Source organism: Nocardia sp. GCM10030253, from assembly GCF_042675075.1.
Taxonomy (GTDB): Bacteria; Actinomycetota; Actinomycetes; order Mycobacteriales; family Mycobacteriaceae; genus Nocardia.
In genome coordinates, this window is record NZ_JBHTDL010000014.1 from 341511 (window position 1) to 399181 (window position 57671).

47 protein-coding genes and 1 pseudogene (2 of these 48 cut by a window edge) are annotated in these 57671 nt (G+C 66.6%); 10 read left to right on the top strand and 38 right to left on the bottom strand.

Translation table 11 applies throughout. The features are described 5' to 3' along the window. Positions 1–544, bottom strand: partial view of an S-methyl-5'-thioadenosine phosphorylase gene (locus tag ACFQZZ_RS31110; protein ID WP_378687776.1) — the 5' portion only. 266 nt of this gene lie to the left of the window's left edge; 544 of the gene's 810 nt are visible here — the first part of the coding sequence; its start codon is at positions 542–544; its stop codon lies beyond the left edge, outside the window. Between the two features lie 152 nt (positions 545–696). Between ACFQZZ_RS31110 and ACFQZZ_RS31115 the strand changes: the two genes are divergently transcribed. Beyond that, entirely contained in the window at positions 697–1041 is a 345-nt protein-coding gene (locus tag ACFQZZ_RS31115) for a metal-sensitive transcriptional regulator (RefSeq protein ID WP_366529243.1), read from the top strand. A 7-nt stretch (positions 1042–1048) separates the two neighbouring features. Here ACFQZZ_RS31115 and ACFQZZ_RS31120 read toward each other — a convergent pair whose 3' ends face one another. Both ACFQZZ_RS31120 and ACFQZZ_RS31125 read right to left on the bottom strand, forming a co-directional pair. Beyond that, complete coding sequence (locus ACFQZZ_RS31120) at positions 1049–1240, bottom strand: hypothetical protein (RefSeq protein WP_378687778.1); 192 nt, start codon at positions 1238–1240, stop codon at positions 1049–1051. A 5-nt stretch (positions 1241–1245) separates the two neighbouring features. Further along, positions 1246–1443 (bottom strand): hypothetical protein, encoded by a 198-nt coding sequence (locus ACFQZZ_RS31125; protein ID WP_378687780.1) that lies wholly within the window; start codon positions 1441–1443, stop codon positions 1246–1248. Here ACFQZZ_RS31125 and ACFQZZ_RS31130 point away from each other — a divergent pair. After that, positions 1438–1503 (top strand): annotated as a pseudogene (locus ACFQZZ_RS31130) (hypothetical protein); the annotation flags it as partial. The gene ACFQZZ_RS31125 and the pseudogene ACFQZZ_RS31130 overlap by 6 nt on opposite strands. A gap of 110 nt (positions 1504–1613) precedes the next feature. Here the strand turns inward: ACFQZZ_RS31130 and ACFQZZ_RS31135 are convergent. From ACFQZZ_RS31135 to ACFQZZ_RS31155, 5 genes are all read right to left on the bottom strand, one after another. Beyond that, positions 1614–2522 carry a TAXI family TRAP transporter solute-binding subunit gene (locus ACFQZZ_RS31135; RefSeq protein ID WP_378687781.1) on the bottom strand — a complete coding sequence of 303 codons (909 nt, stop codon included), beginning with the start codon at positions 2520–2522 and terminating at the stop codon, positions 1614–1616. Next, positions 2522–4051, bottom strand: coding sequence for a sensor histidine kinase (locus tag ACFQZZ_RS31140; protein WP_378687782.1), 1530 nt, complete (start codon positions 4049–4051; stop codon positions 2522–2524). Before ACFQZZ_RS31140 ends, ACFQZZ_RS31135 begins: the two co-directional genes overlap by 1 nt. A gap of 19 nt (positions 4052–4070) precedes the next feature. Further along, positions 4071–4730 (bottom strand): response regulator transcription factor, encoded by a 660-nt coding sequence (locus ACFQZZ_RS31145; protein WP_378688051.1) that lies wholly within the window; start codon positions 4728–4730, stop codon positions 4071–4073. 62 nt (positions 4731–4792) lie between these two features. Next, positions 4793–6154, bottom strand: a complete 1362-nt coding sequence (locus ACFQZZ_RS31150; RefSeq protein ID WP_378687783.1) for an MFS transporter — start codon at positions 6152–6154, stop codon at positions 4793–4795. A 294-nt stretch (positions 6155–6448) separates the two neighbouring features. Then, on the bottom strand, positions 6449–7282 hold the full coding sequence (locus ACFQZZ_RS31155) for an LLM class F420-dependent oxidoreductase (RefSeq protein WP_378687784.1): 834 nt from the start codon (positions 7280–7282) through the stop codon (positions 6449–6451). Between the two features lie 160 nt (positions 7283–7442). Here ACFQZZ_RS31155 and ACFQZZ_RS31160 point away from each other — a divergent pair, with 160 nt between their 5' ends. Beyond that, positions 7443–7889 (top strand): Hsp20/alpha crystallin family protein, encoded by a 447-nt coding sequence (locus ACFQZZ_RS31160; protein ID WP_378688053.1) that lies wholly within the window; start codon positions 7443–7445, stop codon positions 7887–7889. A gap of 95 nt (positions 7890–7984) precedes the next feature. Here the strand turns inward: ACFQZZ_RS31160 and truA are convergent, their stop codons facing one another. From truA to ACFQZZ_RS31210, 10 genes are all read right to left on the bottom strand, one after another. Further along, entirely contained in the window at positions 7985–8845 is an 861-nt protein-coding gene (gene truA, locus ACFQZZ_RS31165) for a tRNA pseudouridine(38-40) synthase TruA (protein ID WP_378688055.1), read from the bottom strand. A 176-nt stretch (positions 8846–9021) separates the two neighbouring features. Beyond that, a complete protein-coding gene (gene rplQ, locus ACFQZZ_RS31170; RefSeq protein WP_378687785.1) occupies positions 9022–9555 on the bottom strand; it encodes a 50S ribosomal protein L17 in 534 nt (177 codons plus the stop codon). Between the two features lie 49 nt (positions 9556–9604). Further along, positions 9605–10663, bottom strand: a complete 1059-nt coding sequence (locus tag ACFQZZ_RS31175; RefSeq protein ID WP_040686662.1) for a DNA-directed RNA polymerase subunit alpha — start codon at positions 10661–10663, stop codon at positions 9605–9607. Between the two features lie 109 nt (positions 10664–10772). Next, entirely contained in the window at positions 10773–11378 is a 606-nt protein-coding gene (rpsD, locus tag ACFQZZ_RS31180) for a 30S ribosomal protein S4 (protein WP_328409306.1), read from the bottom strand. 21 nt (positions 11379–11399) lie between these two features. Then, entirely contained in the window at positions 11400–11813 is a 414-nt protein-coding gene (gene rpsK, locus ACFQZZ_RS31185) for a 30S ribosomal protein S11 (protein WP_040731638.1), read from the bottom strand. Positions 11814–11822: 9 nt separating this feature from the next. Further along, positions 11823–12197, bottom strand: coding sequence for a 30S ribosomal protein S13 (gene rpsM, locus ACFQZZ_RS31190; RefSeq protein ID WP_378687788.1), 375 nt, complete (start codon positions 12195–12197; stop codon positions 11823–11825). Between the two features lie 209 nt (positions 12198–12406). Next, positions 12407–12520, bottom strand: coding sequence for a 50S ribosomal protein L36 (gene rpmJ / locus ACFQZZ_RS31195; RefSeq protein ID WP_011207363.1), 114 nt, complete (start codon positions 12518–12520; stop codon positions 12407–12409). A gap of 132 nt (positions 12521–12652) precedes the next feature. Continuing rightward, positions 12653–12874, bottom strand: a complete 222-nt coding sequence (infA, locus tag ACFQZZ_RS31200) for a translation initiation factor IF-1 (RefSeq protein ID WP_003418601.1) — start codon at positions 12872–12874, stop codon at positions 12653–12655. A 562-nt stretch (positions 12875–13436) separates the two neighbouring features. Beyond that, positions 13437–13871, bottom strand: a complete 435-nt coding sequence (locus ACFQZZ_RS31205) for a hypothetical protein (protein ID WP_378687790.1) — start codon at positions 13869–13871, stop codon at positions 13437–13439. Between the two features lie 1882 nt (positions 13872–15753). Continuing rightward, positions 15754–16074 (bottom strand): hypothetical protein, encoded by a 321-nt coding sequence (locus tag ACFQZZ_RS31210; RefSeq protein ID WP_378687791.1) that lies wholly within the window; start codon positions 16072–16074, stop codon positions 15754–15756. Between the two features lie 125 nt (positions 16075–16199). Between ACFQZZ_RS31210 and ACFQZZ_RS31215 the strand changes: the two genes are divergently transcribed. Continuing rightward, positions 16200–17300 carry a MinD/ParA family protein gene (locus ACFQZZ_RS31215; RefSeq protein WP_378687793.1) on the top strand — a complete coding sequence of 367 codons (1101 nt, stop codon included), beginning with the start codon at positions 16200–16202 and terminating at the stop codon, positions 17298–17300. Positions 17301–19581: 2281 nt separating this feature from the next. Here the strand turns inward: ACFQZZ_RS31215 and ACFQZZ_RS31220 are convergent. After that, entirely contained in the window at positions 19582–20556 is a 975-nt protein-coding gene (locus ACFQZZ_RS31220) for a GlxA family transcriptional regulator (RefSeq protein ID WP_378687795.1), read from the bottom strand. Between the two features lie 145 nt (positions 20557–20701). On the opposite strand from ACFQZZ_RS31220, the gene ACFQZZ_RS31225 reads away from it, so the two are divergent. Both ACFQZZ_RS31225 and ACFQZZ_RS31230 read left to right on the top strand, forming a co-directional pair. After that, the gene (locus tag ACFQZZ_RS31225; RefSeq protein ID WP_378687796.1) at positions 20702–21160 is read left to right on the top strand and encodes a VOC family protein; all 459 of its coding nucleotides are present in this window, start codon (positions 20702–20704) and stop codon (positions 21158–21160) included. A 21-nt stretch (positions 21161–21181) separates the two neighbouring features. Beyond that, a complete protein-coding gene (locus ACFQZZ_RS31230; RefSeq protein WP_378687798.1) occupies positions 21182–21421 on the top strand; it encodes a hypothetical protein in 240 nt (79 codons plus the stop codon). A gap of 19 nt (positions 21422–21440) precedes the next feature. Here the strand turns inward: ACFQZZ_RS31230 and ACFQZZ_RS31235 are convergent, their stop codons facing one another. Next, positions 21441–21893: a DUF4254 domain-containing protein gene (locus tag ACFQZZ_RS31235; RefSeq protein ID WP_378687800.1), complete on the bottom strand. Its 453-nt coding sequence runs from the start codon at positions 21891–21893 to the stop codon at positions 21441–21443. 222 nt (positions 21894–22115) lie between these two features. Between ACFQZZ_RS31235 and ACFQZZ_RS31240 the strand changes: the two genes are divergently transcribed. Together ACFQZZ_RS31240 and ACFQZZ_RS31245 are read left to right on the top strand one after the other, a co-directional pair. Next, positions 22116–22925 (top strand): GntR family transcriptional regulator, encoded by an 810-nt coding sequence (locus tag ACFQZZ_RS31240; protein ID WP_378687802.1) that lies wholly within the window; start codon positions 22116–22118, stop codon positions 22923–22925. After that, positions 22922–23590 (top strand): GNAT family N-acetyltransferase, encoded by a 669-nt coding sequence (locus tag ACFQZZ_RS31245; RefSeq protein ID WP_378687804.1) that lies wholly within the window; start codon positions 22922–22924, stop codon positions 23588–23590. The genes ACFQZZ_RS31240 and ACFQZZ_RS31245 overlap by 4 nt, the downstream gene beginning before the upstream one ends. Positions 23591–23617: 27 nt before the next feature. Here ACFQZZ_RS31245 and eccCa read toward each other — a convergent pair whose 3' ends face one another. The 3 genes from eccCa to eccD are packed head-to-tail and all read right to left on the bottom strand — an operon-like array spanning position 23618 to position 30638. After that, positions 23618–27697 (bottom strand): type VII secretion protein EccCa, encoded by a 4080-nt coding sequence (eccCa, locus tag ACFQZZ_RS31250; RefSeq protein WP_378687806.1) that lies wholly within the window; start codon positions 27695–27697, stop codon positions 23618–23620. A 3-nt stretch (positions 27698–27700) separates the two neighbouring features. Continuing rightward, a complete protein-coding gene (gene mycP / locus ACFQZZ_RS31255) occupies positions 27701–29146 on the bottom strand; it encodes a type VII secretion-associated serine protease mycosin (protein WP_378687807.1) in 1446 nt (481 codons plus the stop codon). A gap of 19 nt (positions 29147–29165) precedes the next feature. Beyond that, positions 29166–30638, bottom strand: a complete 1473-nt coding sequence (eccD, locus tag ACFQZZ_RS31260) for a type VII secretion integral membrane protein EccD (RefSeq protein WP_378687809.1) — start codon at positions 30636–30638, stop codon at positions 29166–29168. 121 nt (positions 30639–30759) lie between these two features. On the opposite strand from eccD, the gene eccA reads away from it, so the two are divergent. Next, the gene (eccA, locus tag ACFQZZ_RS31265; protein WP_378687811.1) at positions 30760–32577 is read left to right on the top strand and encodes a type VII secretion AAA-ATPase EccA; all 1818 of its coding nucleotides are present in this window, start codon (positions 30760–30762) and stop codon (positions 32575–32577) included. Between the two features lie 87 nt (positions 32578–32664). Here eccA and eccB read toward each other — a convergent pair whose 3' ends face one another. Continuing rightward, positions 32665–34110, bottom strand: a complete 1446-nt coding sequence (gene eccB / locus ACFQZZ_RS31270; protein WP_378687813.1) for a type VII secretion protein EccB — start codon at positions 34108–34110, stop codon at positions 32665–32667. Positions 34111–34325: 215 nt separating this feature from the next. Between eccB and eccE the strand changes: the two genes are divergently transcribed. After that, a complete protein-coding gene (eccE, locus tag ACFQZZ_RS31275; RefSeq protein WP_378687815.1) occupies positions 34326–35969 on the top strand; it encodes a type VII secretion protein EccE in 1644 nt (547 codons plus the stop codon). 59 nt (positions 35970–36028) lie between these two features. On the opposite strand, the gene ACFQZZ_RS31280 is transcribed toward eccE, so the two are convergent. The 14 genes from ACFQZZ_RS31280 to ACFQZZ_RS31345 form a co-directional block, all read right to left on the bottom strand. Then, positions 36029–36316, bottom strand: coding sequence for a WXG100 family type VII secretion target (locus ACFQZZ_RS31280; RefSeq protein ID WP_378687816.1), 288 nt, complete (start codon positions 36314–36316; stop codon positions 36029–36031). A gap of 37 nt (positions 36317–36353) precedes the next feature. After that, entirely contained in the window at positions 36354–36650 is a 297-nt protein-coding gene (locus ACFQZZ_RS31285; RefSeq protein WP_378687817.1) for a WXG100 family type VII secretion target, read from the bottom strand. A gap of 85 nt (positions 36651–36735) precedes the next feature. Continuing rightward, on the bottom strand, positions 36736–37515 hold the full coding sequence (locus ACFQZZ_RS31290) for an ESX secretion-associated protein EspG (RefSeq protein WP_378687819.1): 780 nt from the start codon (positions 37513–37515) through the stop codon (positions 36736–36738). A gap of 37 nt (positions 37516–37552) precedes the next feature. After that, positions 37553–38527: a PPE domain-containing protein gene (locus ACFQZZ_RS31295; protein ID WP_378687821.1), complete on the bottom strand. Its 975-nt coding sequence runs from the start codon at positions 38525–38527 to the stop codon at positions 37553–37555. Positions 38528–38542: 15 nt separating this feature from the next. Continuing rightward, positions 38543–38839 (bottom strand): PE domain-containing protein, encoded by a 297-nt coding sequence (locus ACFQZZ_RS31300; RefSeq protein WP_378687823.1) that lies wholly within the window; start codon positions 38837–38839, stop codon positions 38543–38545. Between the two features lie 12 nt (positions 38840–38851). Next, positions 38852–40198: a hypothetical protein gene (locus tag ACFQZZ_RS31305; protein ID WP_378687825.1), complete on the bottom strand. Its 1347-nt coding sequence runs from the start codon at positions 40196–40198 to the stop codon at positions 38852–38854. Continuing rightward, positions 40195–40509: a type VII secretion target gene (locus ACFQZZ_RS31310; protein WP_378687827.1), complete on the bottom strand. Its 315-nt coding sequence runs from the start codon at positions 40507–40509 to the stop codon at positions 40195–40197. The genes ACFQZZ_RS31305 and ACFQZZ_RS31310 overlap by 4 nt, the downstream gene beginning before the upstream one ends. Positions 40510–40616: 107 nt before the next feature. Further along, positions 40617–40931 carry a YbaB/EbfC family nucleoid-associated protein gene (locus ACFQZZ_RS31315; protein WP_378687829.1) on the bottom strand — a complete coding sequence of 105 codons (315 nt, stop codon included), beginning with the start codon at positions 40929–40931 and terminating at the stop codon, positions 40617–40619. Next, complete coding sequence (locus ACFQZZ_RS31320; RefSeq protein WP_378687831.1) at positions 40928–41242, bottom strand: hypothetical protein; 315 nt, start codon at positions 41240–41242, stop codon at positions 40928–40930. The genes ACFQZZ_RS31315 and ACFQZZ_RS31320 overlap by 4 nt, the downstream gene beginning before the upstream one ends. 225 nt (positions 41243–41467) lie before the next feature. Beyond that, positions 41468–42253, bottom strand: a complete 786-nt coding sequence (locus tag ACFQZZ_RS31325; protein WP_378687833.1) for an ESX secretion-associated protein EspG — start codon at positions 42251–42253, stop codon at positions 41468–41470. Next, positions 42250–44199: a hypothetical protein gene (locus tag ACFQZZ_RS31330; RefSeq protein ID WP_378687835.1), complete on the bottom strand. Its 1950-nt coding sequence runs from the start codon at positions 44197–44199 to the stop codon at positions 42250–42252. The genes ACFQZZ_RS31325 and ACFQZZ_RS31330 overlap by 4 nt, the downstream gene beginning before the upstream one ends. Positions 44200–44400: 201 nt before the next feature. Continuing rightward, the gene (locus tag ACFQZZ_RS31335) at positions 44401–44688 is read right to left on the bottom strand and encodes a hypothetical protein (protein ID WP_378687837.1); all 288 of its coding nucleotides are present in this window, start codon (positions 44686–44688) and stop codon (positions 44401–44403) included. Continuing rightward, positions 44685–45182, bottom strand: a complete 498-nt coding sequence (locus ACFQZZ_RS31340; protein ID WP_378687840.1) for a hypothetical protein — start codon at positions 45180–45182, stop codon at positions 44685–44687. Before ACFQZZ_RS31340 ends, ACFQZZ_RS31335 begins: the two co-directional genes overlap by 4 nt. Beyond that, positions 45183–57671: the final stretch of an alpha/beta hydrolase gene (locus ACFQZZ_RS31345; RefSeq protein ID WP_378687842.1), read on the bottom strand. Its footprint extends 15132 nt past the window's final position; only the last 12489 of its 27621 coding nucleotides appear in the window; its start codon lies beyond the right edge, outside the window — the gene reads right to left on this strand; the stop codon is at positions 45183–45185. It lies immediately after the preceding gene.

Sequence of the window (57671 nt, forward strand, 5' to 3'; positions counted from 1 at the left end):
GCTCCCAGCCCTGGGCGGCGAACCAGCGACTCTCGGCCCTGGTGGAAAACCGAGGGCCCTGCACGACCACCATGGTGCCGGAGGACTTCATCGGTAGCTCGTCGGTCGCGGATTTCGTTGCGGCGGCTCGCAGTTCCTCGCAGTAGGGGTCGGCGAAGGACACGTGCACGCCGCCACCGTCGAAGTAGGTCTGCGGCCGACCCGAAGTGCGGTCCACCAACTGATCGGGCACCGCCACCGTGCCGGGCCCCCAGTCCGCGCGCAGGCTGCCCACCGCACACGGCGCGAAGATCCGCCGCACGCCGAGCGAGCGCAGTGCCCACATATTGGCCTGGTACGGCAGCGTGTGCGGGGCGAACTCGTGCTGCTTGCCATGCCGCGGCAAGAACGCAACCGAACGGCCCTCCACCTCGCCGATCGCGATCGGTGCGCTCGGCCTGCCGTAGGGGGTGTCGACCTCGACGGCGGTCGCCTCGTTGTCGAAGAAATCGTAGAAGCCACTACCACCGATGACGGCGATCGCGGGCCTGGCATGCGAACTCATGCACACGATTCTCCCGCCCGGCCTCGCGCCCCGGTCAGATGGGTCCGCATTCGCCGAACTCGCTGATCTGACAAGTCGCTCGATCCGTTGTACCCTAGGGGGGTATTAATTCGATCTGGCCGGAGATCCGGCGGGCAGCGAGGAGACAGCCGGTGACACCCACCCCGTCGCACGACACCGCGGCCACTCAGGATCACGCCGCACACGACCACTCCAGCCACGGCTACATCACGGCCAAGGACGACTACCTCAAGCGGCTGCGCCGGATCGAGGGTCAGGCGCGCGGACTGCAGCGCATGGTCGAGGAGGAGAAGTACTGCATCGACATCCTCACCCAGGTCTCCGCGATGACCAAAGCACTGCAGGCGGTCGCGATGGGTCTGCTCGAGGACCACATCAGCCACTGCGTGGTCGACGCGGCGGTCGCCGGCGGCCCCGAGGCCGACGCCAAGATCAAAGAGGCCACCGACGCCATCGCCCGCCTGGTCCGCTCCTGACCGAGTGCTACCGCAGGATCGGCCGCGCCGGTGACGGTTTACTGGATCGACCGGAGCGCAGCAGTGCCAATGCGGAACAGGTCAGCGCCGCGTCACCGCTGCGCTTCAGGCCCGGCATCACCGCGTAGGCGAACCCGGCGAACAGCCCGGCCGTGAGTCCGGCCGTCACCGCCGCAAGTATCAAGGTGGTCGATCGCAAGGCTTTCACGATTCCCATACCCCGTCGGACACGGCAGCCTTCACATAGTCGGCGAAATCGCGCGGCGGGCGGCCGAGGCCCCGCTGGACGCCGTCACCGAGGTAGGAGTTGCGTCCATCGAGGACCGTGGTGAACAGATAGCCGAGGAACTCGATCATGTAGATGAGATAGAAGCGTTCCTGACACTGGCCGACGAACTGCACTTCGGCCGGGCTGCCGAGCGGCTGCGCATATCGACGGGCCGAATGAGCAAGATCATCCAGGCCGTCGAGCGCCGCACCGGGGCGCCGCTGTTCGGGCCGTGCAGACCAGCAAGGCCGACAGCCGTGAACCGCGGTCAGCGGGCCTGTCGGTTACCTGCTGACGCCGTATCTCAACCGTGTCTGCGCCGGTATACCGCAGCGGCGCCGGGATGTAGTGGTACCGAGCCGGTTCCGATCAGTGAGCGGGCATCCAGGAATTGGGTGCCCGCGGCCTCGGCCGGGACCAGCGCGTCGGCGTAGGAAACCAGCAGGTCGACGATCGCCGCCGCGGCCTCGTCCGGCAGGGAAGGCGCGGCAAGCAGCAGATTCGCGACACCCACCGTGCGTACCGCAGGGCCGCCGGGATAGGCGTCCGCCGGAATCTCGACACGGTCGTACAGGTAGCCGAAGCGCTCCCGCATCGGCGCCGCCAGCTCCCCCAGGTCGACCAGGCGCGTCCGCCGCGGCACCTCGAGTGCGCTGGTCGGCACGCCGCCCGCCCACAGCAGCGCGTCGACCGAACCGGAGTCCAACGCCGCCACCGCTTCGCGCAGCGGCCGATGCACGATCACCACATCCACTGTCGGCTCGAGATCAGCAGCCCACAGCAGCCGTTCGCCGGTGACCGCAGCACCCGAGCCCTCGGCACCGAGGTTCACCCGGGTGCCGCGCAGGTCGGCGACGCGGTGAATCGGACTGTCCGCCCGCACCGCGAGCTGCAGATAGTTCTCGTAGACCCGCCCGAGCGCCAGCACCCGATCGCGCTCCCCCACCGAATCCGACAGCGTCAGCGCAGCATCGACCTCGCCCGCGGCAAGCCGTGCCAGATTCTCCTGCGAGCCCGAGGTCGTCACCGGTTCGATCCGCATCCCGCCTGCCTGCTCCGCAACGGCCGCAAGCAGCCGCGCGAACGCGTGATAGAGCCCACCGACCTCCCCGGAAGCCAACCGCACGTTGATGCCGTCCGCACCCGCACCACATCCCGAAATCCCCGCGACAACCCCGAAGGCCGTCAGCGCCAAGAAGTTCCGACGCCGCATCACCTCTCGACCGCCCTCGGGACACGAATGCGGATCGCGAGGCCGTGCGGGTCGACCGGCTCGACGATCAACATGCCGCCGCGGGCCTGGGTCAGGGCGGCGGCGATCGGGAGACCGAGGCCCGAGCCACCCGCGGGGGCGGCGGTGCCGCGATAGAAGCGGGTGGTGAGTTTGTCGATTTCCTCAGGGGCCACACCGGCGCCGTCGTCGCGGACGGTGACCGTCACCCAGCCGGGCTCGGTGTCGACGGTAATCGTCGTGTGCGTGCCGGAACCCGCGTAGCGGCACGAATTGCTCAGGGGCACATCGAATATTTGCGCAAGGACATCCGCAGGGACGGCAACGTCCGCGCTGCTTCGATCAACCTGCAAGTCGCTCGAAGCATCGTATCCAGCGACCTGCGAGCCGCTGGTCGCATGAGTTCCAGCGACCCGCACACTGCCGGCGGCACTGTTTCCACCGACCGGCTCGACCCGCGCACTCAGTTGCATGCCCGCACTCTCGAAAGCGGAGTACCAGGCATCGATCCGATCGGCGACTACTTGTACCGCGTCGCACTGATTTTCGGTGCCGTCGGCAGCACCTGCGGCTTCGAAGGCGGCGGGGGCCTCGGCGACGGCCAGGCTGAGCAGGCCGTCGAGCAGCGCGGTCAGGCGTTCGACCTCCGCACTCGCCCGGTGGAAGGTCGCGGTGGCACTCTCCGGAATGGCCGGCTCCAGCGAATCGAGGCGAATTGTCAAAGCGGCCAGCGGGTTACGCATGGCGTGGGCGGTGTCGGCGACGAGTTGACGTTGGGCGTCCGCCGAGTCGGCGACGGCGAGCGCCATGGCGTCGAACGATTCCGCGACGGCCCGCATTTCGGGCGGCCCGCCGTGCCGGCGGGCAATCGAGGGTGCGGCAACCTCGGTGCGCGGTTTCGGCAGCGTCGCGGTGAGATCGGCGACCGCATCCGACAGCGCGGCCAGTGGCCGCAGCACCCAACGGCTCAGGGTCAATGCCAGCAGCGTGAACACCACCATGGCGACGACAGCGCCCGCCGCGATCACCGCCCACGCCTTCGCGATATCGGCGCGGGCCCGCGCGGTGGACGCCTCGATCACCACAGCGCCATTGACCTGCACCCCGGTCCCGACCGGCCGCGCGACCAGCATGGTCGGCGCACCCCACGGCGTCAGCCGATCGATGGGCTGCGGCCGCTGGTTGCGGCGCGCGGCCGCCACCGCCGCGACGATGGCGGAATCGCCGACGTCCACACCCGCATTGACCTTCTGCGCGCCACGCGCGTCGACGACGAGCACGTTCTCCGCGTACAGCTCGTGGTAGCGGCCGACCTCCTCGGCCAGCGCCCGGACGTCCCCGTCCGCGGCGGCGGCATCGGCGAGGGTGGCGAATCGGTCGGCGTCGCCGGAACGGCCGAGCACCAGCTCCTGGGTTCGGCTGGTGGCGAAGGTCAGCGACAACGGCACCGCGAACGCGAGCACCGCCAGCGCCGCGAACACCGTCAACGCGATCAGCAGCCGCCGACGCATCCCGGCTCCGCTCCCCGGTTCATTGTCCCCACCGATAGCCGTAGCCGCGGATGGTGGTGATCAGCCCAGGCCTGGCCAGCTTCGCGCGCAACGCCGTCATGTGCACATCGAGCGACCGCGACACCGCGACGAACGCGTCACCCCAGATTCGGTCCATCAATTGCTGGCGGCTCACCGCGGCGCCCGGCCGCTCGACGAGCACCTCCACCAACTCGAACTCCTTCTGCGTCAACGCGATCGGCGTCCCAGCGACCTCGACCACCCGGGCGGCGAGATCCACCCGCACATCCCCTGTCACCACCTCCGCGCGTGTCGGCTGCGCCGCCACCGACGCGCGCCGCATGACCGTTTCCAGCCGGGCAATCAGCTCCGCGATCCGCGGTGGCTTCACCAGATAGTCGTCGGCGCCGCCGCGCAGCCCGCGCACGATGGAGCGTTCGTCGCTGCGCGCGGTCAGGATCAGCACCGGCACCGCACTCACCTCGCGCAACTGCCGCAGCACCTGCAGTCCGTCGGCGTCGGGCAGGCCGAGATCGAGAATCACCGCGTCGTAGCCGCGGTGCGCGATCAGCAGATCCACGCCCCTGCGCATCCGCTCGGCGCGGTAGCCGCGGGCATTGAGCGCCTCTACCAGGGCGTCGCCAACACCATCGTCGTCTTCCACCACCGCAAGCCGCACGCGCCGATCCTCCCACAGGAGCGGATCGGCGCGTACGCGCAGAACATCGTTGAACACAGTGGTCAGCTGCGCGCGGGCTCTAGTTCCCGCTCCGCACCGGACCCGGTGTCCGCCGCCCGCGCCTCGGCGTCGATGGTCGACCCCTTCGAGGTCTCCCGCATGAAGAAGTACGTGATCAGCGAGATCGCGATGCAGCCTGCGACGTACCAGAAGTACAGCGACTCGTGGCCGCCCTTCTTCAGCGCGAGCGCGATCATCTCCGCGGTGCCACCGAAGATGGCGACCGTCAGCGCATACGGCAGCCCGACACCGAGCGCGCGGATCTTGGTCGGGAACAGCTCCGCCTTCACGATCGCATTGATCGAGGTGTAGCCGGTGATGATCACCAGAGCCGTCATCATCAGACCGAATGCCGCGACCGGATTGCTGGTGCGCGCGAGCACCGTCATGATCGGCACGGTCAGCACGGTTCCGGTGATGCCGAAGAAGATCAGCAGCTTGCGCCTGCCTATCCGGTCGGACAGCGCACCGGCCACCGGCTGCAGCACCACGAACACCAGCAGCGCGATGAAGTTGATCCAGGCCACCGTCGGCTTGGAAATGCCGGAGGTGTTGATCATGAACTTCTGCATGTAGGTGGTGTAGGTGTAGAACGCCACGGTGCCGCCGAGCGTCAGGCCGACAACGAGCAGGCATTCGCGCGGGTACTGCAGCAGCACGCGCAGCGAACCGCGCGAAGAGCCCGACTTCGCCGCGGCACCGGCGGATTCGGCGCGGAAGGATTCCGACTCGTCCATGCCGCGCCGCAGCCACATGACCACGATCGCGCCGCCCGCACCGATCAGGAACGGAATCCGCCAGCCCCAGCTGTTCATCTGCGCGGTGCTGAGCACCTGCAACAGCACGATCTGCACGCCGAGCGCGACGAGCTGCCCAGCGACCAAGGTCACGTACTGGAAGCTCGAGTAGAACCCGCGTTTGCCCGCCGATGCCACCTCGGACAGATACGTTGCGCTGGTGGCATATTCGCCACCGACCGACAACCCCTGCAGCAACCGGGCGAGCAGCAGAATCACCGGCGCTGCGATCCCGATGGTCTGATAGTTGGGGGTCACGGCGATGAGCAGCGAACCCGCAGCCATCACCGTCACCGACAGCGTGAGCGCGGAGCGGCGGCCGAATCGGTCGGCGTACCGTCCGAGCGCCCAGCCACCGATCGGCCGCATCAGGAAGCCGACCGCGAAAACCGCGGCGGTGGACAACAATTGCGCGGTCGCGTCTCCCTCGGGAAAGAACGCCTTCGCGAAGTACACGCTGAATGCCGCGTAGACGTACCAGTCGTACCATTCGACCAGGTTGCCGATCGAACCGCGCAGTACGTTCGCCACCACCCGGCGCTCGCCCGTTGGCTGTGTCGTAGTCACTCGAATCTCCTTCTACGACGCTTCATTGCGTCCGTTGAAGCGAGTGTGTCTCCAGTCACAACCTCGGGGGAAGCGATCCCGGGCTTTCCTAACCGTCCCTTAGGACGATCGGCACAGTCTGCCAGGACGCGCGGCACAGCGACCGCGTAGCTACCCAACGGGCAGCTACGCGGTCGGCATCGGGAGTCGGATAGTCGCCCGGCACGAACAGCTCGAGGGCACATGCGACCCGCACCCGGCGCAGCGACCGGTCCTCGAGACTGCCCCCGAAGCGGCAATGCGGCGTGGTAAGCCTCAGGACCGTTCGGCGAGCTCTGATGCCAGGGCGCGCAGCGGCTGCTGCGGGTCGTCATCGAGAACCTGAACCACGACGTGATCAGCGCCCGCGTGCAGATGCGCGGTCAGCTGATCGGCAACCGAATCAGCGGTGCCATGGGCGACAAGCGCATCGTAGAGACGGTCGCTGCCCGGCTTGGCGAGGTCCTCGTCGGTGAAGCCGAGACGACGCAGATTCGCGGTGTAGTTCTGCAGATCCAGATAGAACTCGACGCGCGGACGTGCCGTCGCGCGCGCCCGCGCGGGATCCGCGTCCAACACGACCTTGTGCTCGGTCGCCAACAGCGCATCCGCGCCGAGCACCTGCCTGGCGCTCGCGGTGTGCGCCGAGGTGACCAGGTAGGGCAGCGCACCTGCGGTGCGATCCGCCGCCAGCTTCAGCACCCTGGGACCGAGCGCGGCGAGGGCGCGCCGCTGCTCGGGCACCCCGGCCTCGTCCAGCTCGTCGAGGTATTCGACGAGCGCGTCATAGGGCTTGCGGTAGTCGTCGGCGTGTTCCGGATGACCAGCGCCGAGGCCGAGCAGGAAACGGCCGGGAAAGCGCGAATCGACCCGATGGAACGACTCGGCCACCTGCTTCGCCGGCGCGGACCAGATATTGACGATGCTGGTGGCCACGGTGATCGACTCGGTCGCGTCGAGCAGCGACTCCACCTCGGGCAGCTCGGCGGGCGGCGAGGCACCCAGCCATAGGGTGCCGTAGCCCAGCTCTTCCAACTCCCGGGCCTGCTCCGGGGTGAACCCCGTGTAGCCGCGCCATACGCCGAACCGTCCGAGCTGCTCGATAGCCATATTCGGAACGAACGGCCATGCGGTGGCGGCTATTCCGCATTTCACAATTCGAAGTCAGATCTGGCACTCACGCAAGGAGAGTGCTAAATTTGTCGGTGCACAGCTTCCGGCGCTCGCCGCCGTGGTGAGCGTCGCCGCTATGGGGATGGAGGTGATTGCTGTGCTGAGGTTCGATCCGTTCCATGACATCGATGCTGTCGCCCGCCAATTGCTGGGCGAAGCCGCGGGAACCACGCGCGCACCGCGATTCATGCCGATGGATCTGTTCAGGGCAGGAGACCATTACGTGCTCAACGCCGACCTGCCCGGCGTCGACCCGGGTTCGGTCGACGTAAGTGTCGACAACGGCACGCTCACATTGCGCGCACAACGCAGCACGCCGAGCGAGGAAGGCGTCCAGTGGATTGCCTCCGAGCGCTTCGCGGGCACGTTCATGCGCCAGCTCTCGCTGGGCGACAACGTCGACGCCGACAAGATCAGCGCGACATACAACAACGGCGTGCTTTCGGTGACGATCCCGATCGCCGAGAAGGCCAAGCCGCGCCGCATCGAGATCTCCGGCTCGTCGTCGCAGCCGAAGACGATCGAAGCGGGTTCTTCGAACTGACCTGTCTCTCGCTCCCGCACCGCGCGCGGTGCGGGAGCACCCTTTTCACGCCACGAAGGCATTCCGACTACCCCGCGGCGAGCAAGCGGATCGGATCAGCCGCCGCAGCAACCCTCGTCAGCGACTGGGACCGAACGCATTTCGCGGGTCTCGGCATTACGAGCGGCAAGGTCGGCGTCGGCGGGATAGTCGACGGCGATCAGGCTCAGCCCGTGCGCGGGGGCGACGGTGACCGAGCTCGAACGCTCGGTTTCGTTCAGCAAACCGGCAACCCATTCGGGCGTGCGCCGACCCTCCCCCACGGCGAGCGCGGCGCCGACCAGGCTGCGGACCATCGACCAGCAGAAGGCATCGGCGCTGACATAGGCGATCAGGGAGTCGCCGTCGCGCTCCCAGTCATAGCGCTGGAGCTCGCGCACTGTGGTCGCGCCGTCGCGGCGGCGGCAGAATGCGGCAAAGTTGTGCAGGCCCAGTAGTTTTCGCGACGCCTCGCGCATCGCCTCGACATCGACGTCGGACCGGCAGGCGACCACGCTGCGGGCCTGCAGCGGGTCGGCGCCGTACGGCGCGGTGGTCAGCCGGTAGGCGTAGTGGCGGCGGATCGCCGAGAAACGGGCGTCGAATTCGGGCGGCACGACGCGAGCATCCTTGATACGCACGTCCTTCGGCAGGAAGCGTGCCATCCGATGCACCAGCCTGCCCGCATCGAATTCGGCGGTCGTATCGAAGTGTGCGACCTGCCCTTCGGCATGCACGCCTGCGTCGGTGCGGCCCGCGACGGTCAGCTGGACCGGTTCGCGGTACACCTTGCTCAGCGATTCTTCGAGCACGCCCTGCACAGTCCGCAACCCGGGCTGCCGCGCCCAGCCGGTGAAATCGGTGCCGTCGTAACTGATATCGAGCCGGACGCGAACCGACTCGGCCCGCACGTTCGCCGTCGATAGCGAATCCGACACCGGCTCAACCGGATCGGACGCGGCAGTCGAACTCACCGAATCCTGCACAGTCACAACGACCTCCTGATCAACGCGAACGAGCCCGCCGACCCATGTTCGGGTGGCGGGCTCGATCGAGGAATTCCGACGCGGGCGTCAGGCGTCCGGATCATCCCCGCGGACGCGGGGAGCACGGCTTATGCCTTGTCTTCGTCCGCCTTCTTGTCCTCAGCGGCCTCGTCGGCAGCCGGGGCCTCGACCTCGGCGGTCTCGGCGACAGCCTCGTCGGCGGTCTCCTCGACAACCTCGGCGGCAGGCGCCTCGACCTTGGACGCAGCAACACGGCGAGCGCGATCGGCCTCGTTGGTCACGGTCTTCTCGCGAACCAGCTCGATAACCGCCATCGGCGCGTTGTCACCCTTGCGGGGCAGCGTCTTGGTGATACGGGTGTAACCACCCTCGCGACCCTCGAACGAGGGGCCGATCGTGGCGAAAAGCTCGTGCACGACGTCCTTGTTGCGGATCACCTTGAGCACCTCGCGACGGTCGGCAAGGGTGCCGGCCTTCGCCTTGGTGACAAGCTTTTCGGCGTAGGGGCGCAGCGCCTTGGCCTTGGCCTCGGTGGTCGAAATACGACCGTGCTCGAAGAGCGCCGTCGCCAGATTGGCGAAGATCGCCTTCTGGTGCGACGCCGACCCGCCGAAGCGAGCACCCTTCTTGGGCTTGGGCATTGTTTGTTCTCCTTGTGTGAGGCCGAGCCGGGGTGCCTACCCCAGCGGCCTAGAGCTGTTCGGTCTCGGCGTAGTCCTGCTCGCCGCCATCGGTGTCACTGAACGTGCCGCTGTCGCTCCACGTTCCAGTGCTCGCGTCGTAACCCACCACGGAAGAAGGATCGAACGACGCCGGGCTGTCCTTGAGCGAGAGGCCGAGCGCGTGCAGCTTGACCTTGACCTCGTCGATGGACTTCTGGCCGAAGTTGCGGATGTCCAGCAGGTCCGACTCGGTGCGGGCAACGAGCTCGCCCACGGTGTGCACACCCTCGCGCTTGAGGCAGTTGTAGGACCGGACGGTGAGGTCCAGGTCCTCGATCGGCAGACCGAACGAAGCGATGTGATCCGCCTCGGCCGGCGAAGGGCCGATCTCGATGCCTTCGGCCTCGACGTTCAGCTCACGGGCCAGGCCGAAGAGCTCGACCAGGGTCTTGCCCGCCGAAGCGAGCGCATCCCGTGCGGTGATGGAGTTCTTGGTCTCCACGTCCAGGATCAGACGGTCGAAGTCGGTGCGCTGCTCGACACGGGTGGCCTCGACCTTGTAGGTCACCTTGAGCACCGGCGAGTAGATCGAATCCACCGGGATCCGGCCGATTTCCGCGCCGGACGCCTTGTTCTGGACGGCAGGAACGTAACCGCGACCGCGCTCGACAACGAGCTCGATCTCCAGCTTGCCCTTGTCGTTCAGGGTGGCGATGTGCATGTCCGGGTTGTGCACGACAACACCGGCAGGCGGCACGATGTCACCGGCGGTGACGGTGCCGGGGCCCTGCTTGCGCACGTACATCGTGACCGGCTCGTCCTCTTCCGAAGACACGACCAGGCCCTTGAGGTTCAGGATGATGTCGGTGACATCTTCCTTCACACCGGGAACGGTGGTGAACTCGTGCAGGACGCCGTCGATGCGAATGCTCGTAACCGCGGCCCCCGGGATCGAGGACAGCAGGGTACGGCGCAGCGAGTTGCCGAGGGTGTAACCGAAGCCCGGCTCGAGCGGTTCGATGGTGAACTTCGAGCGGTTCTCGGCGACGACCTCTTCGGTCAGCGTCGGACGCTGTGAAATCAGCATTAGGAATCATCCTCCTGTACGGGCGCCCACTATTTGACGCCCACGTTCTGGGGGTTGTGTGTGGTCGCAAGCAGTCGCTTGCGACCACACACCAGCAGCGTTGAGCCGATTACTTCGAGTAGTACTCGACGATCAGCTGTTCCTGCAGCGGCACATCGATCTGAGCGCGCTCCGGCACCTGGTGAACCAGGATGCGCAGACGGCCCGGGATCACCTGCAGCCAGCCGGGAACCGGACGGTCGCCGACGGTCTCGCGAGCAACCTGGAAAGGCAGCGTGCCGAGCGACTTCTCCTTGACATCGATGATGTCGTACTGGGTCACCTGGAAGCTGGGCACGTTCACGCTCTTGTTGTTGACCGTGAAGTGGCCGTGGCTGACCAGCTGGCGAGCCTGACGACGGGTACGCGCAAGACCGGCGCGGTACACGACGTTGTCCAGGCGGCACTCGAGCAGACGCAGCAGGTTGTCACCGGTCTTACCCTTGAGGCGGTTGGCCTCCTTGTAGTACCGGCTGAACTGCTTCTCCATGACGCCGTAGGCGAAGCGAGCCTTCTGCTTCTCCTGCAGCTGGAGCAGGTACTCGCTCTCCTTGATCCGCGCGCGGCCGTGCTGGCCGGGCGGGTAGGGGCGACGCTCGAACGCCTGGTCGCCTCCGACGAGGTCGACACGCAGACGACGCGACTTGCGGGTGATGGGGCCTGTATAACGAGCCATTTTTTATCTAATCCTTTCCCGCTAGACGCGACGCCGCTTGGGCGGACGGCAGCCGTTGTGCGGCTGCGGGGTGACATCGGAAATCGTGCCGACCTCGAGGCCTGCGGCCTGCAGCGAACGGATCGCGGTCTCGCGACCCGAGCCCGGGCCCTTCACGAAAACGTCGACCTTCTTGACGCCGTTCTCCTGCGCCTTGCGGGCAGCGTTCTCGGCGGCGAGCTGCGCGGCGAACGGGGTCGACTTGCGCGAACCCTTGAAGCCGACGTGGCCCGAGGACGCCCACGAGATGACGTTGCCGGCCGGGTCGGTGATCGACACGATGGTGTTGTTGAACGTGCTCTTGATGTGCGCGTGGCCGTGCGGGACGTTCTTCTTTTCCCGGCGACGCGACTTCTGGGTCTTCTTCGGGCCGGAGGCCCGTGACTTCGGAGGCATCGGTTATCCCTACTTCTTCTTGCCGGCGACGGTGCGCTTCGGGCCCTTGCGGGTACGAGCGTTGGTCTTGGTGCGCTGACCACGCACGGGCAGACCACGACGGTGGCGCAGACCCTGGTAGCAGCCGATCTCGATCTTGCGACGGATGTCGGCCTGCACCTCACGGCGCAGGTCACCTTCGACCTTGAGCTCGGGCGAGCTCTCGATGTAGTCACGCAGCTGCGTCACCTGGTCGTCGCTGAGGTCCTTGCTGCGCAGGTCCGGGCTGACGCCGGTGGCCGCGAGGATCTCCTTGGAGCGGGTACGGCCGATGCCGAAAATGTAAGTCAGCGCGATCTCCATGCGCTTTTCGCGCGGGAGATCAACGCCCATGAGACGTGCCATGTGGCAGGTTCCTTAACTGTTGCGGAGGTCTGCTCCCTGTCCGTCCCCTCGTCTTGGTGGGGCCCCGGCCTCCGAACCGGGGGTTGGCGCGCACACATCCGGGCGAACCCGGAAACCGCTGTGTGCGGCTGGAGCTGGGAGGTCTTCTTTTGTTGGCCAAGCCGATCAGTGATCGGTGCCCGGCTGGTGATCGACTACGAAGAGTCGGATCAGCCCTGGCGCTGCTTGTGGCGCAGGTTGTCGCAGATCACCATGACCCGCCCGTGACGGCGGATCACCTTGCACTTCTCGCAGATCTTCTTGACGCTCGGCTGAACCTTCACGTCCGTCCAATCTTCTTGTGGTTCACACGGGTGTGAACACAGTTTTTCCCCAGCCGACGGCTGGGGAAGTCTCTGTGGGTGAGCCTGACGGCTCGTGTGCTCGTGCCACGCCCTCGACGGGCAGGGGCGCGATCACTTGTAGCGGTAAACGATGCGGCCGCGCGACAGGTCGTAGGGCGAAAGCTCGACGACCACACGGTCCTCGGGGAGGATACGAATGTAGTGCTGCCGCATCTTCCCGCTGATGTGCGCGAGAACCTTGTGACCGTTCTCGAGCTCGATCCGGAACATCGCATTGGGCAGCGGCTCGACAACTCGACCCTCGACCTCGATGGCCCCGTCTTTCTTCGCCATGTCCTCCGCGATCCTGGTTTACGCTCAAACCTGGTTTGATTGCTTCGTGTCTGCTTGTATGAACCCGTCGACGATCGGAACGGTGGCATGCAAACAGTCGGCGCATAGGTGCACCGCCGCTCCAGCTTACCGGGAGGTACCGGATCCGGCAAAAATGGCTCCCTGAGGACCCGCCTACCGGGGGAAGTCCCTGCCCCACGGCGGCAAGCGGCCTTCGCGTAAACTGGCCGCTGTCCAGGAATCGGTCCAGCAGATCCAAGGGGGATGTGTGAGCCGTAATAACGACGGCCTCCCCATGCTTCCACCGTGGCTATCCGAGAGCGAAGTCACACAGGTCGGCTACGAAGCGCCCGTAGAGAACCTGCCACACCAAGAACTCATCGATGAAACACCCCGGCGTGGCCGTTTCAAGTCGCGTTCCCCCGAGAGCGATCGACCGGACCCGAATCCCGCTCGTCGGGACAAGCGCCGTAAGGGCTGGCGCAGAGATAAGGACCAGCACACCGAGGATCGACTGCAGGGTCTACAGGATCAACTGCTTCGCCCCGGCTCCCCCGAACCGTCACGCACCGGTGGGCCCGAGTTCCAGCCTGCGCCCGAGTTCCAGCGTGGACCTGAACCGCAGCATGGGCTCGAACCCCAGCGTGGACCCGAGTTCCAGCGCGGCCCTGAACCGGGGCCCGAGTTCCAGCGTGGACCTGAACCTCAGCGCGGTCCCGAACCACAGCACGGGCTCGAACCCCAGCGTGGACCCGAGTTCCAGCGCGGCCCCGAACCTGGGGCCGAGTTCCAGCCTGCGCCTGAATTCCAGCGTGGACCCGAACCTCAGCGCGGTCCCGAACCTCAGCGCGGTCCCGAACCACAGCACGGGCTCGAACCCCAGCGTGGACCCGAGTTCCAGCGCGGCCCCGAACCTGAGGCCGAGTTCCAGCCTGCGCCTGAATTCCAGCGCGGACCCGAACCGCAGCATGGGCTCGAGCCGCAGTACGGACCGCAATCGCCTATCGACCCGCGACGTCAGGGTCCACAGCAGCCCGATCCCAGAAACGACTCATGGCCGCCGCAGCAGCGCCAGGACGCGCCGGGCCAGCTGCCGCCGCGTCCCGATAACTCGTGGCAGTCGGGGCCGCTGCCGACCCGGAATCCGGGCAGGCCGTCCGAGGGGTTCCAGCCGCTCGGCGCCAGGCCGGTCGACGCACCACCAGAACCGCCCGCCTCGACCGAGTTGACGGTCCGTTACCAGCAGCGCCCCGATCTGCCGCCGTCTCACTCGACGCCGGACCTGCCCGCCGCACAAGCAGCGGCACCGACCGCGCCACCGCAGCCCGCTACCGGCGAGCGACCGGCCGCGCCAACAGATCTTTCGGCCCCGTTCACCGATCGCCAGGGACAGCCGCCGACGCGGGAACCCGATGGACCGCCGCCGTGGCTCGCCGGACCCGCACCCGACCTCAGCAGCATGGGCGTCCAGCCCGAAGCGCCGAACATGCGTCCGCGCGACACAGCGGGCCCGGCGGTTCCTGCGTCGCACGGACCCGAGTCGACTGCGGCGCCCGAGCACAGCAGCCATGGCTTCGAGCCCGAAACTCCGAATATGGGTCCGCGCAACCCGGCAGACCCGGCGGTGGGCGCCGCATATGGAACGGCACCCGCCTCGACAACATCGGCACCCGGGCAGCGCTCTGCTGAACTCGCCGCGACTGCTCGGGAAACCCCGCGGCGCGACGAGCCGCAGTCGTCGAATCCGCGTGGCACGGACGGCCCGCCACAGTGGTTGAGTGGCGAGCGCGCCGACGGCAGTCGACAGGCCGCCGAGCAGCCGTCCGCCGCTCAGCGGCGGCCCGAACTCCCCCCGCCCCCTGGCGAATTCGCCGCACGCGAGTCGGTGGACAGCGGCGCATCCGGCACCGCACCGGACGGCCGATCGACGAACGAATCGTCGACAGACGAACCCGCACAGCGGGATCCGCGAGCCGAGGACGGGATACCGCAGACCCCAGGAACCGAGCAGGCCGACAGCACAGCGGCCCTTGGCACCGGGCCGACGCCCATTACATCGGCCCAGCGTCCGGAGCCGAACGGCCCGACGTCGACACCCGACCAGAGCCCCAACGCTTTTCAGCCGTCGACCGCAGGCCCTTCCGCACAGGAGTCCGCGGTCAGAGGCCGCCACCGGCTGGCGTCGGAGATCGATGCGAACGAGGCAGCGACCGGTACCGGACCCGGCGACCAGCCGCAGCCTCCCGTACCGGATAGGCAAGGGCCGATCGGCGACCGGCCGCAGGCACCTGACGAGCAATGGCAGAACCCGGCGGCGTTCGCGCAACCGACATCGGCCCCGCAGTCGCCGACCGGCTATGCCCAGCCATCGATGCCCACGCAGGCACCGGCAGGCGATCCGTGGCAGGGCCCGACCGGATACGGGCAGCGGCCTCCAACCGGACCGCAGGCAAGCCAATGGGGCAGCCCAACGGGATTCGGCCAGCCACCGGCAGGCCCGCACGCACCCGAGCAAGATCAACCTCCCCCGTACACACCGGGCAGGAATCAGCCGCCGCCACAAGCACCGGGCAACGACCAATGGCAGAACCCAGCCGGATTCGGGCAGCCGCCAACGGCACCGCATACGCCCGGCCGCGACCAACCGATGCCGCAGTCCCCCGGCCAATGGGGCAACCCAACGGGATTCGGCCAACCGGCAGGCCCGCGAGCGCCCGAGCAAGATCAACCTCCCCCGTACACACCGGGCAGCGACCAGCCGACACCACAAGCACCGGGTAACGACCGAGCAGGTTTCGCGCAGCCACCGGCGGGACCACAGGCCCCGGATAACGACCCAGCGGGATTCGGGCAGTCACCCGCAGGACCACACGCACCGGCTAGCGCCCCAGCGGGATTGGGACAACCAGCGGCCCGGCCACATGCGCCAGCTGGTAACCCGGCCGGATTCGGACAACCAGCAGCAGGACCGCACGCGCCAGCTGGCGACCCGGCGGGATTGAGACAACCAGCAGGACCACACGCACCGGTCGGCGGCCTGCCAACGCAGGCACCGAGCAGCGACCACTGGGGTAGCCCAGCAGGATCGGGACAAGCAGCGGCAGGACCACACGCACCAGTCGGCGACCCGGCAGGATTCGCACAGTCACCCGCAGGACCACACGCACCAGTCGGCGACCCGGCAGGATTCGCACAGTCACCCGCAGGACCACACGCACCAGTCGGCGATCAGCCGACGCAGTCGCCGGGCCGCGACCATTGGGGTAGCCCAGCAGGATCAGGACAACCAGCGGCGGGGCCACATACGCAGGGCGGCGACCAGTCGATGCCGCAGGCGCCGGGTGACCAATGGCAGGGTTCGGCGGGTTATGGGCAGCAGCCTCCGGCGGGGGCGCACGGGCCCGGCCCGGGTGCCGCGGGGTACGGGCAGCATCCGGATGCACCGGGGACCGGTGCACAGCAGCACTACCAGCCGGGGCCATATAACCAGCAGATGCCGCAGCCGTCGCTCGACGATGTTCCGTTGCGGCGGGCTAAGAAGTCGCCGGGTAGCGGGTGGCGCAAGGCGGTGCACCATGTGTCCGGCGGTGCGATCAATCCGGGGCTGTCCGCGGAGGAGATGCGGCTGCAGGAATTGGTCGCGCGGATCAGGCAGCCGGTGCGCGGTGACTACCGGATCGCGGTGCTCTCCTTGAAGGGTGGCGTCGGAAAGACCACCACGACAATGGGTCTCGGGTCGATCTTCGCGTCGATCCGTGGTGACCGGGTGATCGCGGTGGACGCCAACCCGGACTTCGGCACGCTCTCGCAGCGGGTGCCGCTACAGACCAGGTCCACCGTGCGCGATCTGTTGCTCGATCCGGCGATCCAGCGATACTCGGATGTGCGCAGGCATACTTCGCAGGGCACCAGCCGACTGGAAGTCCTTGCCAGCGAGCGGGATCCAGCGGCCTCGGAGGCGTTCAGCGACGACGAATACCGCGCCGTCGCGCGAATCCTGCAGCGGTTCTACAACATCATCCTCACCGACTGCGGTACCGGACTCATGCATTCGGCCATGGGTGGTGTGCTCGATCTGGCGCATTCGCTGGTGCTGATCTCCTCGGCCGCGATCGACGGAGCTCGTAGCGCGGCAGCGACTCTCGACTGGTTGTCGCTGCACGGCCACGATCACCTGGTCCGCAACGCGGTGGTGGTGATCAACCTGCCGCGCGAGGGATCACCGAATGTGGGCATCCAGCAGCTGCGCGAATACTTCCTGTCGCGCTGCCGCGCCGTGCACATCATTCCCTACGACGTCCACCTGTCGGAGGGCGCCGAAATCGACCTGCACCGTCTGCACAAGACCACCAAGCGCGCGTACGTCGAACTCGCCGCAACAGTCGCCGACGAATTCAGCGTCGACCACCGCCGCTATCGCAACTGAGACCCCGGCGGCGGCCATCCCACCGCCCCGGTCCCCTCAGCCCTAGAACACCGCACCCCCAGCACCCCCACTGTCGTCCGCACACCCCGTGCGCCAACCAGACACCCTCTATACGGGGTGTGCAGCTATGACACCGGGTGTGAGGACGGATTTCTCTACCGCCCGACAACGCAACCACAGCCAGTCCCCACACCGGAAACCGTTGCCTGCCTACCCAAAGCTGCGGAAGACCAAGCCGGGTACAGCACCCGACGCACCCAGCACTACCCCCGGAAAACCACTAGGTGCAGCCAAAACTGGGCAGCGCGCCCTGAGATTCGTAGACCGAGCGCAGCGACAACACGGGTGTCAGGCCGACTTCCCTACCGCCCGACAACGCAACCACAGCCAGTCCCCACACCGGAAGCCATGTGCCTGCCTCGAAAAGCTGTGGAAGACCAAACTGCCGTCCGAACACCCCGCGCCACAACCGCACACCCCGTATACGAGGTGTGCAGTCACAACACGGGGTATCAGGACGGACTTCTCTACCGCCTGGGAACGCAAACCACAGCCAGTCCTCACGCCGGGAGCCGTGTGCCTGCCCCGCAAAGCTGCGGAAACCAAACTGCCGTCCGAACACCCCGCGCCACAACCGCACACCCCGTATACGAGGTGTACAGCCACAACAAGGGGTGTGAGGACGCTGTACGGGGTGTGTGCAGCTACGACACGGGGTGTGAGCCGGATTTCTCTACCGCTCGAGAACGCAACCACAGCCTGTCCCCACACCGGAAGCCGTGTGCCTGCCTCGCAAAGCTGTGGAAGACCGAACTGTCGTCCCAGCACCGGGTGTCAGGACGGATTTCTCTACCGCCATCTACCGCCCGGGAACGCAACCATAGCCAGTCCTCACGCTGGAAGCCATGTGCCTGCCCGCAAAGTTGCGAAGACCAAACTGCCGTCCGAACACCCCGCGCCACAACCGCACACCCCGTATACGAGGTGTGCAGTCACAACACGGGGTGTCAGGACGGATTTCCCTACCGCCCGGGAACGCACCCACAGCCAGTCCTCACGCTGAAAGCCATGTGCCTGCCCGCAAAGCTGCGGAAAACCAAACTGCCGTCCGAACACCCCGCGCCACAACCGCACACCCCGTATACGAGGTGTGCAGTCACAACACGGGGTGTCAGGACGGATTTCCCTACCGCTCGAGAACGCAACCACAGCCAGTCCTCACGCTGGAAGCTGTGTGCCTGCCTCGAAGAGCTGCGGAAGACCAAGTCGGGTACGGCACACGACGTGCCCAGCACTGCCCCCGGTAAAACCACGGGGGTGCAACCAAAACTGGGGTGCGCGCCCTCGGATTCATAGACCGAGCACAGCTACCACAAGGGGTGTCAGGACGATTTCTCTGCCCCCGAGACGCAACCACAGCCAGTCCTCACGCCGGAAGCCGTGTGCCTGCCTCGAAAAGCTGCGGAAGACCAAGTCGGGTACGGCACACGACGCGCCCAGCACTACCCCCGGTAAAACCACGGGGATGCAATCAAAACTGGGGAGCGCGCCTTGGGTTCAGTAAACCGAGCTCACCTGACTGACGTGCCCGGGTGGAACTCACCGAGGACAGCCAGAGCGTTTGGGAGCGTGCCCTGGATTGGCAGACCGAACTTGCCTGCCTGAGGTTGCCTTGCTGGAACTCACCGGGGTAAGCCAGAGCTGTAGGGAGCGTGCCCCGGTTTGGTAGACCGAGGTCACCTTCCAGCGGTGTTCCGGGCAGTGCTGGGCACGTCGGGTGCCGTACCCGACCTGGTCTTCCGCAACCTGGGTAGACAGGCCACGGCTTCCGGCGTGAGGACTGGCTGTGGTTGCGTTTCAGACGTTTTAGGTGGTGAGGGCAGCCGGTGTTGGGGAGCTTGTCCTGGGTTGGTGGGTCGAGTTCGCTTCCCGGCGGTGTTTCGGGCAGTGCTGGGCACGTCGTGTGCCGTACCCGACTTGGTCTTCCGCAACCTGGGTAGGCAGGCACATGGCTTCCAGCGTGAAGACTGGCTGTGGTTGCGTTTCAGGCGCTTTAGGTAGTGAAGGCAGTCATTGCTTGGGAGGTGTCCTGGGTTGGGTGGGCCGAGCTCACTTCCTGGCAGTTGTTCGGGGCAGTGCTGATGCGTCGTGTGCGGTACACCCGGCTTGGTCTTCCGTGGCCCTGAGCGGGCAGGCACACGGCTTCCGGCGTGAGGGCTGGCGTGGTTGCGTTCCTGGCGATTTAGGCAGTGAGGCAGCGCTACCGGGTAGCGCCTGGATATCACCACGACAGTGGTGTGGCACGCACCTCCGCGAGACTGCGGCCACGCCTGCGGCGGAACAGCCCACGTAGCGTGCTCGCGTTCTGGTAGCCGACGCGAGCCGCGATCACCTCGACGGTCAGCGAGGTCGTTCGCAGCAGTTGCGTGGCCAACTCCAAGCGGATTTGGTCGACGAACTCCCTTGGCGGCATGCCGATTTCGGCTCGCGTGGCGCGCTGCAGGCTGCGTTCGGTGACGCCGAGTCCACGGGCGGCGTCGGTGAGGTGAAACGGTTCGGCTATGCGTTCGCGTACCCATCGTTCGAATTCGGCGACGAGCGAATCACCTCGAGCGATCACCTCGGGAATCACGAAGTCGATCTGCGCCCGGCGGTCACCGACGGCCATATGTCGTGCGGTCAGTTCGGCGAGCGCGGGGCTGCGCTGGGCGATCAGCGACAACGCCAGATCCAGGTGCGAAAGCACCGCGCCCGCTGTGATGACGCGTCCCTGCCGGCACAGGGTTCGTCCCTCGTCGAGGTCGATGCGCGGATAACGGCGGCGAAACGTCGGCCCGAGCCACCAACTCGTGGTGGCGGGCCCACCGTCCAGCACACCCGACTCGGCCAGAAAGAACGTGCTCGTACAGGCCGCCGCGACATGCGCGCCATCGGCATGCGCCTCTGAGATCAGCTTCAGCACAGCACTATTCGATGCACCGCTGACCAGTTCGATCAAAGCGTCGGCATCACGCACGCCCACCGCAGGCACGATCATCAGACCGAACCCGACCGAAAGTTCCGCAAGTGGAATGGTCGGGACCAGGTGGCCGTGTACGGAACCGACGGTAGTCCCGATCGAGACCGTGTGCAGCCGCCATGGATCGGGCGGCGCGGCGAGTTCCCCGCACAGCGCATTGGCGGTGGCGAACGCTTCGAGTATCGCGGCCAGCCCGAAATCACCCACGCCATCTACGACGAGGACGGCGACATCCATGTCGCAAACAGTACTGAATGCGTCGCCTCCGACACTGTGGAATCACCCATGACGGCGCTTACTCTTTCGACTGGCAGGCGCTACGCGACTCAACGGCGATTCGCGCAGCGCCGCCGACCCCGAGGACACCCCAGCAAGGAAGTTCATGGCTTCTATCGCCACAACCGGCATGCATCACGTTCGCTTGACTGTCACCGATATTGCGCGGTCGCGAGCATTTTATCGCGACATTCTCGGATTCGATATCGCCGCGGAATCGCCTGGTAGCCCGAATGATCCGCAGGTACGTGCCGATCCGGAACAGCTCTACGGCGGTGTGGTCTTCCAAACCAACGGAATGCTGTTCGGCCTGCGTCCGGTCGCGGCGACAACCGACCGTTTCGACTCCGAGCGCGTCGGTCTCGATCACCTGAGCTTCACCGTCGACTCCGTCGCCGAGTTGACCGCCGCCGCCGCACGCTTGACCGAGGCCGGTGTGGACCACGGCGAAATCACGCCGCTGCCCCAGTTCGGGATCACGATTCTGTCATTCAGCGACCCCGACGGAATTCATCTGGAACTGACCGCACCCCTGGAGGAAACGACGACCACGCCGTCGGCGTAGCCGCCACGACCGGGTGCCCACATGAACTCCGACGCGCCGACACCAAGCACTGCACTCGCGGCCGAGGCGCGAGCGCAGTGCCATCTACGAATCCGATTCCCGAATCTGGACCGCCCGTTGGACTTTCAATGCGAGCGGACAGCGGGCGAGCAGTTCGCCGCGATCCTGACGGCGAACCGATCCGATCTCGATATCGTCATCGACGCCGATGTCCGTCCGGACATGGCGTTGCTGCCCTGCGCGGCGCTGTGGCGCCTGTGAAATGCGCCTGGCCGCGAATTCACCACTCCGGCAAACGCCTTCGGCCCGCCTGGATATCGCGGACCAGATCGTCGTAGGCGTCCGCGAGTTCGGCGAGATGATGCCAGGCACAGTGCAACCGTTCGTTGTGCGCGTCCAGCGTCATCAGCGCGTGGTGCGCGCGGACCGAGGATTCGGCGATGCGGTCGATGACCGCACCGACCGTCTCTGTGTGCAGCGTGGCGCCGAGCCGATGCTGCGGCACGCTGCGTGCCACCCAGTCGTCAATGGCCATTACCAATTCGGTTCTGCGCCGGTCGATTTCGAGCATGGTAGCGGGATCGGTCGGCACCGAACCGCCGCGGCCGACCAGCCGTCGCTCATGTAGCACCGCTAGATCGCGGGCGAACCAGAGCAGCGGGCCTCCGACGACGCGGTGCCCGCGACACGCCCGAACAAGTAGATCAGAGGTGGGCAGTAGTTCGAGCGTCAAAGACTGCACCGCCGAGTCGACACACCGCGGTGTGCCGGGGAGAGCCATTACGATCGTCGAAATCTCCGAACCTGCCACGTTGCCTCGCCGTTCGTCGCCGCACAACACCGGATCAGGACGTTCATTACAATAAACCTCTGAAGGCAACTGTCAAGCGTTACCGGGCCGTAGGAAGTAACGAAGAGTACACTTCGTTACCTGCACGACTGACCGAGGAGCAAGATGGCGGACGGTCCGATGTATCACCGGATCGCAGACCTCCTCCGCGAGGAGATCCGCGCAGGCAAGTGGAATCCAGGTGACCGACTTCCCAGTCACACCGAGCTGGCCGATCAGATGCAGGTCTCGATCACCACTGCTCGCAACGCTATTCAGGTGCTCGTCACCGAAAATTTGGTCTATACAGCTACTTCCCGGGGAACCATTGTTCGAAGCCAGGAAGTGCTGGAATCGGTTGTCACCGACCACATCCGTCCAGACCGCCCGCAGTCGCCACACGACATCTTCGAGGAGATCGCGCGGGCGGCGCGTCGGGAACCGGCCAAGGAGTTCAGCGCCAAGATGGAACCGGCGAGTCCACAGGTAGCGCTGTGGCTCGGTGTGCCGGAGGACTCGTGGGTACTGGCTCGAACGGTCGTTCAATACCTCGACAACGAGCCGTGGTCGTGGGAGGTCAGCTTCTATCCGAGGGACCTGGCGGAGATCACCGGCATCGACTCCCCGCGAGACATTCCGGAAGGCACGACACGTCGCCTGGCCGAACGCGGACATGCCGAGACCGCGCACCGCGACACGCTCGTCGCCCGCCCGGCCAGCATGGAGGAGGCGATCGTGCTCGGTGTCGCCACCGGCACGATCCTGCTGGACCATCTCCGAATCGGAGCCAACCACGAGCGGGTCACCCGAGCCACCCGGCACCGGTCGATCGCGACTCGCAATCGGCTCGCCTACGAGCTCGGTGACGACGAAGGCTCCGCTATCATCCGGCATACGCTCGGTAACTCCTACGGGCCGGGCATTTCGTTGCCATGACTACAGTGATCCGCCAGGCGACCCTCGGCGATCTCGGCATGATCTGTCGCCTCCGGGTCCAGCGCACGGCGTGGCTCACCGCGCGCGGCTCCGACCAGTGGACGGTGGCGGGCCGCGGCCTGCCGATCGAGATATTCGCAAGGGCGGTAGGCCATTCGCTGGATGCGGGCGAAACCTGGATCGTCGAGGTGGCGGGCGAACCGGCCGGAACGATCACCGTCAACGAGCGCGCCGACCCGGGCCTGTGGACCGACTGGGAACTCGCCGACTCGCTGATCGTCCATTTCATGATCGTCGACCTGCGCTTCGCCGGCCAGCGCATCGGCCACCGACTACTAGCGCACGCCGGAATGCTTGCGCAACAACAGGACCGCGCCTGGGTCCGGCTCGACGCCTGGACCACCAACATCGCGCTGCACGACTACTACCGCAGAGCCGGCTTCCGCCTGGCCCGCATCGCCGGTCCCGCCGCGACCGGCCCCTCCCACGCACTGTTCGAACGTCTCTCCGACAGTTGGGATACCGTTGCGCCTCCCCGCGACGTCAGCGCACCACCAGGTGCCATAAAAGTCGCGTTGCGAACCGGCGGTCGGGTGCCCGGGCCGGTTCTGGACGTACCCGGCGAGCGGCCGGAGTACTCACGAAATCAGTTGCCGCGTTTCTGAAGTCGTAGACAGGCGAGGGCCTCCCTCTTACATCGGCGGCAAGTAGGACACCTGAGCCATCTGCGGGTCGCCACTGCGACTGACCAGGGTGCCTCGGCCCGCGGGCAGCTTGGTCGAACGCACGTCGCCGAGCAGCTTGCCTTCGTCCTTGGGCGCGCTCATCAGCAAGGCGTCGACCGACAAATCCTTCAGCCTGCCGAGCACCTTGTCGTACAGCGCACGCGACGCTCCACCGGAGCGCCGGGTAACCACCAGGTGCAGGCCGATGTCGCGGGCCTGCGGAAGGAACTCGAGCAACGGCTCGAGGGGGTTCTGGGTGGTCGCCACCATGTCGTAATCGTCGACGACGATGTAGATCTCGGGTCCGTGCCACCAACTGCGCTCGCGCAGCTGCTGCGGGGTGATATCCGAGCCCGGGATGCGCTTGGCGAGATAGCCCGCGACCTCTTTGATCATCCCGAGCGAGGTCTGCGACGAGGTCGAGTATCCGGCGAGCTGGTCGCCTTCGACGAGACCGAGCATGGTGCGCCGGTAGTCGATGAGAATGATGCGCGCCTGGTCAGCGTTCGAGTTCTCCACCACACCCATGACAATGTTGCGCAGCAGGGTGGTCTTGCCTGCCTCTACGTCCGCGAACGCCATGAAATGCGGCTGCGCGTCGAAATCGAGTACGAGCGGCTGCAATTCGGATTCGCCGAGTCCGACCACGACTCGGGTCGGTCCGAGTTCGACGCCGTGCGCGCGGGCGGTGGCCAGTACCTGCTCACGCGGGATCTTCAGGGGCAGCATGCGCACCGGCGGCGCCTTTCGCCCACCGTAGAGCTCGTTGAGCTGCTGCTTGGCATCGCTGACACCGTCGGACAGCGTCTGCGGATCGGAATCGGAATCCAGCCGTGGCAGCGCGATGAGCATGTGTAGCTTCTCCGGGTTCAGACCACGGCCGGGCCTACCGAGCGGCACCAGCACTGAGGTCCGCCGGTCCATCTCGGAGTCGGATGGGTCGCCGAGTCGAAGCTCGAGCCGGGTGCCGATGAGATCCTTGACGGCGGGCCGGATTTCAGCCCAGCGGTTGGCCGCGACCATGAGGTGAATGCCGTAGGACAGGCCCTGCGCCGCCAGCGCGTTGAGAGCGGGCTCGAGCACGTCGAACTCCGCACGCACCGTCGGCCATCCGTCGACGACGAGGAACACATCGCCGAACAGGTCCTCCGACAACGGGTCGGCCGCCCGCTCCTCATCCGTCATCAGGCTCAGTTTGGCCTTGCGCTTGCGAAATTCGTTGATCGACTCGATACCGAGCGCACGGAATCGCTCCTCGCGCTGATGCAGCAGCGTGGTCATCTCGGCGACGGTGCGCCGGACCCGGTCGACCTCGAGCCGACCTGCCACCGAGCCCACATGTGGCAGACCCGTCAGGCCGGCCAACGTGCCACCACCGAAGTCCAAGCAGTAGAACTGCAGCTGTTCCGGGGTGTGCGTTGCCGCGGCCGCCATGATCACGGTACGCAGCGTGGTCGACTTGCCCGACTGCGGCCCGCCGACCACGGCCAGATTCCCTTGCGCCCCGGACAGATCGATAACCAGCACGTCGCGGCGCTGCTCGTAGGGTCTGTCGATGACGCCGATCGGCATCCACAGCTGTCCGTGCCGGTTCACCGGCGACTTCCAGTCAGGATCGGGCAGCAGCATGTCGACCGAAGGCGACTCGTCGAGCGGCGGCAGCCACACCTCGTGTGCGGGGCGTCCGTGTCCGGTCAGCCGCTGAACCACCACCTGCAACAAGGTGGCAGGAACTGTCTCTGCCGAGCGCCTGACCTCGCCAGGCGGAGCGGGCAACTCCAGCTCACCCGGAGGAGGCGGCAGCTCGGGAAGTCCACGAGTCACAGCACTTTCGAGGATGGCCGGTTCCGGTTCAGGTGGTGCCTCGACCTCACTCGCGGTGAAGACCACCGGTGACTGACCGCCGACCACACGTCCGTCGACCCGCTGACTGCCGCGTGGTGAGACATATGGACCGGACACGTAAGCGGCGTTGAACCGCAGCGGGTCGTCCGCGTCGCTCTTGAGGTAGCCGGACCCGGGCACGCTGGGCAGGTGGTAGGCATCGGTGATACCGAGCACGGCGCGCGATTCGTTGGCCGAGAAGGTGCGCAGACCGATCCGATAGGACAAGTGGCTGTCCAGACCGCGCAGCTTGTTCTCTTCCAGTCGCTGCGACGCCAGCAGCAGGTGCACCCGCAGCGAGCGGCCCAGCCGGCCGATCATCACGAACAAGTCGGCGAAATCCGGCTTCTGTGCGAGCAGTTCGGAGAACTCGTCGACGACGACGAACAACGCGGGCAGCGGATCGATCTGGGCACCCGCGGCCCTGGCCTTCTCGTACTCGGTGACGTTGGCGAAGTTGCCCGCCGAACGCAGCAGTTCCTGGCGGCGATTCATCTCGCCGGACAGGGCGTCCTTCATGCGGTCGACCATCGAGAGTTCTTCCTCGAGGTTGGTGATGACCGCGGCGACGTGCGGCAGCGAGTCGAGGCCGAGGAAGGTGGCGCCACCCTTGAAGTCGACCAGCACCAGGTTCAGCAGATCCGGGGAATGCGACGTCACCATCGACAGCACGAGGGTACGCAGGAACTCCGACTTGCCGGAACCCGTTGCGCCGATGCACAACCCATGCGGTCCCATGCCGTTCTCGGCGGATTCCTTGATGTCGATCTCGACCGGAGTGCCGTCCGGGGTGACCCCGATCGGCACTCGTAACCGCTCTCTGTCACTGCGCGGACGCCACACCACGGCCGGATCGATCTGCGCGGCGTCCGGGATCTTCATCAGTGCCATCAGGCCCGGCACCGCCCGTGTTTCGTCGCCGAGGCTGACGATCTGGGCGGCAGTGGCCACCCGGTAGCGCGCGAGGTCCCTGGCGAGGGCCTCCGCTTCGGCGTACGTCACAGCGTCCGCGGTCGCGAATCTCTCGACGCCGGCAGCGGATTTCGCCGCCACCATTCCGTCCGCGACCACCAGTTGGAGCCCGCGGCGCACGGCCAGCCCGGTTTGCGGCGCGGTGAGGTCGAGCACGGTGACCGAGTCCAGGCCGGCATCGCTGACAATCCGCTCGGTGCCGCTGACGAATCCGTCGTCGATGATGACGAGTAGGTGGATCCGTCCCGCCGTCGGCTGTGCATTGCGCATGAACCGGCCGCGTTCGAGGAGTTCGGCGGCCATCGCCGTCTCCAGCTCCGCCAGCGATCTGTACATCATCCTGGCCGACCCCATGCCGTCGCGGTTGACTGGATGTTGCACGTGTGGAAGCCATTTGGCCCACGCCCAGGTCTTGTCGTCGGGGTCGGCGCAGATGATCGCGACGGCGGTGTGATCGGGTCCGTGAAAGGCGGCGAATTCCATCAGCATCGAGCGCACCAACATGCGCGCCTCGCCCGGCTCGCCCTCGATGTTGATAGCGGGAAACGCGCGCAGCGAGATCGCGGTCGGCAGGTTGTGCACTACCGAATGGGTACGGACGAACCGGCGCAGGGCAACTGTCGACACCGGCTCGAGGTCTTCCAGCGGACCCGTCTCTGGCCTGGCCAGTTTGGTGGCCAGGCGGTGGCTGCCGACACCGACCCGCACGTGCCCGAAATCCGGGTCGTTGGTACGGCGTTCCCACATCCGCCTCGTACCCGCGACGGATTGCAGATCGGCGGGGTCGGGATGGCTCCACACCAGCGCGTCGAGCTGGGATCGGCCGGTCTTGCGCACGTCTTTGCGGACCTGGTCCAGGTAGCGGAAGTAGTCCTTGCGCTCCTCGTTGAGCTCGGCGGCCTTCTTCGGGCCACCAGTGCTCCGCATGCCCGCCATCATCCCGACCATCGACATCAGCATCATCATCGGGAACATCAGCATGAACGGATTGGCCAGCAGGTTGCGCCCCATCATGACCATCATCGCGATCATGCCGACCACCGCGAAAACCATGACGATCGGCATCAGCTTCATCAACAGGCCCGCGGGCACGGGCCGTGGAATCTCCGGCGGCGCGGTGAGCGCCACCTCGCCGCCCGGCGCCCGTGGCGGTGCGATCCGTGGCCTACGCACAAACCCATCTGTAGCCATGTCCTACAGTCCTTTTCCGATCTCGGCGTCCACCGGGTCGACGACGTCCGCGCGTTCGCGGCGAAACGGAATCGATAACGCGTATCCGATTCCGAGCAGCGCGAGCAAGACGATCGTGCCGATCGTGGCCACGCGGCGCGGCATCGGATCGACGTACGGTGGCGGCGCGGGCGGTGAAATAGGGCGCGCCACATCGGCTCCCGCGCCGATCGGCTTGGCAGGCAGCTGCGCTGTCAGCGCGGCGAGTGGATCGACCAGCCCGTATCCGAGCCTGTCGTCGCGCCCCACACCGGGCGCCTGCGCGGTACGGGTGATCCGATCCATCACCTGCGGTGCCGACAGCTCCGGGAACCTGGCCCGCACCAGTGCGGCTAGCCCGGAAACGTAGGCGCTGGAAAAGCTGGTCCCGTCAATGGTTCCCATGCCCTCGCTGGTCTGCTGGGAGTCGACCAACCCGGTCCCACCCGGTTTGCTGTCCAGCGAGACGATATTGCGGCCCGGCGCCGCGACCCCGATCCACGGACCGTTGATCGAGAACGGCGACGGCGTTCCATCGGCCTCGATCGACGCCACCGACAGGACGTACGGAGTGAACCAGGCCGGGCTGACCGCGGTGCGCACCGAGGCCCAGCCGGTGCCATCATTCTGGCCGTCGCAGGCTCCGCCCTGCTGGAGGTTCCCCGCGGCCGCGACCACAACGACACCGCGGTCGAAGGCAAGCTTCACGGCCGCGCCGAGTGCCCCATCCGCGGGATCGACACCGGTAGGCGCGCAGGCGACTTCGGAAATGTTGATCACCGTCGCGCCCATATCGACCGCGCGCACGATCGCCGCGGCCAGTGTCAGTACATTGCCGTAGCCGGCGCTGGCGATCTTGCCGGGCGCCTCGTTGCGGGTACGGTCCTTCGCCTCGTAGGCGGTGCTCAACTGCCGGATGGCGAGGATCTCCGCGTCGGGGGCGACACCGGAGAAGGCATCCTCCTGGCTGGGCCGCCCCGCGATGAGGCCGGCGACCAGAGTGCCGTGACCATCGCAATCGAGCGTGCCGTCGGAGTTCGAGACGAAGTCACCGCCCGGCTGCAGCGCGGGCAGGCGCGGATGCCGGTTCACACCGGTGTCGATGACCGCGACCTTCTGGCCGCCGCCGCGGCTGAACTGCCATGCGGCAGGCAGCTCGAGAATTCGCTGTGGTTGCGGCGCTTCACTCGGTGCGGCACCCATCAGTCTCGGCTCTGCGCATACGGCTCGCTGCTCGGTCTCGTCGGGCGGTCCGCCATTGGCATTGACCGCCAGCGCCGCACCGAGCGCGGCCTCGTCGATGGCGGGCGGTCCGATCGCGAGGGCCGGGGCGGGAGCTCCGATCGTGCCGATCCCGAGCACAACCGTGACGACACCGACCAGCCGTAGCGGTGCACGGCGGCGATGCCGGCATCGGATGTGCTGGTTCATCGCGAAAACCACCCCGCGATCACAGGTTCCTGGCGGCCGAGTACAACTCCATGATCCACAGCACCAGCGGAATGATGGTGACTATCAACAGGTATTCGAGGATCTCGCCCATCCGCCGGGTAACCGGTGACATCTCGGTGTGCGGCCCGATCACACCGAACCCCACCATCGCCGCGGCGACCGCGAGAAGCATCCCCGCGACCGGGACCAGCCACGACACGTTGCCGATCGCCACCGCGATCATGACCGTGATCAGCGTGAGAGCGCCACCGGCAATCAGCGTGCCTGCCTGGGTGAGGTCAGCGAACGAGCGCCCGCGCAGGCACAGGATCAGCGCTACGACCAGGGCAAGGGCGATGCCCTGCCAGCGTGCCGCACCAAGGGGATCAGCGGCTAGCACCGATCCCACTGCCGCGGCGACGGTACTGCCTATGATCAGCCCGGATTGGTATTGGTTGGCGGCGCGTGCCCGCAACTCGAGCCCCGCCGCCGATGGCAGCGCCGTTGCGCCGATTGCCCCGATATCCTCGATGGTCGGCCGCGGCTCGTGGTCAGCCGGGTCGATCGCCGCGCCGGCCGTCGGCACCGGCGGGACCGGCAACCGTGCGGCCGCGACGGCCAGCCGCGGTGCCATGGTGATCACGATCAGCGCCGCGACGAGCACACCCGCGGCGATCTTGGGTGAGTCGATGTCCCACACCATCCGCACGAATGCCGCGCAGCCGCCGAACAGCGCCGAGGTGATGGCCGCGGCGAACATCGTCGCGCCCACGCCGGTGACGCTGTAACCGACGGCGGCTGCGACGAGCGCCACGACCCACGCCAGCAGCAGATGTGGGCTGCCGAGTTCGTTCGGGACGAACAACACAGCGGCCGCGAAGAGCAGCAGTATCCCGTACAGCGACAACACGACCGCGACCAATCGCGCCTGGTACTTCCGCATCGCGATGGACGCCGCGGCCAGCGCGCCGACGCCGGTGCCCAAAGGGATGAAACCGATCTCGATCCCCGCGCCGTCCTGCTTGGCCGCGGCGAGCAGCCCGCTCGCAGCGAGCACCGCAACCAGCGCCACGATCAGACCCATCCACCTGGCCGACACCGCCGACCAGCTGCGGAATGTCTCGGCAGTCAGCTTGGACACCGCGTCGATCACATCATCGAACAACGCGGGTGATTCCTTGGCCGTCACCGAGCGCAGCACCAGCAGTTCGCCGTCGAATACCTCTGCATCGGTGAGTGTTTGGTCCGGCGGAATCGGATCGCGGCCGATTCGGGCGAGCGTCCAATGCGCGGTCCGCAGTGGCGCACCCTCCTCGTGCTCGGAGAGATCGGAGGTGCGCGACTCGATCAGTTCGGTTACATCGGTGATGAACGCGGCGATCGGAATGTTCGCGGGCAGACCAAGATCCAGTTGAGTGTTGCCGCCGATCACCGACACCCGGCACAGTTCCGGATCAACGGCACCCAAGCCGCTCGACAACGACTCGGTCACGAGCTGCAGCTCCCTACATATGCACTGTCCGTTGCTTGGCAACGCACACAATGTATCCCACACACAGCCGGTATGCTGAGCAGGAACTCGCAAAAACTGCAGGCTTTGGGGGCTTACCCACATGACTGGAAACCGCCAAGCACAACGCGCATTCGACGCTGGCATCTTGTCGTTGGGCCTCGTCATCGACGGACAGGAATCCGTCCGCGACCTCGACTACGCCAAGCTGGCGTTCACCAGGGCAACCGAATGGGACCCCGGCATGTGCGATGCCTGGCTCGGCCGGGCCGCCGCAGGCGAGGTCACCCGCGAAGTTCTGTTCAACCTGTTCAAGACCAGCCCGACAACCCTGTTCCGGGAACAACGCAGGCTCGGGCTGACGCCGCGGACACTGGCGGGCCGATTCGTTGTCGGCCAGTACATCGACTACCCGCTGGCCAGTTACGTCGAGATCTGGTTGGCGCAGGCCTCGATGCTTGTCACCGAGGGCGACTTCGACGAGGCGGAGCGGGTGCTCGACGACCTCGCCGAGTATCGCAAATCTCAACTGTCGCAACCTGAGCGCGAGATCGACGACCGCATCTGCGCCTACGTGCGCGGTGTGCTGCATTACCAGACTCAGCGCTGGCCTGACGTGATGACTTTGCTGGCCGGTTCCACCGAGTGGGACGACGCCTTCCTGGCCGCGGGCGCGAACGTGATGGTCGGCACGGCCTGTGCTCAGCTCGGACTGTTCGGTGAAGCGATACGCCGGATGGAGCTGGCCGAGGTCGGCCCGATCCCCGCGGCCGCGACAACCGCGCGATTCTGCCGCGGTCTGTGCTTACGCGAGACCGGCAACGAGGTCGAGGCCCAGGCGTTGTTCGAGAAAGTGTTCTCGGAGGCACCGGATTTCGAGGCGAACACCGGAGCCATGCGGGATCGCAAATACCGCATCACCGTCACCTCGAGAGAACAGATCGAGGCGCGGACCAACCGCTGGGATCCCGCGTCCGCGCCCTCGGCCGACCAGATGGGTCGCGAGGAGCGCGACGACAAAGCCAAGCGCACCCTCGCGGCCGCCCGCAAGGAATTGGACCAGCAGATCGGTCTTGCCGCCGTCAAGACTCAGGTCGCCAAGCTGCAAGCTACCGCGCAACTCGCCAGGATCCGCGCCGAGAAGGGCATGGCCAGCGTGCCACGCGGCCAGCACCTTGCCTTTACCGGCCCGCCCGGCACCGGCAAGACCACCGTCGCACGAGTTGTCGCCAAGATCTATTGCGGGCTCGGGCTGCTGAAGACCGACAGCCTGATCGAGGCCAAGCGCGCCGACTTCGTCGGCCAGCACCTGGGCAGCACCGCGATCAAGACCTCCAAGCTGATCGATAGCGCCATGGACGGCGTGCTGTTCATCGATGAGGCGTACACCCTGATCCAGGCCGGCCTGTCCGGCGGTGACGCCTTCGGCCGTGAGGCCGTGGACACTCTGCTGGCTCGCATGGAAGACGACCGTGACCGGCTCGTGGTGATCATCGCCGGATACGACGGCGAGATCGACCGATTGCTCGCCGCCAACGACGGCCTCGCCTCCCGTTTCGCCAAGCGGGTCAAGTTCGACTCCTACACCCCTGACGAACTGGGCGAGATCGGGCAATTCATTGCGCGCAAACGCGATTCGGAGGTCTCCGATGAAGCCCGCGCACTGTTGGTCGAGTCGTGCACAACGCTCTACACCAAGCAGAGCACCGACCAGAACGGCCAGCCGCGGCGCGGCATCGATCTGGCCGGCAATGGCCGATTCATCCGCAATGTCATCGAAGCGGCCGAGGAGGAACGCGAATTCCGGCTGGCCAACGATGAAAACCTGGACCTGAGCGCGGTCGACGAGTCCGTGCTGATGCGGATCGAAGCCGACGACATGCGCAACGCCCTCGGCAACGTTCTCTCTACACTGCGCTGAGTCCTCGCTGCGCCACCAAGGCTGATTTCGTCGCGCCGCTGAGTGTGCGGCCGCGAGCTCGGTCGGCGAGTGTCCCGGTCTCGGCAGCTAGCGTGCGGTGCCGCTGGGGAGAACGTCGTGGGAGACAAGAGCTTCCGCCGGCGACAGCGTGGGGCCTGGGACGAGTTGGCCGATGATCGCCCAGGGAGCCAGGCGCGGCTTCTCTTCGAGGCCGAGGATCGCGGCGGTCCCTGCGTCCGGGACACCGTAACGGATGCCGGTATCACCCACATAGAACAGGCTGCCCCGGCGCGGACTCTGCGGGTCCATGCCCGTCACTTGGACGTACTCCCCGCTACCCGGCCGCAGGTAGGCAGCGTCGATGCGATCACCGGTGCCGTCGGAAGTGGCCAGCCCGACCGGGATAGCCGACTCGGGGAGTGGCAACTTGCGGCCGGCCAGGATTGTCACCGTAGCGTCCGGATCCTCGGCGCCCTTGAACCATGCGATACAACCGACCGGAGCGTCCTCGGCGGCAAGGATTTTCGGCGTACTGTGCGGGAAGTGGTCGAGCGCAAGCTGGTTGACCACCGGCACTCCGACCAACCGGTCCGGTGGCACCGTGGTGATATCGCTCATGCCTTGGGAATTCGCATTGCGAACCACGTCGGCAGCGAACGGTGACACCCGCTGCACCCCATCGGCCAGCACTACATACAGGTCGTCGGTGGCCACACCACGCACCCGCACCACGCCACCGACCGGAACACTCGACAGGCGCCCCGGCCCAGGCTCGCCGAGCCGCGCGATCGGCGGTGGCGTCAACGGGGACACCTGGGTGGCGGAGTTCAGCAGTCCGGTGCTGATCGGCCGGGCCTGGTGGTTGCGCAGTGTCATCGACTGGGCCATCACCGAATCCTTGGGATCGATCTCCGCACGCTTGCCATCGAAGAGCAGGAAAGTCTTGTCCCCCTTGATCACCAACAGCGCCTCACCCGCAGCCAGCGGCCTGGCGACTGATTCCGCCGTGGACTCGAGCCGGCCCGCGATCACCGTGGTCTTCGAGCCAGGAGATGCCGTCGCGCTGCCGGATGCGGACAGCGACACCGTATCGCACAACGCCCAGCTCGAACTCTTGCCGGTCGACGAGCCTGGCAACTGGGCCGGGGCGCCGGGAATACCGAGCAGCGCGCCACGCGGCAACCCCGAGAGCTTGGACGACTTGATCGAGGTCGGCGACTCGTTACTCTGGGTGATCAGCCGCGCGGAGGCCAGGTTCAGCACCGGATGTACAGTGCCGTCGACGACGGCGTACAACGCGCCGGTTTCCTTGGCCATGACGATCTTCGCGTCAGCGATCGAGCCCTGGGGCCGCAGGAACGCAAGAATCGCCGCACCCGCCACCACCAGCAGGCCGAGCACCGCACCGACGACCAGCGAGCGAGTCTGCGACCGCATCGGGTCGTGCAGCATCCGCACATCTCGACGTACCAGCGCGTGCTCGTAGCGACGCAACAAGAACCGGTATCCATTGACTTGTGCTCGCGTAGTCAACTGTGCCGGCACGACACCTCCGAAATGACGCTGGTAAGCAGGGCCATAGCAGACCAAGCCACTCGACCGCGCGAGGTGCCCGCTGGGTTGCTCCCATAACAGTAGCGAAGGTGCGAAACTTCGGTCCATCATTGAGCATGGCGTCAACAACGTCCGACCGGGCCGCGGCGGTGCCGGCACCGCCGCTACAGTCTCCGCACTACTGGTTGTTTCGAATGTTCCCGCTGCGGTTGGTGATTCCGGTTGTGCTGCTGGCGATCACAACGACCCTGGTCTCGGTCTCGTTCGACGCGCCGACACCGGCCGCGGTCGCAGGCGCGGCGGTGGTTGCCGTGGCCGGTCTCACCCGGTTCCGCGGCAAATCTTCGGCCGCGGTCATCGGCGAGGCAATCACGTTCCGGTGGCATGCTTTCCGCAACCGTTCCACCGGTCTTCACCATCCGCCGTTCGATGTTCCCCTGCCAGAGGGTGGCAGTTACGGCATGCGCTGGGACGGCACTCATCTGATCACCATCCTGCGCATCGACACACAACCCCGCTTCGTGACACGGCTCAGCCCCAGCGGGCTCAGCACCGGCGACATGGTGCCGCTGCCGGAACTCGCGCGTTGTCTGAACCAGTTCGACATCGCCCTTGCCTCGATCGATGTGATCAGCACCGGGTCGCGTACCTCGGACGCGGGCGCGGTAGCGCGGCTCTACGACCAGATCCTCGGGCCGCTGCCCGCGGTGGCGCACCGTACCTGCTGGGTGGTGCTGCGGCTGGACCCGCTGGCGAACGCGGCGGCGGTGGATCGGCGCGGCGGTGGATCGATCGGCACACTGCGGTCGGCGATCGTCGCGACCCAGCGGGTAGCGAACCGGCTCGCGGCGCGTGACCTCACGGCATCGGTGCTGTCCGCCGCCGACATGACCGGCGTGGTGCACCAGCTCACTCGCGGCGCCACGCTCGATCAGTTGACCGAGTCACCCCGCGGTATAGAACACAACGGAATTCATTCCGCCACCTACCGAATGGCGCTCGACGAACTCGGCCCACGGGGATTTTCCGATATCTGGGCGACCCAGAGCCTGGCGACAACGATCGTGATGCGGCTCCAGCACGCAACAGACACGAACACCAAGACCCCCGTTCCGGAGCCAGCCATCGAAGTCACCGCAACGGTCCGGTTCGACACCCGGCATGATCCGGCGGAGGTGGCGACGCCCGGCCTGGTACCCATGCGGGGCAAGCAGTATCGAGCACTGCTGCACAGTCTTCCGATCAAGACCCAGCGCCCGGCGCTGCTCATCGACGGTTCGGTGGGCACCCCGGATTCGCTGGCCGCTCTGTCCATGCCCATCGCCGGCTGCGGACAGCTGATCGGCGCGGACTCCTCCGGACAGGGGGTTGCGCTGCCGCTGGTCGGCCAATACGTGCGGCGGGTCGAAATCATCGGCGCCCTGCTCATCGCCAAACAGGTGATCCTGCGCGCGATAGCCCTCGGCGCAGCCGTTGTGGTGCACACCGATCGGCACGACGCGTGGCGAGAGATGGTCGCCTATGTCGATTCACCGCAAGCATTGTCGCTCGCCGCCTGGTCGGCCGGATCACAGCACGCGAACTCGCACCGATCCGCGACCGTCATCGTCTACGACGGGGTACCGCCGTCGACACATCACTCCGATGCCACAGTCATCCTGCTGCGATCACCGGCAGGTCGCGACGGACATTTCGACCCTGACGTCACATTGACCGAAGACGCCGAGACCCCGAACCTGGTCACCGTGCAGACCACAACCGGAATGACCACGGTGCACATGGTCGCCACCCCCTTCGAGATGACCTATCTCGGTGCACCACAACCAGTTCCGGCGTAAACACCCAGTGGCCCGTCCACGTAGATCATGAACGGGCCCTCGGGGCCACCGATCGAGGTTCAGCCGGAGAAGCTGTCATAAACCTTTTTGTCGGCCGACTGAGCATTGCCAAGCGCTCGGTCCACGGCATCGCGCATACGCTCGAGGATTTGGGCGGTGTCGCTGAACTCAGCCTTCCACTTGTCGTGCGCCGATTTGAACCCAACCGCAGATTCGTTGTCCTCCCATGCGACGTTGACCAGCTTGCCTGCCGCACCTTCGAGGCGCTCGATCTGGGTGTTGAGATTTTTGTAATGGCCGTCGAGATCGTCGATCAGCGGCAACAAGAAATTGGGGTCGTAAAGCATGTCGGATCCTTTCGAAATGAGATGATCGCACCCGGCGTCAGACCAGGTTGGTGAAGGAATCGACGTTGTCGGCGTCGACCTGGTTCTTTGTCTCGCCGCCCTCGAAGATCTTCGACGTCATGTCGTCCAGCTTCGTGTTCAGGCGGGTGCCTTCTTCCTGCCATGCCACGGCGGCCTTGCCGCATGCGGTATTGGCGTCGCCCTGCCAGCCGGGCTTGGCCTTCTCGATATCGGACTCGATACCAGCGATCGTCTTCTTGATGTCGCCGACCGCCTCCATGAAATCGTTCACAACCTCGGCGGCTGCGGCATCGTCGAGACTTACCTTGCTCATCTTCTGACCTTTCGTCGTCTGCTATTCATCGTGTTCGGTTGACGCTGCCAATAATTCGCACAGTCAGCTCTCGACTACGCGCGAGCTAGGGCATCCACCTTCCTCCGGGAAGTATTTCGATCAGCGCGGAAATCGCTTGTGCGATCCGATGATCGGAGCCCGGGGTGAAGGTGGACCAGACTCTCAGGTCGGGGGAGGCACCGGGGCTGGCTGCGATTCGACCCCGCGAGGTGTCGTATAGGGCCACCGCTCCGGCTGTTCGAGTTGCCGCGCCGTCCGCATAGGCGTTCGCGACGATCTCGGTGTGCGCAAAGCAACTGGACATGGTCAGCCCGAACTCGATGGCATCGCGCTCCTCGACACCGAGCGAATACAGCACTTGGGCGTAGTCGCTGGACGAGACGGCCCCATCGAGGCGTTCGCGCAGCTCGTCCGACGGCGCGCTGAAGCTCGTGATGGCGGCGGGCGGACAGGGCCCGAGCGCGTCGAGTACCGGGCGAGCCAGTGCGGCACCGTCTTCGTCGGCCCACGTGGTGTGGATATCGAAGTCGTCGCCGATCCTGGTGGCCACCGCGTGCTGAGATCCTCGGCGGGCCAAGCAAACTCGCCGAGGTCCCTCCACGGTGTGGATTCGCGCGACGAGCTCGCGCTCCGGCTGCGACAGCACATGCAGCGCCACCGCGAGATCCGAGTCCACCTCGTCGTAGCTGTCGACGAGCCCCGAAGCACGCAGGCCGGCCAGAGCCTGTTGCTGTGCCACCGTCCAGGCTTGTACCGAATCCTGTTGCGGGCCTATGCCGAGGACCAATGGCAGTGTCTGCACACCCAACAGACCGGATACCGCGAGCAGCCCATCATTCGTCATAGTCGGCACGACATCCCCTAACAGTGCGGAAGCGGTGTCACGAAGCAACCTCCGTCTGTGAAGTCGGACGCGGCGCCTGCTCGACGGCGGCACCGAGTACCGGCGGGGCCACATCGACGCCCGCCTCGATCTCCAGTCCCTCACCAGGGCGCGCCGCGATGGCGCCTGCTCGAACGGTGCGTTCGGCCTCGCCCATCACCGCCCCAGGAGCCATGCCTCCCGGCGCGATCCTGCTCGCCGCGTTGTTGTCAGCGGATACCGGAGTCGATTCCACCGGAACGACTTCCGGGGCGGACACCGATTTCGCGACGGACTGCGCACGATAGGCGGTCTTCTCCCGCGGCATCGCGATGGCGCCGACATGCGGGACGAAGCCCGCGGCCATCACACCGGGGCCGGGTGCGCTGGTAGTCCTCGTCGGGCCCGCCTGCTCCGCCTCCAGCGCCGCGCTCGACGCGATGACAGGTGGCTGCTGGTGCTGCCATGGTGTGGCCAGGGGTGTGGTCGCCGATTCGTAGCTCTGCATTACCCGTGCCGCGTTCGACTTGGCCAGATCCTGCTGGGTGTCGACCTCAGCGGCGGCCGCCACCAGCGGTGCGCCCAACGCGGCGCCTGCCTGCTCGATCCCCTGCCGTGCCGTCTCCAGCGCGGCGATCTCGGCAACGTGCGGCATGGCCAGCCGGGCCACCTCATGGGCCACGGCCTGACCACCTGCCCGCCCGGCATTCTGACCAGCGGCCACGGCGGCGTCGGCAAGCCAGTCCCGCAACGTAGTGATCCGCTCGATGACGACTTCGCTCTCGGCCGACCGCCACGATTCCCGGATCTTCGACACGATCTGGTCGTATTCGACGACCGCGGCACCGAAACTCGCGGCCAGCTTCGCCCATGCGGCACCGGCCTCTGCCATCGGAGTCGCACCGCGCCCCGTCGTGAGATCTCGCGCCAGCTGATCGGTGGGTCTGGCCTGCCAGATCACCCCGGTGAAGCCGACTACCGGTGGTTCGACCATGCGTGCCGCTCCGCGCTAACTCGCCGGACCGAAATCACTCGCGTTGTCGTCGTCCATCTGCACGAGCAGATCGGACTGGGAACGCAACGCGGCCGCCAGCTTTCGTATCTCCTGGATACCCTGGGTGGCTGTCTCGTCGTAGGAGTTCGCGACACTGCCCAGTGTTTCCGCTGCCCGCACCGACACCTCGTCCAAGCCAGCCGAATCCACTTTCAGCGCAGGAAGATTGGAATGCAGGTCAGCCTCCAGCCGGTTCGCCAGGCGGTCCAGATCAGCAGCGGACTTACGGGACTGGATCGGATCGAATTCCATGACGTCCTCCTGTCAGAGGGTGAGCGCCTTGTCCGGCGGTTCGGGGTCCAGTGGTTCGGACACACGTTCGGCCGCACCGACCACCGGCAGCGAAGCCCCTTCGATATCTCCCACGACCTCGTGGCCGTGTTGTTCGGTCACCAATTGGCCACGCAGGCCATCGGTACTCGACTCGCCGCCTGGCCTGGCCATACCCGCGGCGCCTGCCGCGCCGGCCAGCGGCATCATGCCGGGCCCCGACGTCGAGCCGCCGCGCATGGCCGCAGTCGATGTGCTGCCCGCGGATTCGGCGCTTGGCACGCTCGCGCCCGCGGGACCGAACGAGCCCGTCGCGCGAGCCCCCGTCCACGCGGCCAGCTGCCGGGCTTGATTGATCGCGCCCACCCCACCGGCTCCACCCCCCGTGGCTCCACCGCCCATGCCTGCGGCCCCACCCGCGCCGAGCCCGTCCTTTGCCTCCCCGTCCAGTTTCTCTTTGTCCGGGTCGGTGATCGACTTCGGCGGATTGAGTGCGGTGTTCACGGCGGTGAGCGACTGCACTCCGGTGGTCGCCAGCTGGGTCAGCGGGCCCAAGATCTGCATGATCTGGGACAGGGCCTGCATCGGGTCGACGTTCTTGGGGGCGTTGGTAACTGGCACCTTCGTGCCGGTTTCCGTCATGGCCGCGCTGTGCACGGTGAGTTCGCCGCGTGTCTTCGCGACCACGGCGGTCGCCTCGGCGAGGGTCTCGGTCGTCAACGCCACCAGGAACATCTGCCCGCCCGGAGTGGCGAGGAATGGCGCCGAAGCCGCCAGCGAGGTCATGAACTTGGCGATGATCGCGGCCATCATGGTGGCGCCCGTGAAAACCGTGCCGGCCGCTGAGCCGACACCGGCAGAGGTCTGCGCGCTCTGTGTCGCAACGGCCGCGCCGTCCGTCGCCGCCTCTCCGCCCTTTTCGGCCGCTGCGGCGGCACCCATGCCCTGCCACAACGACATCACGATCTGCAGCGCCGAACTGCCGAGCGTCATCGCCGTCTGCAACACCGTGGAGACCTGGGTCATCATTTGAGCGGGATCGACGACGGGCTGTGCCGGTTGCCCAGTCGCCTGCTGCTCGGGCGATGCCGCTGACTGCTGCCCCGAGGGCAGTTGGCCGGTGCCGAAGCTGCTCGCCAGATCGGTGAGCGGTTTGGCGAGCAGCGAAAGGTCAATGACCGGCAGCGGCGGCAGGTCGGGCAACGGCGGCAACCCGGGAATCTCCGGCAGCGCAGGCAGACCCATATCCCTGAGCACGTCGTTCACCGGCCGATCGAGCATCGGGCCGACGGCGCTCTGGCGGAGCAGGTCCAGAACGGATTGATCCAGCGGCGCATTCATTGCTTGTCTAGGGACCCGAAATCGGCTACCGCCGCATCCTCGGTCACGTCGTACAGGGCCGCGCTCTCGTGCGCGGCAACCGCGGTCATGGCATGCACCGCGGCCAGCTCAGTCACCGACATCAGGTTGTTGGCTTGGGTGTACGCGAACGCCGCAAGGAAATCCTGCCCGATCAAACCGAAGACCGGAATCGCGGCCGCGATGGTTGCCGCCTGGTTGGTGGCACCCGCAACGGCGACATCAGTGGCCATGACAGCGGAGGCATCTCCGTATTGGCGAAGGGCATCTGAAACAACAGAAAGTTCATTCATCGGAAACCTCAGCTGCCGGAAGACTATTAGTCCGTTACTTACCAATGTACCGGATCATCCGACCACTTACTCAGCGAAATACCAGGAAACCGTTAGGGAAGTGCGAATTACGTCCGTGTGATCTCTTCTGTTGCTTCATGATTGAACGCGGTGACCAGCTCGCCCCGTGCGGCGAACGCCCGGTGCGCCGCCCTTGCCGCGGTGGACACCAGGACCTGCTCGAACTCGTTCGGCGACAACCCCGACACCGCGCCCGACAACTCGAGGTCACACAGCGCGCCGTTACCGTCGACGACAGCCGTCACCACACCGTCCGGCGAGGTTTCGCGCACCCGGACGGCGGCCATCTGCTCGCCGAGTTCGCGGATCCGATTCAGCTGCCGGTGCGCCCGCGCCTCCAGCTCGTCCATCGCGTCACTCATATCGACCTCAACCAGCTCCCCGGCTCGACCTCGTACTCTTGTTCTTCGACCAGCTCCTGGCGCGCAACATCTTCCGGCTTCGGCAGCCCGGTCAGGGCGAGCACATCGCCGTGCAACCCCGCGGCCTCCAATTCGGCCCGGCGTGCCAGACCTGCACGGTTCGCTGCCTGTTTGCATAAGCGCAGGATCTCGCCGGCCAACTCCTTCGGATCCCGCCGCAGCTCCGCGCGCTCGACGGATACGGCGATCGGCAACCCCTGTTCGGTGGTCTCGACCGAAATCGAGCCGCTGCGTGACGTCGCTGTCGACATGGCATCCCCCATCCGCTCGTCCTCTCCTAAAGTCTACGACCGCCTATCGACCGCTCACTCCCGTTCATCCTTGATAGCCCGCACTACCTCCGCGATTTCGGCATTGATCAACGCGGCCAGTCGCTTCCGTTCCACCGGCTCCGCCACCGGCAGGTTCCCCACCGTGATCGCATACCTGCCATCGCCTTCGACATCACGGCGACAACGCAGGCTGAACACCCCGAACTACGTCCGATCGTCTCTGATCGCCCGCACCACGAAAGTGATTTCGGCGTTGATCTGTGCCGTGAGCTGTTTGGCGTCGACCGGGATCGCGGTCGGCGGTGTGTCCTGGGTGATCACGTATCGCCCGTCATCGGGCAGGTCACGCCATTCGAGGTAACGCGCTACCCTGCCTCGCGGCCCGAAGCGCGAAATGCCTTGGCACACCTCGATGCCACCGACTGTGGCCGGCACCGTAGTCAAGAACCGTTGCGAGTGTGCGTCATCGGTGTCCTCGTGGGAGTCCCACAGGCCGGATTTATTGTATGTGTGGTCCATCCCATCGTGGTCCGGGGGCACTCGCAATGTAATGCGATTCTGTTTGCCCGCAGGAGCTTTCGGTAGCTCCGCGACCACGACATCCGCCAGCCTCAGCACATCGCATTCAGTGATCGTGAAGCCGCCACTGTGATGGACTGTCCTGCCCGGCAATTGGGTGAGCAGGTAGCCGCGATCCTCCCTGCGCGCCGCAATCATGCGAATGCTGCCCTCGGGATTGTCGGGGTTCTTGCCGTCGATCCCTCGCACCAGGACGCTGAGGTCCGGCCGGGCGATATCCATCAACAGCTGCGGGACGGCCGGGTCGATCGTGTACCGCAGCCGCTCCCGGATGCGATGGAGTTCGCGCTGGTAGTCCTCCTCGAGCGGAATGTCGGTGGTGAAGACGAACGGGCGCGGCATGACGTCCTCACGCATCTGCTGCCAGAGCACGACGAACTCGAGGTCTGTGAATTTCCAGGTACGGCTCATCTCTCGACTACCGGCCTGACGACCTGTGGCGCGTCGCCGAGTGCCTCCTCCATGTGCTCGGTGGAATCAAGGAACGCCGCGCGCTTGTGGTTCTGGTTGCTATCGCCCGCACCGCGGCCCGCAGCGCCCGCCGCGCCAGGCGAACCGGGCATACCTGCCATCGGGGAGGCAAGCCCCGGCATCCGGCCTGCCGCGGACGCGGCCGTCGCGGCGGCGGCGCGCGGGAAAAGCTTGGCGGTCTGGCTCAACTCCTTCGCCACCGGCGCCGCGCCTGCGCCTGCGCCTGCGCCTGCGCCACCGAGACCGCCGGGCTTGCCCGCCGACAGCGCCGCGTTCTTGGCCGCCTCGAGCGCGGAAGCCGCCCCCGGCGCGAGTCCCGCCAGCCCTGGCACGCCCGCCATTGCCTGCTGCGCGGCCTGCTGCGCGGCGGCCATCGCCTCCTGCGCGGCCTGCTGTCCCGCCGACATCGCCTCCTGCGCAGCCTGCTGCGCGGCCTGCTGCGTCTGTTGCGCAGCCTGCTCCACAGCCTGTTGCTGTTGTCGTTGGGCCGCCTCTTCCTGCTGCTTGCGCGCGGCCTCCTGCTGCTGGCGCTGGTACGCGGCCGACTCTTGTTGCTGCTGGCGCCCCGCTTCCTGCTGCTCGCGCTGGTATTTCTCCGCTGCTTCCTGCTGCCTGCGCACTGCCTCCCGCTGCTCACGCTCGAATTTCTCCTGCGCTTTGCGTTGCGCCTCGGCCCGTTCTTGCGCCTTCCGAGTGTCCGCGGCGCTCGGGCCCGGATTTGTCGCACTCAACGTGGGCCCGGAGCCTGGACCGCCCGGGTACGTCTGCTTAGTCGGATCCTGACCGGTCGGGTTGAACGGGTCGGCCGGAATATCCTTGAACGACGCGTCCGGGTGCGCCAACAACGGGACCTGGCTAGCGGATTGCGGCAGCCCTGCGGCGTAGGTCTTCGCCATCCATTCCCGGTGTTGCTGGAGCTGATCGGGGACGGTGTACGAGAAGCCCGAGTAGTAGTAACCGCCGTAACCGCTGCCAGACATGGAGTAAGTCTGCTGTCCCGGATTGTGCGGTGTCGTCGGCATGAAAAGCTGTGTCGAGTCCAACCAGCCGGAGGTGAGCATGAGATTGTCACCGATCAGGTTCATGCTCTGCTGCAATGCGGGGACCGATGCCGCATAGGCCTTGATCGCAGCGACCATCATTTCCTTGGATGGCCCTTCCCATTGATCCGCGGTCACCGAGTCGATCCTGTTGAGAAAATCGGAGAATACTTGCTGGACCATTTCGGCCATCCATTTCCACCGACCCGACCAGTTCGCCGCACGCTGCACAGTCGTGTAGTTCTTGATGCTCTCACCGAGGGTGTACAGGGCTTCCCAGGACTGACTGCCCGCGCTCTCCACCATGATCGTCGACGGCTCGAATCCCTTGGAATTCTTGAGATTTTCGCTCGGCGGTTGAAAATGGACCTTGGGATCCTTCGAGTACGGCGGTTTCTCGGTCGCGATCGGCATCGGGGCACCTGGCAGCGCCGTCCCGATCTTCGACGGCTTGATGGCGTCGAACATCGCCTCGTTCTCGCGTTCCTTGGCGTCGAACTTCTTGCCGGCGGCGATGAAGGTATCGATCATGTCCTGCAGGATGCCGATGTGCTTGCCGAGGAGTTCCTTCAGCTCATCACCTTTGCCCGACAGCTTCTTCGTGAGGGCGATGCCAGACGGCATGTCGGCGAAGGGAACCGTGGTGGTGACCATTGTGGTCTGATTCTGCAAAGTGCGGATCTGACCGATGATGAGCGACGCCGCGTTGGCGAGATTGTAGGCAACTTCCTGCTCGAACTTGAATTTGCCCTCCGCCGCCGCGGTCTTCAATGCCGGCCATGGGTTGCCCGTTTTGATGGGGAGTTGCTGGCCGGGGACGACTGGGGGTTGTTCGTTGCCACCCATACATCACGCTCCTACTATCTCGGCAACACCTGGCACACCACGGCTACCGCTGTTGACCATTTTGGCACGAGTCCAGTGGGGCTGTCGCACTGCCGATTTCGTCCGGAAGGATCTTCGGCACCCGCAGTTCACCAGCTACCGATACCCACTGAACCGCATATGACCGGAGGCCGACCACCCGGCGAAATGTTTTCGCGCTCTTCATCGGTTTCCGCTCTCATCCGCGAAGCGGTAGTACGTCGATCGGCTCGGCTGCACCAGAGCCCGCATGAAGCTCGGTCCTTCCGCCGGAAGGACAACGCGCCGTTCGCTTTTCGAGAGCACTCCGTCGCGATAATATTCGCGGGCCAGGCTGCCCCACTCGTCGTCGATGATCCTCAGCGCCACTCCCGCGTCAGTGCTCCAGGTGAACTCGGCCACCTTCTCCGGGCGCAGGTCTTTGGCGTAGGTGTACAGCACGACTCGGGTCGGGGTCGATGATTCGCTCATCGGTCGGTCTCCTCTGTGCTGGGTGAGGTGGTCGGGTCCGCGGCTCGCGACCAGACCTCGAGTCCGTGGCGGCGGCGGTCCTGCCTGGTGACGAAATCGTTGATGGTGCCGAGGAAGTCCTTCGAGCTCACGTAGTCGGCGGTTTCGTCGTCGGCGGCAGTCGCGAAGGTGAGTTCGTCGAGCTTCATGCGTTGCGAGCCGCGCTCGATCAACAAGTGAGCGAAGTAGTTTCGGCGTGTCTTCCAATAGCGGACGGTCGCATGGTCGTCGAGTTCGATGGCAGTGGCGCCGCTCTGCACGACATAGCCGGTGTGGTCGGCGTTCACATAGAAGGCGACGAGTTTGCCGAGGCATTTGTCGATCAGTCCCGCTGTGGGCGCCGACGACGAGGCGGGGCGCAGCGTCCGCACGATACGTCCGGTAGCAGTGGCGTACTGAACCCATTCGAACCGGTTGTTGCGCGCCAGCCAGATCAGTTCGCCGCCCTCGGCCATTTACCGGACCCCCAGCAACTGATTGATGCGGCGACTGGTCCGGCCCGCGGCGTTGATGATGTCCATCGGCGTCTTACCCTTCACGTCTCGGAGAAACTCGAACGTCGGACCCACCGGTTCTCCGTAGTGTCGCATGTTCCGTCGCTCGGCCCATATGTTGAATATCCTCGGTAGCTTCGCCCTTGTCGTCAGCTTCATCGCGTTGCGCTGGTCGATAGCCCAGCGGGCTGTCGTCTCCGGGTCTTCTCCCGCCTCTACCCTTGCCAGTCCTTCGATGGTGATGCCGCGGGTGGCGTCCACGTACTCCTGCCTGGCGGCGCCGATCGGCCCGAGCGTTCTGATCCGACGCCACCAACCGCCGGCGCAGCCCGCCAGGCCGAGCGGGTCGACCCAGCTGTGCGGATTGTGCACATATGCCGTGGCACTGGCCGGATTCGGCTCGAGACCGAGCGGATCAGGCGCGGTATAGGTCGCCGTTGCCGGGTTGTAGTACCGGTGCCGGTTGTAGTGCAGACCGGTTTCCGGGTCGCGAAGTTGACCGGCGAATCGCAGCGCGGTCTCGGCGTGCCCGTTCCAGTGCGTCTGGCCCCACAGCATTTTCGACGCCCAGCCCGCGACCGACCCGGTGCCAGGGTCGAGCAGTTCGGTCGGCGCACCGGCCAGGTCGGTGACGATAGCGTGGAACGCGGTGTCGATGGTGGCCTGATGTACCGCGCCGCCCAGCGCCACCGGCGTCGGCGGCCGGCCGGTAGCGCGGGTGTACTGGGTGAGCGGCTCGTGGGTTTCGGGATGATGGGTCCAGCACCAACTCGAGGTCGACGGCGGCAGGCCGGGTACCTGGTTGTGCTGGAACACGAGATCGTCGCCGTCCCAGCCGAAGATCACCGACTCCAGCACGTTCGCGGCGCGGTCGGTGTGGATCTTGGACACGCGACGGCCCAATGGGTCGTAGCCGTAACGCCAGAAGGTGCCGTCAGGCGCGGACACCGTGCGGATCTGGCCCGCGGCGGTGTGGGTGAATTCGAAGACCTCGGGCTGGTGCGACAGGCGGCTTCGAACCACCCGGACGAGGCGCCCCGCCGCGTCGTACCAGAAGCGGCGTCTGCCCGATTCGGTGACGAGGGTGCCCGTCGAGAGCACCGGGCTCGGCACCCCGGACTCGTCGGAGGCGCGGGTGAGCACACCGGCCGGGTCGTAGCCGTACTGTTCGCCTGCCCCCGGCGGCCGTTGCGTCGCCACCGCGGTCACCCGGCCGACTGGGTCGACGTCGAAATGCCGCGGGCCGCGTAGTAGGTCATCGGTACCGGTGGCGTAGCCGTCGGCGCGGTAGGTCCAGGTGCGTCCGGCGACGGTGCCTGTCGGGTTCTGCACGTGCTGGGCGATGATCCGGTCCCGGTTGTCGTAACGCCGAGTGATCCGGGCGGCGCCGATGCCGCGCACGGTCTCGTTGCCGGTCGGGTCGTAGCCGAAGCGCAGTACATCGCTCGGCCCGTGCCCGTCGTCGGTGGCGGCGGTGACCAACAGGCCGGTGTCGTCGTAGCCGAACATGGTGCGCCAGCCCAGCCCGGCGCCAGGCACCGCCCTGGTGTCGACGATCCGCTGGGTCCGCTTGCCCGCGCTGTCGTAGTCGCCGGCCACCGTGACGTCGTTGATCTGCTCGGTCAGTATGCGACCAGCCACATCACGGGTGATCCGCACCACCGCATCACTATTGGCGGCCTCGACGAGATCACCATGCCGGTCGTAGCGGTAGACGGTCACGCCGTCGTCGGTGTGCTCCTCGGTGACCCGGCCCGCGACGTCGAAGACGAAGCGGGTGGTCTGGCCGAGGGCGTTGGTGGTGGACCGGACTCGGCCCGCCGAGTCATAGGCATACGTCGTGCGCGCGCCGTTGTAATCGATTTCGGCGACCACCCGGCCCGCGCTGTCGTACTCGTAGTGCCACACCAGACCGGTCGGGTTGGTTACGGAGGTGATCTGCAACTGCGTGTCGTATCCGATGCGCAGGCGGGCGCCGTCCGGCCCGGTCATCTCGAGCGGCGAGTCCAGCACCGTGTAGGAGGTGGTGGCGGTGTTGCCTGCCTCGTCGGTGCGCGAAAGCTGGTTGCCCTCTGCGTCATAGGTCCAGGTGACCGCGGTGCCGTCAGGATTGCGCTGCGTCAGCGGTCTGCCGTCGACGCTCCACGTGTGGGTGGTGGTGCGGCCGAGCGGGTCGGTGACCGATCGAATGCGGCCGAACCCGTCGCGCTCATAGGTCCAAGTGCGCTCGCCGGGAGCGGTGACTCGCACCGGGAGTCCGGCCGCGTCACAGTCGACCGTGGTGCCGAGGCCGGTCGGATCGATAACCCGGCGCAACATGGAACCTGTTGCGCGGTAATCGTATTCGTAGCGAGTGCGGGAACCGTCCGGGCCGGTCGCAGCCGTGGTGTTGCCGACCGCGTCCGAGTCGTAGGTCCAGGTTCGGCCGCCGGGGTCGGTCTCGGAGCGCGACTCACCCCAGGCGCCGCGGGTGAGCCGCGTAGTCGCGCCGTCGGGTCCGGTGACTGCCGTGACCAGGCCGAAGAGGTCGCGCTCGTAAGTCACCGATGCTCCGGTCGGATCGACCTGGCGCACCAGGTGGTGCGTGACGTCGCGTTCGAAGGTGCGCACACCGCCCGGGGACGCGACCTGCCACACGTCACCGTTGACGTCGGTGCGGAAGATCAGCACCCGGATGTGGCCGAAGATCGGATCTTCGCGCACCACGGACCGGTTCGCCACCGCGCGCGGGCCAACGGCCTGGATCTCCCCGACAACCGGCATCGCCTGCAGCGCGTCAAGGGCGGCCTCGACATCGAAGGGCCGTGGTGCGCCGGATATGTGCGAATCATCCAGGGGGCGCACGGTTTCGATCAGAGCCGCCCATCGGCCGCCGGATGCGGCATCGGCCGCCCGGTCCTCGCCGTACGCAAAGGCGTTGGCGTACACACCACCGGTGCCGATTTGGGCCACGCAGCGGCCCTCGGCGTCGTACCGGTGGTGGTAGGACACGCCGTTGCGATCAGTCCACGAGGTCAGCCGGTGGGCGTCGTCGTAGGTATAGCGCAGCTCCTGCCCTGCGGCGTTCGCCACCGCGAGCAGCTCACCGACACTCGAATACCGGTACCCGGCCACCGGAATCGACTCTCCCGCTGACTCCAGCGACAACCCCGACACCCAGCCGATGCCAGGGCCGGTCGACACCCGCAAGACCGCACCGCCCGAATGCCGCACCGCTGCGACGAGACCCGCGTCGCCATACTCGAAGCTCAGGTGCTGACCGCCCCGATGCCGCAGCGCGGCAATCGGCGCGACCGCCGGATGCTCGACAGCGACAAATTCCCGGATGACGCCCGCCGCCAGGTCCCGCACCCGATAACGCCCGTCGGCCAGCGACAGCGGACGCCGCGGCCCGGATTCCGGAAAGACCTCCGCACCACCGGGTTCCGGATGCGGATAGCTGAGCACCGCGCCATCCGCGCAAACCAGCACGACACCATCGGCATCGAATTCCAGCCGCTCGTCCAGCGTCGACAGCCACCCGGGCCCGAAGTGCCTACCCAACCGCACTGACGACAGATGGATGCGCTGCACTTCCAGCGGCAGCACACCCGCGGTCCGCAGATCGTTGCTCGCCAACAGCACCGCGCCCGAGGACATGTCGACCGGCTCACCGTCGGTGCACCGATCCGGCCCGGTCACCGACGCCGCGTTCCCGGTCGCCGTCGCCACCTCGCGCCCACGCATCGGAGCAACAACCGGACCGACACCCGGATCGGATTCGGAGGCGGCAGTGTCCCCCGGGGATTCCGGGTCGGCCGCAGCCGTACTTACCGCGCCATTCGGGTCCTGGTCGGTGCTGGGCTCGAGCGCTCGGACCGGAGCGGGCCGCAGCGTCGATTCGCCCGCGGCCGCCGGGTCCTTGCCATACTGCGGCAGATCGGCCAGGCGGGCGCCGACATGGTTGCCCGCGCCGGCGTGGTCCAGCAACAGCTTGTTGAGCAGTTCCTCACCCTCGGTGACCTCCGCATCCGGGTACTCGAGCGCTGCATACGATTCCGCCAGCGCCTCCCGTGGCCGGAAGTTCTCGTGCTTGTCGAAGCAATACTTGCTGAACTGCTGGCGCAACCAGATCTCGTACTCGTCCGTCCAATCCGCGTCGGGATCCGCGTCGGCTCGGTAGGTGCGCGCGTAGTACTCGAAAAGCGCGAAGCTCGCCTCGTCTCCGGCCCGGAGCCCGCCGGCGTGCTCCATGGCGTGGCCGAATTCGTGCACGATATTGCCGTACACCGGCCGATCCGCTGGGCCCACATGGAATTCGGCCGCCACGTCCGCCGCCCATGCCTGCCGCAGCGCCTCGGGATCGGTGGCGAATCGCAGATTCAGGGTGATCGCCTTGGTTCGGACTCGGCCGTTCTCGATGATCCATTCGGCCTCGGCGACCTGATTCGGGCCGTCCAGTGCACCGATGCGCACGATCTCCACATCGATCTCGTGGTGCGTGTCCAACTGATCGCGGACCGCCCTTGCGAATTCGCGGGCCGACTCGACATCCACACCGGCGAGGTCGAATCCCTCGACCGTGACACCCAGGGTGTCGCGCACTATCGCGGCCACCTCCGGCGCCGTGGCGCAGCGCGCGAACTCGTCGTCGGGGCTGCTCGGCACGACGTGATCCATCGGACCGGGGTCCGAGGCTTCGGGCCCGCCGGAAACCGTGGCGTCTCGGCCGGTGCTTGCGGTGCCGTCGCTGCCAGGGTCGAGAGGCATGAGCACGCCCGCCGCAAGCTTGGACCCGCTCAGATCGAGCCATGCTTCGCCGGTGATGTTGCCGCGCACCTGGATCTCGCGCAGCCGGTCCAGCGCGCCATCGATCGCCGCGCCTTCGATCTGGAGCCCCGCCAACATTGCCGCTAGCCGCGCCGGATCCAGGGCACGGACCGCGTCCAGCACCGCCGGATCGAGCTCCTTGTTCACCATGTGCGCGACGAACTCGGAATGAATCAGATTTCGCAGCCGCGGATCCGCCCGGGACTCGGGATCCGGCACGGGCGTGAAGGATTCGCGATCCACTGGGAAGGTGTAGCCGTGGTCGATCGGAATCACATGGACTGCACCGGATTCGTCGGCACGGGTCAGCCAGTTCCGCTTGGGGCGGTCGTGCGATCCGGCGATGTAGTCCAGCACCGCCATCATGCTGCGTTCGGTCAGCGAGTACTGGTCGACCGGCCGCGCCGGGTCGGTGGCCGCGGCGAACTCCATCAGCGAGCCCGTGCCCTCTGGGCCGTCCCACAGCGTGGTCGTCGGGACCAGACCGAATCCGAGCAGGTCGTCCATGCGTGCGAAGGCCACGTCGCGGACCGCCATGCCGGTAGGGGGCAGGTTCATGCCCTCGGTCCACTGGCCGTCCTCGGGCTTGTACACCCAGACGCTGTCGTCCGAGAACTGAACTCGCAGCACCACATTGAGCTGGTCGAAGTCACCGATCCGGCCGGCGGTCTCGCCGTAGCCGAGCTCGTGCACCGCGGCCTCGCGCTCGCTCATCGTCTCGCCATCGGGAATCGAGGCGAAGGCGGAACCCACATGGCCCGGCGCGCCGAGCCCCGGCCAGGCCGTGCCGGTGATCCGGCCGTTGTCCTGTATCTCGGTCAGCCTGGCTACCGCGGCGTCGATGGCGGGCGGTTCGACACCGAACCCCTGTAGCAACTCGACAAGGCGGCCTGGCTCGAACGCTCTGATCTTTCCCAGCACAGTCGGATCCAGCCGCTGGCCGAACGCGTCCACCACGAACGGCGAACGGATCCGCCCGATCCTGGCCCCGCGCTCGTCGCCCTCGTCGATGAAAGTGAACGATTCCGGGCCTTCGGGCAGCACATCGGGGTTGTCGAAGAGCAGCAACCGCTTCGGCGCGTCGGGCTGTTCGGACGTCGCGGGCAGCGTGCCCCAGTTGGTCGGGTTCCGGTCGATGTGCCCGAAAACATAGTCCAACACCGCCGCCAAGTGCCGCTGCTCGATCGGATACTCCCGGACCGGGAGTCGTGGGCTGTGCGGAATGAACTCGCTCAGGGATCCGCGGCCGTGCGGACCTTCCCACAGCTGCGCGCGCGGCACCAGACCGGCCCCGATCATCCGGTCGAACTCCGACATCGCGACCTCGCGCACCGCAAGACCCGTGCGCGGGATGCCGACGAGATCGGCCTCGTCCGCGTCGAGTTCGGTCCGGTAGACCCGCAGCGTCCCATCCGAGAACTCGATGCGGAAGACGTTTCCGAACTCCCCGAGGGGAGATTCGGACACCACCGGACCCCACGCCGCAAGTTCGGCCGCACTCACGTGCCACGGCCCGTTGTCGGCAGCATCACCCGGATCCGGCTGCTGCGAGCGCACGGCCCCGACCGGCGCCTCCGGTTCGGGGCTCCGCTCGCCGGGCCCGCCCGGTCGCTCGGGGCCGGTTGCCGGAGTCCGGTGCCCGACCGAATCCCGTTCACCGAAGCCGGAATCCAGCTCGACCTCGATGAAGCGAGGGCGATACTTCGTGACGTCGGCGATGACGGCGTCAGGGACGAGGCTGTTGACGTTGTAGCTGATGATCAGCTTGTCCCCGTCACGGAGTTCGGGGTGCTCATGGGCGTTGTAGACGATGACGTTCGCGTCGCCGTAACTGCCGTTGGGCCCTGGCTCCGGGGTCCGATAGAGCACGGTCCGGTCGGTGAACGGACCTGTCGGTGAATCCGCGACGTAGGCAACGATTTCGGTGCTGAACGCGACGGTTGTGTCCTGGGTGATCAGCAAATAGCGTCCGCGCCATCGGGTCACGCTGTATTCGTTGGCAACCCCGGGCATGATCGGTGCGGATTCGGTTTCACTGCGGGTCCACCCGGTGCCGTCGAAGTACTCCCACACGCCGGTGAGGTCATCGCCGACGACCCTGGCCACGTGCATGTGCTTGGTCGGCCCGTCCTCCTTCATCCCGTAGATGTAGGTGTGGGTGCCGTCGAACTCGACCCACGACGCCCAATTGACACCGCTCTCGGACGGCATCGGCGTGACGCTGATCCGACTGAGATCGTCCGCGTCGAAGCGGGCGAGCAGGTTGTCGCGGAAGGCGAAGTCCCACATGCCGCTTCCGGTCCGGCCGAATCCGACGAACATGACGTTCACCGTCGATCCGGCGACGAATCCGCCGCCGAGCCAATAGAAGCCGCCCTCGGTGTCCTGCACCACCGCCTCCGGCGCGTCCGGAGTGCCGCCGTGCACCGTGGACAGTTGCCCGTTGTCGTCGACAACGAAGGTGTTGTTGACGAACGCGCCGTCCGCGGGGCGCGAGCCGTCCGCATCGACCGCTCCGAGGAAGGTGTCGGAGAACATCCACAGGTGCCTGCCGTCGGGCAGGCGCCGGGAGTACGTGCTGTCGGCGCCGGTCCAACCGCCGCCGGTGTCGCCGTAGTCGTTGAACATGGTGTCGAGGTCGGTTCGCGGGATGACGCGAACCACGAATCCTGTGTCGTCGCCGTCCCAACTGCTGCCGATCCGAGAGATCGGCTGTGCGGCCGCGTCCTGGCCGTGCATATCGCTGGAGCGCAGCGGATTTCCTTCGGCATCGAAGACGATCCCGGACACCGAGGCCACATTCGGCCCCGACTCGCCCCACTGGTACGGACGCCAGGCACCCTCGTTGGGGTCACGCACCATGATCGTGCCGCCACGGTTGGCCATCACGTAGGCGTGCGCACCGACTTCGTCGGCGGTGAACTGCCCGTGGTACTGGTCCACCATGAGGACCACCCGGGCCGGATCGTTCTCGTCGAGCAGCCGCGCGGCCACCTCGTCGCGCGAGGTGAAGCTCTGCAGCCGACCGCCCGCGTAGCCTTCCAGCGCGGCCCCGGACAGGCCGGACAGGCCGATGTCGCCGATCGGCACCCGGGCCACGGTGCTGCCGGTCTCATCGATCACTATCCGAATCGACTCGGGCGCACAGGTATTCGGGTTCTCGACCGATGCGGTGTCGGCGCCGAAGCCGAACCGGCCCATGACCCGCCGCAGCACTGAGCCGGGGCGGTCGGCATCGGCGTCCACCGTCGGTCGGCTCTCGTTCCCGGTGGTTTCCGCGGCGACGAGGAGGCCGCGGTCGAGATCGGACTGCTCCAGATCCAGCCACGCCTTGCCGGTGATCTTCCCGTTGACCTGGATCTCGTCGAGTCTGCGCAAGGCGGCGTCGATGGCCGCGCGTTCCAGCCCGAGCTCGGTCAGCATCATCTCCAGTTGTGCCGGTCCCAGATCACGCACCTTGGCGAGCACCTCGCGCGGCAGCGTGCGGCCCAACGCGTCGGCGACGAACACCGACCGGAATCCGAAGCGCTCCAATGGTGTCGCGTCCGCCGGAAAATTCGCGGCGTCTTCGGTGAAGGAGAGCCGATCGACGGGGAAGGTCTCGCCGTGGTCGAACGGAACCACCCGCCCGGTGCGGCGGTCGGTGAAGAAGTTGCGGGTGTGTCGGTCGCTGGCACCGGAGATGTAGTCCAGCACCGCCAGCATGGCCCGATCCGCCTTGGAGTACTTGCCGACCTCCTGACCCGGGGTGACGTCCGCGGCGAACGCCATAAGGGAGCCAGTGCCCAGATCGCCGCGCCACAGCGTGGTGGTCGGCGCCAGACCGAAGCCGAGCAGCTGATCGAGGCGGTAGACCGCGACTTCGCGCGGCGCCATGGCCGAAGGCGGAATCACACTGCCGTACACCGGTTCTCCGACGACCGGTTTATACACCCACACGCTGTCATCGCCGAACTGCACCCGGAACACTTCGTTCACGTGCTCGTAGCGCCCGAGCGGTTCGGGCCGGCCGACGGCCGGGCCCAGGTCATGCACGGCTTGTTCGGCCGGGTTTATGGGCACCGGCGGCGCCACCAGACCAGACGGTGGCCGTCGCACGTCGTGGATGTCACCGGTCCAGGCCGAGCCGGTGATCTTGCCCGCGGTTCGGATCTCGGTGAGCCGGGCGACGGCGCCGTCGATAGCCTCCCGCTCCAAGCCGAGATCGGCGAGCACCTGCGCCAGCCGGGCCGGGTCGAGCGCCCTGACCTTGGCCAGCACCCCGGGATCGAGCGACCGGTTCAGCGCGTCGGCGACGAAGCTGGAGCGAATTCCGGTGGTGTCATTGCTATCCGGGAACATGTACCCGTTGTCGATGGCGACGAACGTGCCGCCGGTGGACTCGAGGTAGTTGCTCCAGCTGCGATCACGGTTGGCGCCGATATAGTCCAATACCGCCATCATGTCCCGGTCGGCCTGGGTGTAGTCGGCCAGCGGGCGGCCCCATGGGCGGGACGAGACGAACTGCTGCAACGATCCGGGGCCTCGGCTGCCGTCGAACAGTGTGGTGGGCGGGACCAATCCGAAGTCGAGCAGCGCATCCAGCGCATACGCGCCGACCTCGCGGACTGCCGCGCCCGAGGGTGGAACATGGACCGGCGTCGCGGATTCGCCCGAGGCCGGTTTGTACACCCACGAGGTGCCGTCCGAGAAGTTCAGCTTCATGGCCTCGTTGGCATGGCGCAGCTGCCCAAGGGATTCCGGGGAACCGAGCACCGGGCCCTTCGCCCGCAGCGCCTCGTCGACAGCGATCCACGGCGGCGGTTGCGATACGCCCTCATCGATCTCGAACCAGATGGTCTTGCCTTGGCCAGGACCGTGCGGGTCGATATCCCAGTCGCCGGCGAACTCGTCGAGCAGCGCGAGACCACTCGCGACGGACTCCCCCGCCTCGGGAACCTCCGGGACCACCTCGCTTCTATCGAAGACCTCAACTCGCACCCGTCGATGCCCCGCGTCATCGGTCACCATCACGACGAACAGACCGTCGCTATCCGTGTGCTGCAGTACATTTCGTACCAACGCCGCGGTCATCAGTGCCGCGTCGTCGACCTGGCCATGATCCGCCCAGTCCCCCATCGCCGCCCGGACCAGCCGCTGCGCCTCCGCGACAAGCCGCGGATCGCCCTGCACGATGTCCATTTCGGCGTGGCCCGCATGGTCGCTGATTTCGGGAGGCAGCCCGGCCGATTCCCGGTGCCCGCCCAGATCGGGCCAGGCCTCGGCAATGACCGCACCGTGGCGCTGGATCTCGGCGAGCCGGTCCAACGCTCCATCGATCGCCTGCTGTTCGATCCCGAGGGATTCCAGCATGGTGGCCAGCTGCGCCGGAGCCAGTGCCAGCACCTGTGCCAATACCGAGGGCTGGAGCCGACGGTTCAACCCCTCCTCGACGAACACCGTCGCGCTGCCACCGACCCGCTGCCCGTCGGGAGCGATGAAGATGAAGGAGTCCCGGTTCACCGGGAAGGTGTAGTCGTTGTCGATCGGCACCAGCACGCGTACCGGCTCGCCCGCGTCGGTCTCGGCCCACCGCGTGTACCAGTTTCCGCCATGGCGGTCGGAGTTTCCGGCGATGTAGTCGAGGACCAGCAGCTGATCTTGCTGGATCTGACTGTATTCACTCGTAGGTTCTCCGGGATGGAGACCAGGCACAAAGGTGATCAGCGATCCCTCGCCCGCACTGCCCTCGTACAGCGTGGTCGTGGGAACCAGGCCGAAGCCGAGCAGTTCGTCGAGACGCGAGAAGGCGACCGCCCGCACCGGCATCCCCGACGGCGGGATATCGATGCCCCATTCCAGCGCCGCTTCGGTCGCGTCGGGCTTGTATACCCCCAGACGATCCGACCCGAAGTCCACCCGGAACGCGGGGAAGGTGGCGCGTTCGCCGAGCTCGCCCTCGACTCCGCGACCCCACTCCCGCATCCGCTGTTCGGCGGGGCTCGGCTGCCACTCCGGCTGTGGCAGACCGATACCGACCTCGGGCCGGTGCGGACTCGGCCTGAACCGGTCGATCGGGCGATCGGCACGTTCGTCGACGTTGAAGAGAATGCCGTGGGTAGCGAGCACGCCCTTCGGCAGCAGGTTGCGCCGGAACTTCTGCGGCGATTCGCCGAGAGTCTTGTCGTACACCATCACCTGCCCGCCCTGATAGGACAGGACGTAGGCGTGCGCGCCGACACCGTGCTCGTCGACCAGACCGCGGTACTCGTCGACAACGAGCATTGTCGCGCCGTTGCCCATCCGTTTCAGCATGGCCGCGATCCGCGCGGGCGAGTCGTACATCTGCATCCGCCCGCCCGCAGCCGCTTCCAGCTCGGCGGCGGTCATACCGTTCGGGCCGACCTCCCCGATCGGCACCCGCACATCGGCGTTCGGCAGCAGCTCGGCGATCGTACGCACGGCGTCCGGACCGCACTCCGCGCTGCGGACCTGGTCGCGGCGCCGCAGTGGCCAGCGGCGCCGTGGGGTCGACTGCGGCTCCTGATGCGGGACCCGGCCGTCCGCGGTCGAGATCGTCCGCGCCGGACGTTGTTCGGCAGCGCCGCGAGTGTCGGTGCTGTCGAACTCGACGGCAGTGCGTCCGCTCTCCGGATCGTTCGGCGTGTTGACCTGGCGCTGCCGCCAGTTCGGGTCGGCGAGGCCTGGGCGGCGCCGGGCCCGGATCATGTCCTGTGGTCGCTCCGCCGCCAGCAGCACAGCGTTGCGCAGCGCCTCCGGCACTGTGGTCCGGGCCGCGTCCAGGTATTTGAAGTAGGCCCGATGCTGGTCGAATCCAGCCATGCCCGAGGGGAATTCGGAGGTGACGCGCACACCGCCGAAGACGCGCGTCGAGGGATCGAGCCCTTGGCCACGGCCGGCGAACCGGCCGTCGCGATCGGGGATATCCGAACCCGCCCAGGTGACCGGATCCCCTGATGACGCTGCGACATACACCGGGATACCGAAGTCGGCGGCGCTGCGCATAGGGCCGACACCGGGCGATCCGAGCAACATCACCGCCTCCACCACACCGACGAACCGACCGTTCTCGCCCGCGTAACTGGTTGTCACCGAGCCATAGCTGTGTGCGAAGAGGTAGTTGCGCGGCATCGTGGCGGTCTCGGACCTGGTCGCGTGGTACTGGCGGGTCGCGCGGTAGGCCGCCATGTCCCTGCGCAGAATCCGCGCACCCGCCTTTGCCGGTTCCGTGCTGACCGTATCCAGCACGATCCGGCCGCCGTTGGGCGCGTCGTAACCGATCCAAATGGCCGTCGCCACCCGCAGGTCCGGATTCATCCTGGTGGTCAGCTCGTACATGTCGACCGCGCTGCGCAGGTTGCCGGGCAGTTTGAGCATTGTGGTGGTGATGCCCGGCACGATCCACGACACCGACTGGGCGGTGTCCACCTCACCGACGGCTACCACCGCGCGCCCGGTCCCGCCGAATTCCGTTCGGTCGTAGGACAATACGTGCACCGGCGGGTGGTCGGCCAGCTGCGCGGCCCGCGCGTCGGCCTCGGCGAGCGCGGCTCTGGTGGCCACCAGGTTGCGCAGCTGCTGCATCTGCGCCGCGGTCAAGCGGCCGCGTGGCCCGAGCCCGGGCTGGGGCCTGCGGGCCAG

What these genes read in the sequence shown, in the direction of transcription:
- ACFQZZ_RS31135 (WP_378687781.1), bottom strand. Translation starts at nt 2,522, where the DNA reads ATGCGGCGTCGGAACTTCTTGGCGCTGACGGCCTTCGGGGTTGTCGCG.
- ACFQZZ_RS31140 (WP_378687782.1), bottom strand. Translation starts at nt 4,051, where the DNA reads ATGCGTCGGCGGCTGCTGATCGCGTTGACGGTGTTCGCGGCGCTGGCG.
- ACFQZZ_RS31155 (WP_378687784.1), bottom strand. Translation starts at nt 7,282, where the DNA reads ATGGCTATCGAGCAGCTCGGACGGTTCGGCGTATGGCGCGGCTACACG.
- rplQ (WP_378687785.1), bottom strand. Translation starts at nt 9,555, where the DNA reads ATGCCCAAGCCCAAGAAGGGTGCTCGCTTCGGCGGGTCGGCGTCGCAC.
- ACFQZZ_RS31175 (WP_040686662.1), bottom strand. Translation starts at nt 10,663, where the DNA reads ATGCTGATTTCACAGCGTCCGACGCTGACCGAAGAGGTCGTCGCCGAG.
- rpsD (WP_328409306.1), bottom strand. Translation starts at nt 11,378, where the DNA reads ATGGCTCGTTATACAGGCCCCATCACCCGCAAGTCGCGTCGTCTGCGT.
- rpsK (WP_040731638.1), bottom strand. Translation starts at nt 11,813, where the DNA reads ATGCCTCCGAAGTCACGGGCCTCCGGCCCGAAGAAGACCCAGAAGTCG.
- rpsM (WP_378687788.1), bottom strand. Translation starts at nt 12,197, where the DNA reads ATGGCACGTCTCATGGGCGTTGATCTCCCGCGCGAAAAGCGCATGGAG.
- infA (WP_003418601.1), bottom strand. Translation starts at nt 12,874, where the DNA reads ATGGCGAAGAAAGACGGGGCCATCGAGGTCGAGGGTCGAGTTGTCGAG.
- ACFQZZ_RS31215 (WP_378687793.1), top strand. Translation starts at nt 16,200, where the DNA reads ATGCCGCAGGCGCCGGGTGACCAATGGCAGGGTTCGGCGGGTTATGGG.
- ACFQZZ_RS31220 (WP_378687795.1), bottom strand. Translation starts at nt 20,556, where the DNA reads ATGGATGTCGCCGTCCTCGTCGTAGATGGCGTGGGTGATTTCGGGCTG.
- ACFQZZ_RS31225 (WP_378687796.1), top strand. Translation starts at nt 20,702, where the DNA reads ATGGCTTCTATCGCCACAACCGGCATGCATCACGTTCGCTTGACTGTC.
- ACFQZZ_RS31230 (WP_378687798.1), top strand. Translation starts at nt 21,182, where the DNA reads ATGAACTCCGACGCGCCGACACCAAGCACTGCACTCGCGGCCGAGGCG.
- ACFQZZ_RS31240 (WP_378687802.1), top strand. Translation starts at nt 22,116, where the DNA reads ATGGCGGACGGTCCGATGTATCACCGGATCGCAGACCTCCTCCGCGAG.
- ACFQZZ_RS31245 (WP_378687804.1), top strand. Translation starts at nt 22,922, where the DNA reads ATGACTACAGTGATCCGCCAGGCGACCCTCGGCGATCTCGGCATGATC.
- eccCa (WP_378687806.1), bottom strand. Translation starts at nt 27,697, where the DNA reads ATGGCTACAGATGGGTTTGTGCGTAGGCCACGGATCGCACCGCCACGG.
- mycP (WP_378687807.1), bottom strand. Translation starts at nt 29,146, where the DNA reads ATGAACCAGCACATCCGATGCCGGCATCGCCGCCGTGCACCGCTACGG.
- eccA (WP_378687811.1), top strand. Translation starts at nt 30,760, where the DNA reads ATGACTGGAAACCGCCAAGCACAACGCGCATTCGACGCTGGCATCTTG.
- eccE (WP_378687815.1), top strand. Translation starts at nt 34,326, where the DNA reads ATGTTCCCGCTGCGGTTGGTGATTCCGGTTGTGCTGCTGGCGATCACA.
- ACFQZZ_RS31280 (WP_378687816.1), bottom strand. Translation starts at nt 36,316, where the DNA reads ATGCTTTACGACCCCAATTTCTTGTTGCCGCTGATCGACGATCTCGAC.
- ACFQZZ_RS31285 (WP_378687817.1), bottom strand. Translation starts at nt 36,650, where the DNA reads ATGAGCAAGGTAAGTCTCGACGATGCCGCAGCCGCCGAGGTTGTGAAC.
- ACFQZZ_RS31290 (WP_378687819.1), bottom strand. Translation starts at nt 37,515, where the DNA reads ATGACGAATGATGGGCTGCTCGCGGTATCCGGTCTGTTGGGTGTGCAG.
- ACFQZZ_RS31295 (WP_378687821.1), bottom strand. Translation starts at nt 38,527, where the DNA reads ATGGTCGAACCACCGGTAGTCGGCTTCACCGGGGTGATCTGGCAGGCC.
- ACFQZZ_RS31300 (WP_378687823.1), bottom strand. Translation starts at nt 38,839, where the DNA reads ATGGAATTCGATCCGATCCAGTCCCGTAAGTCCGCTGCTGATCTGGAC.
- ACFQZZ_RS31305 (WP_378687825.1), bottom strand. Translation starts at nt 40,198, where the DNA reads ATGAATGCGCCGCTGGATCAATCCGTTCTGGACCTGCTCCGCCAGAGC.
- ACFQZZ_RS31310 (WP_378687827.1), bottom strand. Translation starts at nt 40,509, where the DNA reads ATGAATGAACTTTCTGTTGTTTCAGATGCCCTTCGCCAATACGGAGAT.
- ACFQZZ_RS31315 (WP_378687829.1), bottom strand. Translation starts at nt 40,931, where the DNA reads ATGAGTGACGCGATGGACGAGCTGGAGGCGCGGGCGCACCGGCAGCTG.
- ACFQZZ_RS31320 (WP_378687831.1), bottom strand. Translation starts at nt 41,242, where the DNA reads ATGTCGACAGCGACGTCACGCAGCGGCTCGATTTCGGTCGAGACCACC.
- ACFQZZ_RS31325 (WP_378687833.1), bottom strand. Translation starts at nt 42,253, where the DNA reads ATGAGCCGTACCTGGAAATTCACAGACCTCGAGTTCGTCGTGCTCTGG.
- ACFQZZ_RS31330 (WP_378687835.1), bottom strand. Translation starts at nt 44,199, where the DNA reads ATGGGTGGCAACGAACAACCCCCAGTCGTCCCCGGCCAGCAACTCCCC.
- ACFQZZ_RS31335 (WP_378687837.1), bottom strand. Translation starts at nt 44,688, where the DNA reads ATGAGCGAATCATCGACCCCGACCCGAGTCGTGCTGTACACCTACGCC.
- ACFQZZ_RS31340 (WP_378687840.1), bottom strand. Translation starts at nt 45,182, where the DNA reads ATGGCCGAGGGCGGCGAACTGATCTGGCTGGCGCGCAACAACCGGTTC.